Genomic DNA, 57671 nt, shown 5'->3' with positions numbered 1-57671 from the left:
GTACCAGGCGGCGAAACTTCCTGTGGCTGTGGCTGGCGCATTAATGCCCGATGCACACAGCGGTTACGGATTGCCTATAGGTGGTGTATTAGCAACGGACAATGCTGTGATACCTTATGGAGTTGGCGTTGATATTGGTTGCAGAATGTGTTTGAGCATCTTTGATATCAATCCAAAGGAGTTGACCGACCGCGAATCATTTTTTGCGAGAGAATTGGGTGAAGCCACTTTGTTTGGAAGCGGCGCACAGTTTAATCAGGCTGCCAATGATGAAGTGATGGAGAATGAATTATTCTATCAAATACCATTGTTAAAAAAACTTCATGGTCGCACTTGGAAACAATTGGGAACATCCGGATCGGGTAACCATTTTGCGGAATTTGGATTAGTATCCATTCCCGAAAAAGATGACGTGCTGGGCATTGAAGCGGGAAATTATGTCGGCTTTCTTACACATTCCGGTTCTCGTGCCTTGGGTGCTAATATTGCCAATCATTTTACAAAACTGGCCATCGGTAAACGGCGTTTACCGCAGGAGGCCAAAAACCTTGCCTGGCTTGGATTAGATGAAGAAGAAGGTATGGAATACTGGCTGGCGATGAATCTGGCCGGCGATTATGCTTCTGCATGTCATCATGTTATTCATCATAAAATTGCAAAGCAGCTGGGACGCAGACCGGTTACGATGGTGGAGAATCATCACAATTTTGCTTGGAAAGAATTATTGGATGGCAAGGAAGTAATCGTGCATCGCAAGGGCGCTACGCCTGCAGGCAAAAATGTTTTAGGCATTATTCCAGGCAGCATGACTGCCGATGGATTTATTGTGAAAGGTAGAGGTGAAACAGCAGCGATCCATTCTGCATCGCATGGGGCCGGACGAAAAATGAGCCGTACACGCGCGATACAATCTGTAACCGACAAGCAATTTAGAGATGAACTGAATAAATTCGGAGTAAAACTAATGGGCGGCGGATTGGATGAATCGCCTTTTGCTTACAAGGACATCCATACCGTAATGCAAGCTCAAACAGCGTTGGTAGATGTTGTAGGGAAGTTTACCCCAAAAATTGTAAAAATGGATGGTGCAAGCCACCGTAGCTGGAAGAAAAAGAAAGATGAAATAGTGGGTGAATAATCGCTATTAGCATGCACAAAATACAAGAAGCCGAAACTTTATAGTTCCGGCTTCTTTGCTTTATATATGCGCGCGATTCGCTGCTCACATCCATCCGCCACCAAGCGCATGATATAAATTCACAAGACTCAACATTTGCTTTTTCTTTATTTCAACTAATTCAAACTTCGATTCCAATGCATCGCGCTGCGTCATCAATACTTCCATATAATCGGCTCGGGCAGATTTGAACAAATCATTTGAAATATCGATCGATCGTGTCAAAGCATCTACCTGACTGGATCTAAGGTCATAGCTCTTCTGCAAATTAGCAATACCCGACAATTGATTCGCTACTTCTGTATATGCATTCAATATGGTTCGTTCATAATTATATACTGCCTGTATTTGCCTTGCATTTGCATTACCATATTCTGCTTTGATCGCATTTCTATTAACCAGCGGAGCCACCAGATCACCTGCAAGAGAATATAATAACGACTCTGGTGTTTTGATCAGGTAAGCCGGGTTGAAGGCACGATAACCTACAGAAGCGGATAACCGGACAGAAGGATAGAACTGAGCCTTGGCAACTTTCACATCAAGCTTTGCAGCTTCAAGCTCTTGCTCAGCACGTCTTATATCAGGCCGATTCGCTAACAACTGTGCCGGTAATCCAGCTGATATTTGCTTAACTGCAGCGTTATTAAATGTCTCTGTTCTTCTTAAAACAGGTTGCGGATATCTTCCCAGCAAAAAATTAACCTTGTTCTCTGTCTCAGTAATTTGCTGTTGAATTTCATATTGCAAACTTCTTGTCTTAAGCACTTCAGCTTCAAATTTTTGTACTGCAAGCTCTGTAGCTCTTGCAGCTTCTTTTTGCAGCTTCACTATTTCTAACGCATTTGTTTGAATTGTGATATTCTGCTTCACAATGCTCAACTCGTTATCAAGCGCAAGCAATTCAAAATACGAATTGGCTATTTCTGAAATCAAATTCGTGACAACAAAATTTTTGCCTTCAACACTGGCCAAATACCTGTTAACAGCTGCTTTTTTGCATTATGTAATTTATGCCAGATGTCCAGTTCCCAATCTGCATAAACGCCTAAGGAGAAGTCCGGCACCGGCTCCGGCATTTCTCTACCTGGTTCTATTTCCGTTGTTGCTTCCATGGCGCCAATATTAGTATAACGACCTACTTTGTCAACACCAATACCACCTCCCACGTTTACAAAGGAAGATATTCACCTTTACGAATCCTGATATCGTTCCGGCTCATCTCTATTTCCTGCAACACGATATTTAACTCCTGATTATTTTTTAAAGCTGTATCAATTAAAGAGGCCAGGTAAGGGTCAGAGAAAAGATCTCTCCATTTTATTGATGTTGCATTTGTTGAATCTGTGTTGTTATTGTAAGCTGAAGGCGTGCTTTTGTTTTCCGTTCGGCTTACAAGCTCCGGAACTTTGCAGCCTGTATATCCCAGCGACAGACAAGCCATTGCAAGGATTATTGAAAATTTATTTTTCCGCATCATGATCATTGTTTTTGTTTATAGAATCTTCACCATTCTCAGTATTGTTATTTCTTTTTTTGAAAAGCTTAAACTTTCTTCTTTTCTTCTTTTGCATAAACTGTTCTGTCAACGGCACTTCATCTTCTTTCTGTATAAGATGACGGCCATCCGCCCATGAACCAAATATGTAATAAAGGCCAGGAACTACAATTACACCAAGTAGTGTTCCTAACAACATACCTCCAGCAGAAGAAGAACCTATCGTTCTGTTTCCAATAGCGCCGGGGCCCGTTGCTACTAACAGCGGCAGCAGTCCTGCAATAAATGCAAAGGAGGTCATCAATATTGGCCTGAAACGCACTCTGGCACCTTCAATTGCAGCGTCAAGAATAGATGAACCTTCCTGTCTTTTCTGAACAGCAAACTCCACAATCAATACTGCATTTTTACCAAGCAACCCAACCAACATCACCAATCCCACCTGTGCATAGATATCATTAGCGAGACCCATCATTTTGATAAGCAGCAAACCACCTAATATCCCAACCGGCAGCGAAAGAATTACAGCCAATGGAAGAATAAAACTTTCATACTGCGCAGCCAGAACGAGGTAAACAAAGACAAGAACGATGAGGAATATATATAAGGATTCATTGCCGCGCCCAACTTCATCTTTAGACAATCCCAGCCAGTCGATACCATAACCGCGCGGCAGCGTTTTTTCGGCTACTTCCTGTATGGCTTTAATAGCTTCGCCGCTGCTATAACCTGATGCTGGCGCACCGTTGATTGCAGATGATGTGTACATATTGTAACGAGTGATCTCATTAAGTCCTTGTGTTTTTTTGATCTTCATGAATGCTGAATAAGGCACCATTTCATCGCGATCATTCTTTATATATAATTTCAAAACATCATCAGGCAATTGCCTGGAACCTGGCTCTGCCTGAACATAGACTTTAAAGAAATTACCAAACCTGATAAAACCCTGTTCGTAAGTACTTCCTATCAATATAGATAAATTGTCCATTGCTTTACCGATCGAAACACCTTTCTGCATGGCGGCCTGGTTATCTATCTGAAGTTCATACTGCGGATAATTAGCCGCGAAAAAAGTGAACAACCCGGTTAGCTCCTTACGCTTCTTAAGCGCGGCCATAAATTCATCATTCACTTTTCCAAACGTTTTATAGTCTCCGGAGTTGGTCTTGTCTAAAAGGCGAAGAGAAAAACCTCCTGCAGCGCCGTATCCGGGTACTGCCGGTGGTTGAAAAAATTCAACGACAGCACCAGGGATCTTTTTACTTTTTCTTCAAGTTCTTCGATGATCTCTTGAGCGGAATGTTTGCGATCGGACCAACCTTTCAAATTAATCAAACAGGTTCCGGCGTTGGAACCCCGTCCTTCAGTCAACACTTCATAACCCGCGAGAGATGAAACAGACTGAACACCTTCGACTTCTTTTGTCAGTTTTTGTAATTCCCGTGCTATGTCGTTAGTACGTTCCAGCGTAGAGCCCGGAGGTGTTTGTATTATAGCATATACCATTCCCTGATCTTCGGCTGGAATGAAACCCGACGGCAACGACTCTGAAGTCAACCATATCCCCACACAAAAAGCAATCAACAATCCAAACGTTACCGTTCTGCGTCCTGCTATTCGGCGGAGCAGTTTTGCATATCTTCCGGTAAGCTTTTCGAACCAGTTGTTGAATGCATCGATCATCCTGTTCATAGGTGTTTTTTGCGAGGCTGACCGTGTGTATTTTTTAATATCATAGCACAAAGCACTGGTGTAAGTGTAAGTGCAACAACTCCTGATATAACAATGGAAGTTGCCATCGTTATAGAAAATTGACGATAAAAAATACCAACCGGCCCTGTCATAAATGAAACAGGAATGAATACTGCCGTCATCAATAATGTGATAGCGATAATAGCTCCGCTTATTTCCTGCAATACCTTCTTTACTGCTTTATAAGGCGATAAATGTTCTTCTGCCATTTTAGTATGCACGGCTTCCACAACAACGATTGCATTGTCAACCACTATACCAATGGCAAGTACCAGTGCAAAAAGCGTTATCAAATTAATGGTAAGCCCAAACATTTGCATAAAAATGAACGCGCCTATAAGAGATACAGGAACAGCCAACGTGGGAATTAATGTTGAACGCCAATCCCCAAGAAATATAAAAACCACGATGGCTACAAGAATGAAAGCTTCTGCCAACGTGTGTATCACTTTCTCGATAGAAGCATCAAGAAAGCTGGATACATCATAGCTGATCTGATAATCCATACCAGCCGGGAATGAACTTATTTTAAGTTCCTCAAGCTTCTCTTTTACTTCTTTAATTACATCGCTGGCGTTACTTCCATAAGTTTGCTTTAGCGTGATAGCGGCTGAAGGATGGCCATCCATATTAGAATAGATATCATAAAACTCGCTGCCTAATTCGATATCTGCAACATCTTTTAAATGCAATATTTCACCTTCAGCATTAGCGCGAACAATAATGTTTTCATATTGTTCAGGTTTGCTGTAACGGCCTTCGTACGTCAACACATATTCCAGGGATTGAGAACGTTTGCCAGAGCTCTGTCCTATACGACCTGGAGAGCCAATCACACTTTGCTCAGCTAACGCTTTCATAACTTCATCCGTAGAAACATTATAAGCACGCATCCTATCGGGCTTCAGCCATACACGCATGGCATATTGCCTGCTTCCTAAGATCTTTGCACTTCCCACTCCCTTTAATCGGCTAACTTCAGGTATAATGTTTACGCTGGCAAAGTTGTACAGGAACTTTTCATCAGCTTTAGGATCTTTACTGTATAAATTAACATACATCAGCATGTTGGGTGATGTATAACTAATCACCAATCCTTCGCGCTGCACTAATTCGGGCAACCTGCTTGTAACTTGCTCCACCCTATTCTTTACATTGACGACCGCCTGATTTGGATCTACATCAAGATCAAATACAACCTGTATGGTAGCCTCCCCGGCACTTGTTGCATCGGAAGTCATATACTTCATACCCGGCGCACCATTGATAGATTTTTCTAGTGGTATCAGTACTGAGTTAACCAATACATCTGCGCTGGCTCCGGGATATGCAATATTTACTACAACCATGGGCGGCGCAATAGAAGGGAATTGCGAAACCGGCAGTGTTTTTACTGCCAGCACACCCATAAAAATGATGACCAATGATAGAACTATTGCTAACACCGGCCTTTGTATAAATTTATTAAACATGTTATTTTAATTTTTTATTCGGTCGGTAATTTTAACGCAGTCATCACGGCATGTGGGTCTTTGTAATCATAAGATATTTTATCATCTTCCTTAACCTTACGTAATCCTTCCAGTAATATTTTATCACTTTCTGTCAGGCCCGATGTAACTACAAATAAGTCTTCCATTTCAGCACCAACAGTTATTTCTTTTGACTTTATCTGGCTGTTTTTATCAACCACATATACATACTTTTTGTCAAGCACTTCAAATGTGGCCTTCTGCGGTATGATGATGCCATCTTTTATCGGCTCTGTCATTCTTATATTTCCGGTTTCTCCATGCCGTAATAATCTGTCTGGATTAGGGAACGTGGCCCTGAAAGGGATATTCCCCGTCTCATTATCAAATTCAGCTTCTATGGTTTCAACAATACCCGTATTAGGGAATAACTGATTATTGGCCATTATCAACTTTACAACTGCTTTATCAGCCTTTTTATCAGCAGCAAAATTTAAATACTGGGCTTCGGGTACATTGAAGTAGACCCACATTTTGCTATTGTCAGATAAGGTAGTAAGCAATTCTCCTTCATCCAATAGGCTGCCAACTCTCACTCTAAAACGATCGATGATTCCATCGAAAGGTGCACGGATATTGGTAAAACCAAGATGTGTTTGCGCTAATAAAAGTTCTGCTTCTGCTTTTTTCAGTTTTGCACCTGCCAGCGCTAATTCATTTGCCGATACTATATTTTTATCGGCCAAAGACTTGGTGTTATCGTATTCTATATTAACCGCTTTCACTTCCGCCTGGGCTTTCTTCACTTCGGCTTCATATAGCTTAGGCATAATTCGAAAAAGAAGTTGTCCTTTTTTTACATGTTGTCCCTCATCTACAAAGCAACTCTGTAGGTATCCTTTTTCCAAAGCCCTTAGTTCGATATGATTAATAGAATGAATCTGACAGACATAATCTTTCGAAAATGTAGTGTCTGCTTTAAGCGGTGAGGTAACCACAAATTTAGTTTCGGCTTCTTTTTCCTCTTTGTGAGATGTGCAACTGGTATAGCACAACAGGGCCAGCAGACCCGGAAGCATGATCATTTTTTTCACGTGTATATATGTTTTGTAATTAAGGATCGGGTATTCCGATAGCTATAGAGGTACATGTTCAGACTTCGGCTTATTTGAAGTTGAGCAGGCTACTTTAGTAAAAAATAAAATATCCATCCCAATAATGTGGGAGTGTATTTCCAGCATAATATTTCTACAGAGAAATTGCAGAAACAATTACTAGAAGACATGGCAATGCCAGTTAGAAAAAGTATCAGATTCGAAAGACGCGATGGAGTATATATTTCTTTGATCGACTAAAAGAATAATTAACCGGTAAGAATAAATCACAATACAAATCGACGTACTTCGATACCGTTATGTGCAAAGGATTTGAATAAGCAGAACGCCATTTTTGAACTGAGACAAGTTTGTAATCATATTCCTCCACCTCAATGGCTCGAAGTTGTACTTGCCGGTTACCGTCAGGCTTTTCGGGAGTAAGCATAAAAATCCTTTTCCCGCTGCTATTGGTCGAAGCGAGCAAAACTCCATCACCAAGTAGAAGGGCTAAATAAAGCAGTAAGAAAAATCTGAAAAACCGTCTCATTTTCAAGTTCGCAAAACTATATAAGTTGATTAAAACTTGTATGTTAAAAAAAGAAAAATAGTATCAATACTTATAATTTATACTAAAGTAACATCTTATAAAAATTGGAGATCTATAAAATATAGGCATTCACCGAAGAAGATAAGGTGTTCATCGAAAATGATTGGATTGCCTTGTAAATGCGTGGTATTTTTACAACGGTTTAGAGGGCTAGAGTGGGCTTCAGGATCTTTCCAGGTCAGTGTTCGCCCCTCTTTTTTTATGCTTAAAAAAATCAATTATTTCTTTTTACAAGAAATAATATTACGATCAAACCATTGTTGAAATCATAATTATTGTATGGCTGTCATTGTCGCCCACATGAAAAATTTGGTGTAGGTTTGACGTCCATTATGAATTACAGAATCTTTCAAGACAAAAAAATTTCTGAAATAGGATTAGGTACCTGGCAATTGGGCAGTGCAGATTGGGGTGCGATTGAAGAAGAGCAAGCATTTTCCATACTTAGAACCTTTGTTGAAGCCGGCGGTAATTTTATTGATACTGCTGATGTTTACGGCATGGGCATCAGCGAAATGCTGATAGGACGTTTCTTAAAATCAATAAAGAAAGAAATTTATGTAGCAACGAAATTAGGAAGGCGGCATGATGGCAAGAATGGATGGCCCCAGAACTTCACCTATGATTCGATGAAAGCGCAAATTGAAAGCTCTTTAGAGAATTTGAAAATGCCTAGTTTGTTTCTGGAACAACTTCATTGCATTCCTACCGAAGAAATGCGTTCAGGAAATGTGTTTATACATTTAAGAAAATTTAAGGAACAAGGGCTTATCCAAAACTGGGGGCAAGCGTGGAGACAACAGAAGAAGCTTTGATCTGCCTTGAACAAGACGGCCTTGCATCCTTGCAGATCATCTTTAATCTTTTTCGTCAACATATTGCTGATGAAATTTTTGAGAAAGCGAAAGAGAAAAACATAGCAATTATTGTCAGGGTTCCATTAGCCAGTGGATTGTTGACCGGAAAGTTTAGTGAAAAAACCGTTTTCTCCGAAAAAGATCATCGCAATTACAATTCCAATGGCGAAGCTTTTAATGCAGGTGAAACGTTTTCAGGAATTGAATTTCAGCAGGGCATAAAATTATCAAAAGAAATAGCGGAATTGTTTCCTGATCAGAGAATGGCTCAATGGGCGTTGAGGTGGATTCTGGACCATCCTGCAGTAACCACCGTTATACCTGGTGCTTCAAAGATCGAACAGGTTGAAAGCAATGTAGCTGCTTCGGCTTTGCCACCACTACCTGAAGCTATTATGCAAAAACTCCGACACTTGTATGACAGCCAAATAAAATCTTCCATAAGAGGCCATTACTAATTAGTACTAATCTTAAATTGCAGAGGTCCATTTTTCTGCTCATTTTTTCCATTTACTTGCATTTGTCAGTTATATTTTGTAATTTAGGTCTAACTCTAACCGCAATGACAACAGGACTCAACTACGATCAAGTAATTAAATCTCTCACAAAATCAGAATCTGATGATTTCATTCAGCAAGTAATCATATTGCTGACGCTTGTACACGAAGAAATCAAAAAGACAACCTTCAACAAATCAGATTTTATTTTTACTCAATTTGATGAAGGGCATATTCTTGTAACGGGTGTTAAGAATTGAGTATTCAGATTTATAGCTTCTTACTTACTTTCGGCCGTTGTACTATTCCTTTTTTGCGAGGCGCTTGTTTAGGTTTTGGCATGAGGTTACTGATCATTGGAAATTGCTGCTCCCACATTTGATAGTATGCACCTTTTCGTTTAAGCAATTCCTCGTGCGTACCATCCTCCATAATTTCGCCCTTATTCATTACAAATATCTTATCCGCACTCATTACTGTACTTAACCGATGGGCGATGAGAATAATTGTTTTTCCCTGACCTCGAAGCTCATGAATAACCTGTTGAATGTTTTTCTCAGAAAATGAATCTAATGCAGCGGTTGCTTCATCTAATATTAATATTTCAGGTTCCTTGTAAAGAGCCCGTGCAATGGCTAAACGCTGTCTTTGACCGCCGGAAAGATTCACTCCGTTTTCGCCAAGGTATGTATCAAATCCATTAGGCAAAGATTCAACAAAATCAAGAATTCCGATCTGTTTGCAAATGGATAAGACCTTTCTCATGTCTGGCTCATAAACACCAACCGCTATATTTTCTATTACCGAACCAGCAAACAGATCAACCTGTTGCGGAACGACACTTACCAAAGTACGTATGCTTTCGCTTGTGATGTATTTAATATCAAGATCTCCAATGGATATACGGCCAGATTGCAATGGATAAATATTTTGTAATAGAGAAAGTAAAGTTGTTTTACCTGAACCACTTTCGCCAACAACAGCCGTTATATGTCCTTTTTGAAAAACCATATTCAGACCTTGAAAAACATTTACACGTGTACCATATCTAAAAAGACATCCTTAAATTCAATATTTCCAATCATATCTTTTTCCAGCGTGGTTTTGTTATGATCGCTTTCCGTTTCAAGATCCATAATCTCAAACAACCTGTCAGCCGCAATAAGTGCATCTTGCATAGTTTTGTTCATTCCGATCAAACTAACAACAGGCCCGGTAAAATATCCTAGCAGAGCATAAAAAGAAAGTAACTCGCCGGGAGATAAAGTTTTGTTCAGTACAAATGTTGAACCGACCCATAATAATATAACGGTGAATAACCCTGTGATAAGACTGCCGCCAGAGCTTATCCATAAAGAATTGGTTGCTGACACATAAATGTTACGAAGTAATTTTATAAATCTCCCTTCTGTTTTGACATTGGCATAAGATTCAAGCCCGAAGCGCTTGACAGTACCAACAGCGTTAACTGATTCTACCAACTGCGCTTCCAATTCAGCACTTGCCTCCATCACTTTCCGCTGTGTTTTTTATTAATTCTATTCGAAACAAAATAAACAATACCATACAACGGTATTACTGCAAGCATGATGAGGGCCAGTTTCCAATACGCGGTAAACATGAGCACGAAAGAAAAAATTACAATGAAAATATTCACAGCTAAGGCCACTAACACATCATTTATAAATACCCTGATCTTTACAGCGTCGTTCATTCGAGATATAATCTCACCCACACGCATGGTATCAAAAAATTGTTGAGGGAGCTTTAGTAAATGTTTGTAATAACCTAATATTAATCTGGCGTCAATATGCTGGCCAGTGCGTATGGTCAAGATGGTTCTTGTATAGTTAATGAACAATTGTACCAGTAAAATAAAGATCATAAGAATACTCATCAGGTTCAGCAAGTTCTGGTTCCCGTCAGGCAACACATAATCTATTATTTTCTGAAGATAAACGGAAGTGGATAACCCAAGTACAGTGTACACCGCAGCGCCCACCAAAATTTGTATTAAGATAGACCTGTGCGGCCGTAGCAGGTAAGCAAATCGGGCTATAACAGAAACCTTTTCACTCCCTTGTTTAAATTCTGGTACAGGTGCTAACAACATCAAAATGCCCGTCCATATTTTGCGGAAATCTTCCGGACTCATTATCTTCAAAGTCCCTTTTGCAGGGTCCATTACTTCTACGCCTTTTTCACTTACTCCGAAAATCACAACATAATGATGCAGCTTCTGATCAATAATAACATGTGCTATTGCAGGATAAGGAATACCTTCTAAGTTTTCATAAGCAGCTTTAACCGCTTTTGCCGAAAGGCCAATTTTTGAGCAGCTTCCAACATGCCCAACATGTTAGTGCCTTTTTGATCAGTAAAAGCCATTTGCCTGACCTTAGCGATGGGCAACTGAAGCCCAAAATAAGCGGCAACGGAAGTTAGGCAAGCCGCTCCGCAGTCAGTATAATCATGCTGCTTAATAATCGCACTTTTTTACGATTATATTGTGTAGATATGAAGGGTAAAAAGCCTAAGATCTTTTTATCTTCTGCATAAAAATACTTTCACCCCCTTTGCTGTTATTTTCCTGTCCTTTCTGCACACTACATTATTTATACTTATTAAATGTTTTTTTCTTTTATAATATTGGGATTGAGCCAGTCGTCTGTCTGATCATACAATAATTGATATAACGATCTTCTGGTTATACGGAACCTTGTCTGCAAAGCCATTCCTTTCTTTATGTATCCTTTATAGCCATTCCTTAGCTTCAGGTAATGTTGATTTAATGTACACCGCACTTTAAAATAAGGTTGCTCCGCGTCTGTATAAATATCACTTGAGATGGATTCTACTTTCCCTGTTAACATGCCCCAAACATTATAATCAAACGCATCAACCTGTATTCTAACAGGTGCGCCAAGTTTTATCAAACCAATATCTTTAGAAGGAATATATGCTTCCGCTATGAGCATTGAATCGGGTGATATTTCTCCTAATGATTGTGTCGCACTTATAAAACTCCCTTCCTGTATTTCGCTCAACCCCTGCACGGTGCCGCTTACCTGCGCTTTAATGGTGTACATATCTTTTCGCTCTTCCGCAATATTTACATTGGCACCAGATTCGATAAGTTGTCTTTCCAATGTCATCAAATCGGCTTGCCATTGACTTTGCTGCGCTTCCTTCACCAGCGCTACTTCACTCTCTACAGCCTTCATCTCATATTTATACCTGTCATACTCAGCCGCCGAAATGACCTTTCCTTTATACAATGTAGTATAACGGTTAAAATTCTTACGAGCCAGATCATACCGTAATTGAACATCGCTTAATTTTTGCCTGTATAAATTATATTGTTGTGCATAAACAGATGACTCAAGACCGCCTCCTGAACCACTTAAAAGTTTTCGCAGATCAGATACTTCAGCTGTCAATTTATCTTTCTCAGAACTCAATGCCAGGCCTCTTTCATCAATCGCTTTTGACCTTATTTTCATAATTACCTGGCCAGCCTCGACATGGCTGTTTTCCTTAACATATAAAGAATCAATCACTCCATCAAAAGCTGATCTGATATTAGCCCGCTCCTGTAAAGGCCTGATTATACCAACGCTTTTTACACTCACATCAACCCTGATGATAAACATAAGTATCACAAACAGGAAGAATACTCCTAAAACGATCAAGTACAATCTTCGACTCGTTGGATTATACGCGCTGAAATGCTTTTCAACGGTATAGTCAACAATCTCAATTGGAAATATTTTCGATTTAGGAATTTGCTCAGGCATTTTTTAGAATTAAATGGGCTTTACAAATACAGGCAAATAGCATACCTGTTTGTTATTATTAAGAAGGGATAGCCAAACTGGCTATCCCTGTATATTCATAAACTCAAAAGAGAAAGATTAGTCAAAAATGCCACCTAACATACTTCCAAGGCCAAATCCAATTTGTGTGCTTTCTGTGTTTCCATCTTCATCTGTATTGCTAATACCAATAGCGCCCTCTAATACTCCGGTAAGACCAAGGCTACCATCGCCCAATCCTAAAAGTCCGCCATTTACTGATTTCATTTCTTCTATGTTTAATTCTTGTAATTTCATAAAAATAGTTTTAAAATTAAATGCCTACTCTGTTTGAGGTTTTCAGCTTGTCCTCCTTAAAATAAATTGCCGGATAAACTTATATGTTAGTCAAACATACCACCCAATACGCTTCCTAAGTTGAAGCCTATTTGTGTACTTTCCGTGTTTCCATCTTCATCTGTATGGCTAATGCCAATACCGCCTTCTAATAAAGCGCCTAATCCAAATTGCCCGTCTCCTAATCCAAGAAGACCGCCATTTACATGTTGTAATTCTTCGTGTTGTAATTCTTGCAATTTCATAAAAAAGTTTTTAATGATGCCTACTCTGTTTAGAGGGTTTTCGGCAAGTTCCCTAATTGATATACGGCATCCATTTCAGAGCGGTTTTATTTTATGCTTCCTTAAACAATGAATTGTAACACAAAACAGAAAAATATAAAAATAAATTATGTTTTAGATTCTAAAAATCAGTGGTTTGTTAAGCCAATAATTAAAACCTTAAAAAATGTGAAGAAACATAATGATAATGTTATCAGAGTATATTAAGAGAGATATATTTTGAGCTAGGGACAAAGGAAAAGCCCCGTAGAAACTGGGGCTTTGCTTTGTTTAACCTGTACATGCAAAATTAAAATTTGTTATTTTCTTTATCCAATAAGCTGAATTGTATAATTTATACTTCTTTAAGTTATCTATTTTTCAACAATCGTAGGTTCATATCTCTATTAGTATAAACACTATGCCGAAGTTTTTAAATTTCGTTAAAGAACACTAAAAATGTGCGGCACTGTTCATCTACTAAGGCTAAAATCTATATCGCATTTTAATCTTTATTGCCAAGGCTTTGTACTTTATAACCAGCTGCCACTGATCTTATACGCTGTAATAGTGATGCTATTTCACCACGCCTGTCCTGAGAAAGATAATGGTGCAGATCAATTTCATTTGTAAAGTAAATATCAGAATCGACGATCTCGTTGGGCGTTCTGCCGGAAAAAACACGAATGTAAAGCAATAAAATGCCTCTCATTATTTTACTATCGCTATCGCCGGAATAATAGACTTTACCGTCCTTGTATTCAGCGTCAAGCCAAATTTTAGACTTTGTCAGCTTGATTAATTTTTCATTGGTTCGCTGAATTGAAGTAACTGTTGGAAGCAATGAGCCCAGGTTGGCCACGTGGCGAAAATACCTGAATTTGCTTTTAACCTGATCAACAATTGCTTCAAACTCATCGATGATCTTATCCTGTGCTTTGTTCAAATGCATAATAACAGTTTTAAAATATTATAAGAAAATTTTCAGCTATATCAATGGTTATCTGAGATAACCAATGTAGAAGGTATATAAGACAACCAGTCACTTTTCGATTCCACCAGTCTTTTCCAGCTATCAAGCCCAATTAAGATCAGATCGAAATCTTTCAGCCACTCACTATCCATTTTTTTATCCTGACTTATACTAATATGATTTGGGGCCGTTTGCTCTATTGCACGTATCCGCTCTTTTATTACCGCGTTTGACTGTATAATATTAGTGGCATCCAATATGATTAACTGTGCTCCGGCATTATAAATTAACTTCTGAACATAATCTATAATAAAAGCATCGGCCTCGTCACATAGTGGTACTAAAACACGGCTCACAGCGTTTAGCTCCTTATTGATCAATATTCCAACGGGTATTTGTGACTTGGAAATGATCGATCGTGTATGCTCATCAAAAGGAGAAACATCAAAAACATTTTCCTTACCTGTAACAGTACTGATAAGCTTTTCTGGATTGATAATTCGCGTAGTGTAGCCAAGTAATCTGCCCAAAAACTTCCTTCATAAATAGACTCTTTTAAGCTTATCAAAAGCAGGTCATAATTTTCTTTGTTGGCTATTGTTACTACTTCATTATCTACATCTGTAGAGGTTTTAAACAGCGTGGTTATTTTTCTTTCTATAATTATAGACTCTTCAATAACCGGTTTAAAAATTTCTTTTTCATATTCATCGATGTCATAATAATGAAGCTCGCTTACTGGAGCAATCAACATTGCCGTTAATGAAGCATTGCCATTTAGCTTGCTGCTAAAAGAATGCGCTATTTTTAAAAGGCTTTTACCAGTATCGGACTTATCAAAAGAAAAAAGTATTTTATACTTGCTTAGCTCCTTCAACGCAAAGGCCGTTCGTTTAGTGGACATTGAATTAAATGCCCAATTAATAACGCTTAAAGCCGGGCTGGTCATGAAGGTGGTGATTAACGCCATCAAAACCATCATCGAAAAGATCTCCGGTGTTAAAACGCCAATATCGTAACCAATATTAAGAACAACTAGTTCCATAAGTCCGCGAGTATTCATAAGTGCGCCTATTGAAAGACTGTCTTTCCAATTCTGCCCAACAAATTTTGCAGCCAATGCGCTACCCAAAAACTTTCCTGCCACAGCAATTAATATAACAATACCAGTAAGTTTCCATAGTTCAGGATCCGTTAATAGGCCAATCTGTGTTCTAAGCCCGGTAAATACAAAAAATAATGGCAACAGGATGATGAGGGCTACATCTTCGATCTTTTCAATAAACAGGTTTCTGAACCTGAGGTTATCGGGCATGATCGCGCCTGCCATAAATGCTCCAAACAATGCATGTATTCCTATCACTTCACTGGCATACGCCGAGGCTATTAAGGTAAGAAAAAAAATCGCAACAATTGGTTTTGTCAGAATTTCCCTGGAATTATGAACATTACCCACGCGTGCCAGAAAAGGACGCACCAACTTTATCATCACAATAACGTAAATGATTGCCAAACCAATAGTGTACAAAGAACTTACAAATGAACCTGCTTTTGCAATGGCAATAACAGCCCCTAATAAGCACCACGCCGTAATATCATCCGCTGCCGCACAAGTAATAACAAGAGCACCTAATTTTGTTTTTGTCATTCCACGCTCCTGCACAATGCGGGCTAGCACCGGAAAAGCAGTTATGCTCATTGCAATGCCCATAAACAACCCAAACGATAGAAACTGCACACCTTCGGGAGCAAATGTTTCATAGATAAAATAGGCCAATCCTATTCCCATACTAAATGGAACAATAATACTTGCATGGCTGATCACAATTGCATCGTGTGTTTGGTTTTTGAGTACTTTAAGATCCAACTCCATTCCAACTATAAACATAAATAAGATCAAACCGATCTGGCTCAGGAACTGAAGATTACCCAATGACTGCGCGGGAAAAACAACTTCGGAAAAACCGGGGAAATACATTCCCAATAATGAGGGGCCCAATACAATACCGGCGATCATCTCTCCGACTACTGTTGGCTGGCCGATCTTTGTACAGATCCATCCAAATAGTTTTGCAGCAAGTATAATAATAATAATCTGTGCCAGCAATAGTGCCAAAGGATGATGAAGATTATACAGAAATGAAGCCTTAAAATCATCCCACTGATCGTGAATGGAAGGATAAATAATAGTTCTTTTTCTTCCAGCTTTCGGCCCTGCATTATAATAAAATAAATAAGCAGGGAAAAACCTCCAACAGTAAGTATATAAAATATTGTGTTCTTTCTTTTGTTCATTTGAGCTTTCAGTTAAACGATCCTAGCGTTTAAAACACGAATTTGGCATCTCAAACTGTATCTAAAAAGCATTTGAAAAATAAAATGTAAAAAATGTAATAAAGCAGGTAAATTTTGTAACGAGATCAAACAGACACTTTTTGGATAAAGTTTTTCGATAGGTGTCGCTCAATATCAGCTTAAGAGATTCTTTAGAGGGTGAAACAATAGTTGTGGTTATTTCATTTAAGGAAAACACCTGCACAACTTTTAAATTGATCATTTCTTTTTTATTGATCCTGACAAAACGATCTGTTGGTAATAACTCTTGTAATCGTTCGAAAGAAATATTTTTCAATACGATCTGATTATTATCAAACGTTAAAACCGACTTGTCCCTGCTGTCAATATCAGAAGTTTTGATATAGCAAACCTGATCAAAATAAACCAAAGCTTTTCCCTGATCAGTATTAAGTTGAATAAACTGCTGTCCGCTGCTGCCACGCTCAAGTCGCTCCCTCACTTTACTTACTGCTTGTAACAAGCGTTCTTTTTTAACTGGCTTCCTTACATAATCGACGGCATCTATGTCAAATGCTTCTGCAGCATATTCCTTGTAAGCAGTAGTAAAAATCACAGGCTTTCCTTTCAGCAACGCTGCAACTTGCAAGCCATTCATAGCAGGCATTTCTATATCAAGAATGCAAAAGTCAAATTCAATTGAGCTGAATTCTTCAATAAAAAATTGAGGATCATTAAATGCCCGTACAACGTCAAGGCCCGGGATCTGTTCGCATAACATTTTTAGATACGCCAGCCCCGGCAGTTCATCATCTAGCAGCAAGCATTTGAGCTTTGTGTTCAAGAAGATTTATTTTTAAATGAGCAATGTGCACGTCACCTTCAACAGATTTCTCAAGCTTAAAATGATCTTTGTAAATGATCCTAAGTCTTTGTTCCAGTGTCATCAAGCCAATACCACTCCTTTCTTTGATAAGTGGTTTTCGGGATGAAATTTTATTACAAACTGTAAGATAAAAGTGATCTCCATAAAACTCAAAAATTATTGAAATGAAGGCGTCTTGGCTTTGCAAGTCTGCATGTTTAAAAGCGTTCTCGATAAGATCGATCGAAATCAAAGGAGCTAATAAATGTTGCTTATAAAGCGGTTCTTCTTCATTTATTTTCGTTTTTACTTTCAATTGAAAAAGAGGACTAATTTTTATTTTATTGATCTCAATAAGGCTTTTCGCAAATTCTACTTCTTCTTTTGGTGTAACGAATTTTTTTCGGCTCTCATATAAAATGTAATCTAGTACATGACCTAGCTTATCCAATGCAAAATAAGTTTGATATGCGTGCGATTGTATGGAATTTAGAATGTTTTTAAATAAATGTGGATTCAATTTTGATTCCAATGTTTCCAACTGGAGCGCATCAAATCGTCCTTCTATTTGCTGAAGCCGATCGTGAATTTCATTTCGCCGTATTGTTGCGTTTTTTGATTTAATGGCAAAAAATATAACCAGGCCAATTAAGAGCAAAACAATCCCTGATAATAATAACAGGAGATTCGGGGGCATATTTACTAGCATAAATATTTTCAACTATACCAAAGATACTTGTTTTGCTAAATACCTTTTGTTACTAAAATGCGAGACTCTTTTCACGCTAAATAAAATAATTTATACTCTGAGGAAATGACTTGCAGAGTTTTATAGATATTTATGATATTTTAAGGCACGAAAATTGTTGCAAAAATCATTTATACCCAATAATTGTTCTTTTAGCAATTATCAGTAAAAAAATACCTCCTGTAGAAACAGGAGGTTCTAAGCCCTCCCCAGCAAGTTTGCTGGGGTTTTTGTGTTAAACCCTCTAACACAGTCTTTAAATATTTTTCGTGCTCAATACCTCTGAAATCTTTTATTGCATAAACCATTTTAAGTAAATAGCAGTTTTTGAGCGTTTTTAAAACTCAACATAAAGTACTAAAAAATTAGGAGACTTTAAGTATGGAGCGTTAATTTTTGTATGTTAAATATTAATAATAAAACATCGTGCCACATTTTATCGAATTTGTTAATATAAAACAAAAGCCCTGCGTGTAACGCAGGGCAGGTAAGCTCCTTAGCTATAAATTTTTACTACAGAAGAAAAAATACAATTCCCTTTTTTAAATAATTGAATACCAAATGGAAGACGCCACGGAAGGATTCGAACCTTCGTAATAGGTTTTGCAGACCATAGCCTCACCACTCGGCCACGTGGCTTTATAAATCTTTTAACCTAATACTGTGTAATCACAGTTTGCCCCACCTCCCTTCTCTGTTCTCTTGGCCTGTAAATATTTGCAGCTATACGTTCTACTAAAATCTTAGGCACCCATCTCGTTAAGTATGCATTTAGTTTATTCGAGAACCCTGGAATAATTTCTGCTTTACTTTTAAACATTCCTTTGACAGCTACTTTGGCAACCGTCTGCGGACTCATATTGAAGCGTTCTGCAGTTTTCAAAGTATAGGCTGCCATTCCCGCACGGGTTACAAATGCAGTATCTGTAGCGCCTGGTACCAAGCAACTGACAGATACAGATGAAGCCTTCAGTTCGTATCGAAGGCTACGGGTAAAGGACATAACAAATGCCTTTGATGCTGCGTAAACGGACAGATAAGGCACCGATTGGTAACAGGTCGTACTTCCAACATTCAACAAGTAAGATTGAGAAAAACGATTGAGGATAGGAATAAATGCATGCGCCAGCCTTAATTGAGCTTTAATGTTCACATCTACAATATTTAGCTGTTCTTCGATATTGAGCTGTGCAAAAGGTGCATTAAGTCCATAACCTGCATTGTTGATAACAATGTTTAAGTAGTTATGATACCATTGCGTTCTCGAAAATATATTAGCAACAGCATCCTGTGCACTTAAATCCTGAACAATAGTTACAATATCTACGTAGTATTTATCGCGAATGTATTGCGCGGTTTCCAGCAACTGCCTTTCGTCAATGTCTATTAAAATCAAACCCCTTTTCTGTTGGGCCAACTCTATTGCTATGGCGCGTCCAATTCCTTTTGCAGCACCTGTTATTAATGCGTATGACATGTCAACTTGCTATTTTCTTTTTAAATAATGTTTTTAAATACATGAGAAGTGTATTATATAGATGGTGTTAACTCAGGTGTAAAATCCGGAACAGTGTTTCTTTTTTGCCTATTGAATGCTAATCTCGCCAGTTTGTGGTAAAAAGGTGTATCACTCAATTCATGCTTGGGCTCGTAAGCGCCTGTTATCACTGGTATATACATAACCCTTCTCCTGCTTTGTTCACCAATATAAGAGGATTGTTGTACACGATGCCATAAGCGCCCATCATGTACTGTCAAATCTCCAGCCTCTATATCCAGGCCCACTTCTTTATCATCAGGTTTGTGATCGATAAAATATTTTTTCTTAAAAAATAATGTCAACAATCCTTTATTGTGCGTACCTGGCAATACTCTTAAACCTCCATTACTTTGAGGGCAATCGTCCAAATGAAGGCCTACATTAAGCATGGGTTTAATTCTTGATCCCAGAAACAGATCTCTTGGGCTATCTGTATGCCAACCTAATTTTGTAAAGCCACTATCATCTGTATTTAAATAGTGGTTAACAACAAGAAGACATCTTTCTCGGTCTCGCCAATCCTTCCATCAAAAGGAAGTAAAAGCTTTACTAGTTGCTGAATACGATCACTCTTTAAAAAGTCGCGGAGTATAGAACTATATTGCGAAGCAAATGCGATGCGTTGAATCAGAGGTGTACCATTAACATCCGTACCAAATTTTAATGGTATGCCATTTACAAACGAAGCTCCTTTGTTCAGTAAAAAATTTTCAACAGATTTTGTTTCATACAGAAGTTGTCTTACTGTATGGGAAGAAACAAACTGTTTGAAGTGTAATATACCATGTGTGTTAAGATGATCTGTATGCATTGAGGTGATCTCATCATAGAAATGAAACTGCTGTGTAGCGTTGCTCATAACGGAAAAATATTAAAGGTTAAAATAATAAAGAGGGAAACTAAAGATGAAGTGGCTTTGAGAAAGCAGGATGTTAGCAACAACAACACATACATACATAAAAATGTATGGCTTGGACAGAATTTGTATATGTTGAAATTGTTTTCAAAACCAATGATATTTGATAACGCGAAAATAAGGTGAAAACATTAGTCCACAAAATAAGTAGACTATTATTTTTTAAAAAATTCTTTGCCTTCTCTTTATTGTTAAAATAATATTATAGTAGCTTGATTAAGATTCTCACACTCCAAACAATTACGAGTAAACCAACAAGTATGAATGCTGTTTTTCTGGGTAGTCTGCCAGCGAGTTTAGCTGCTATAGGTGCTGCAGCCAGGCCACCAATTATAAGACCCAATATAGTTTGCCAATGACTAACGCCTAATAGTATAAAAAAGGTAAAGGCACTCGACAGCGTTACAAAAAACTCGGTAAGGCTTACGGAACCTATTACATATTTAGGGCTGCGGCCTTTAGTGATCAACGTAGTAGTAACAATGGGCCCCCATCCTCCTCCTCCAAAAGAATCAAAAAAACCACCAGCACCGGCAAGGGTACGGTAATATTTGAATTTCTTTTTTGCAATTTGCTTTTGAAAAGCATTGTATATAATCTTCAAGCCAAGGAATAATGTGTAAAAAGCTAATATAGGACGCACAAGGTCGCTATATTTTTCTCCAAGGTAAACCAATAAGATTGCGCCGGCAATAGCGCCAATTATACCCGGAATCAGCAAGGTTTTAAAAAGTTTTTTATTTACATTTCCAAACTTATAATGGCTATACCCCGATGCACCGCTTGCAAACATTTCGGCCGTATGTATGCTACCACTGATAGCTGCAGGGTTTACGCCAGCAGATAATAAAATGGTAGCGCTTGTAACACCGTAACCCATACCCAAAGCCCCATCAACTAATTGCGCTACAAAACCGGCGGCTAGCATTATAAGAAATGATTGGCCTAATGAATTGTATAAGGTTACTGCTTGTTCTTTAATAGCATCAAAAGGCCAATAAGAAAAGATTAAATGACCGATAAGCATAAAGCCAAAAGCAGCTAGTGCATAAGTAGCAATCCTTTTGTTCGATACGCCACGGCCGCTTCCCTGATCTTCTTCCAAATATTTTTTAGTGTGGCTTCGTGATTCGCCTTGCTCAAGGTGAATGTTGGTTAATCCCAGGTCACGTGCGTGTTGAACCATTTTTTTACGAATGCTGATTGACTCGAAGCAACCAACAACACATCGGCATTTTGTAGGTCATCATTTTGATATAATCTTTCTTGCAGACTAATATTAGGTTGTGACGAGGCCCAATGCTTTACATCCGCTGATATTGATTGGGCAACCACTGTTATGTTAGTTTGCGGCGCGGTTTTTAAAATATCCTTCAGACGTTTTAGTACCCCTTCCTCTCCTACAATCAATACCTTCAATTTGTTAATGTTCAATAATAAGTCAGAAGAACCCTCTTCTCGACTTTCTTTTACAACATCATTCATAATCACTTTATTAAATCTTTTCTCTTTTTAAGATTAAATGCCTTCGCACTTTTCTAAAATTCTTTAAACCATTTACTCACCTCCAACATTACACTAATCAAGTATAAAAAAACATTAGTCTATCATTTTAGTGGACAAATATATTACTTTTACTGTTTCTAATGGTCAAAATATCTTTTAGTTCCAGAAGAATCTATTTTGTTAGCAGGAATTAGTAATCATTTTGACAATCCTTATAGTATAGAAAATGTCTCTGATTAGTCCACTAAATAAAATATCGACATCATGCATTTGAATTTTATTGCCCTTGCAGTTCCCTTGTTTTTATTTTTTATAGCCTGGGAGTATTTATATTCTAAAAAAAGTGGGAAGAATTTTTTTCAGTATGCCGAATCCGTGGCTAATATAAATGTTGGCATTGCGGAGCGACTGCTTGACCTGTTTACGACAGGATTATTCTTTTATTTTTTTCATACATACACGAACATTTTGCTTTGTTCCACATAAAGGCTACAGTATTTACGTGGATGCTCCTTTTCGTGGCAACAGACCTTGTCTGGTATTGGTATCATCGCTTCGCTCACGAGATCAACGTTTTTTGGGCAGTTCATGTTGTACATCATCAAAGCGAAGAATTACACTGTGTCAGCGCGAATCACGGTATTTCAGGCCGTCGTGCGAAGCTTGTTTTGGGCTGTATTACCACTGCTTGGCTTTCCGCCACTTATGATATCCGCCTTATTAATGGTTCATGGCCTTTATCCATTTTTCATTCACACGCAGGCATTAGGCAAATGGGGTTGGTTCGAAAAAATCCTCGTAACACCCACTCATCACGGTATTCACCATGCATCTAATCCACAATACCTTGATAAAAATTATGGCGATGTGTTAATCGTCTGGGACAAGTTATTTGGCACGTTTGCGAAAGAAGACAGCAATGTGAAAATCGCTTATGGACTTACCAAGCCACTCGACAGTCATAGCTTTCTCTGGCAGCATTTTCATTTTATTCTGGAAATAGCAATGAATTTCATTTATGCTAAAAGTTTTAAACAAAAATGGCGCGTCCTATTTGGAAAACCTGATGAACTGGACCCCAGGTATCGAGCTGTGTTGGAGCGTAAATTTTTAAAATTCAGAAAAGAAAAATCGCCACCTACAAAAGCAATACGTTATTATGTTAGCATACAGTCTGCGATATCAATATTTACTCTTTTTGCAGTTCTACTATTTGAACAATACTTTTCAATAAATTCACTGGTCCTATTTAGCTGCTTTATAATAATAAGCCTGGTTAATTGCGGTGCCATTTTAGACCAAAGACGTTGGATATCATATCTCGAAATAGCCAGAGGTTGTCTTTTGTTTTTTTTACTGTACTATTTTTACCCCTCCTCCTATACCGCAACCTGGTTCATTTCAAGTATCATAATAGCAATCATATACTACAGCGACATTAAGCGATTTTACACACGCCTGTTGTATAGCAAATAATGTATGCTTAGGAGATAAGTTTAAAATATATGGTAGCTTCTATCATGTCTGGTGTTGATTCAGCAACAGCATCTTCGAATTTAATATCCTGTATAGTAAGGTTTGGATGAGCGACAAGGCATTTTTCTACGGCGGTTTTTAAAGAAGCAAATATGGGGAGGTCAATCATTTTCTGATCTTTTTCATATCAGCTATACTTTTCCTGAGATATCCTTTGTTGAGATGTATTGAAATGGTATCTAACATTTGTTGAAATATTTAGGAGCTTTAAATGGCAGCAGTAGCAAAAATTGTTAGCAGATGCACATTTCAAAATTAAGACTAATAGGCTTTTTTCAATTCATCATTTCACACCTTTAAAAATTGCCTATACTATAAAAAATATCTGACGTCTTTTCTAGCATTTCTTTTGGTAAATCAAATACAAATATGCAACTTTGTTGCGATTTTGAAAATAAAGGAAACATATAGCTCCATCGGCTTTAAAAGATCAATGGCATTAATATGCTTATTGCTGTTATCCTTCTCATTCTATATTCAGGCTTTTCATCATCATCATAAAACCAACCATTCAGTTACTGAAACTGGTATTAAAAAGTTTGTAAGCAACGAAAGCAGTTGCTCTATATGCGATCATATAGTTAATAGAAATATTGGAGGAACACCAGAAATTTCCGTTATTGAAATCGCTTCGCTACCTTATCAAATTTTCACATACAACAGCTATTACATAACGATAGTTGATGACCTGTGTCTACAGGCTTCCACAAGCAGAGGCCCGCCTTCACTTGCTTAAAAAATATAACAAGCGCTCTCCTCTCTTTTTTATATAACAGCTAATAGTAATTAGTTAAGTATTCGTGTAATACCACGTTCCTTATTTACATATGAAGTTTATTCTTATGCTCTGCTGCATGCTTGCGTGCAGTTGGGCCAGCGCACAATTACATCAGGTTATTGTGACGGTTTCAGATGATTATAATATACCAGTGAGTGGTGCAATTGTGACATTGCAAAATAGCAAAACCGCGGTGAGCGACTCAAACGGACGATACATTTTTAAAAATGTCAATGCAGGCGATTATAAAATTATAGTATCGCTTGCCGGATACAAAACAGTTACGAGGACAGCGTCTGTTAAAGATCATGATGTGTCGCTTATCGTTAGGCTGCATCCGGAAAGTCATACGTTACAAGAGGTTAAAGTGCAAAGCAATTCAATTGCAAAAAGAAAAAAGAAGAATCCCTTAACCTTGAAGTTGTTAAGCGTGGATTTATACAGCAACACCTGGGCGGTAGCCTGATGCAAAGTTTGCAAAGATTACCGGGTGTAAAAACGATCGGTATCGGATCGGGACAATCTAAACCGCTGATAAGAGGTTTGGGGTTTAACCGCGTAATAGTATTGGATAAAGGAATAAAGCATGAAGGTCAGCAGTGGGGTGCTGATCACGGTCTTGAAATAGATCAGTTTTCGGTAGACGAAGTAGAAATTCTTAAAGGCCCCGCTTCATTTGTTTTTGGTTCAGATGCTATTGGCGGTGCCATCAACATTAAACGGCCGCCTCCACCTGCTCCACATAGTTTTGGAGGTGATATAAACCTGATTGGGAAAACCAATAATGCGCTGCTCGGCACTTCTGTCAATCTTTTTAAAAGAACTAACAAATGGTTTGCAACTGGCAGGTTTACATTGCAGGATTATGGAGACTATAAAGTTCCAACTGACAGACTTTATGTATATGATTTTGCAGTAGACCTTCACCAAAATTATTTACGCAATACAGCAGGCCGCGAAACCGGATTACACTTTAGCACAGGATATTTAGGTGATACATTCAGATCAACTTTTTATGTAAGCAACACCTATTCCAAAAGCGGTTTTTTCGCTAATGCACATGGCCTGGAACCACGCAGAGTAGATGCTGCTTTACATGATCGCAGTAGCAGAGATATACAAACACCATTTCAAAAAGTAAATCATTTTAAAGTAATTAATCATACCGAAATCCGGTTGGCTAATCATCAGTTAGAAATAGAAAGCGGATTTCAAAACAACTTCAGGCAGGAGTATAATAATTATGTGAATCATGGCTACATGCCAGCCATTTATCCCGATTCTTTGAATATTCCGAAAAACCTGGAACGTGAATTTGATAAAAATGTCTATTCTCTTAATGCAAAAGATGCATTCCAACTAGGCAACCATGAATTGCAGTTAGGCATGAATGCTGAAATTCAAAATAATAATATAAATGGTTGGAGTTTCCTGGTTCCGGCTTTCGATCAAAAAAGTTTAGGCGCATATGTATATGATAAATTGTGGATCAGTGACAGGTTGCTGTTACACGGTGCTGTACGTTACGACCATATTGATTTGAACTTGTATCGCTATGAAGATTGGTTTCAGTCTCCATCATCAGAAAATGGAGCACCAAGTTACCTGGTACGTGCTGATAACATGAATAGAAGTTTTAACAGCCTGACTGGTTCTGTAGGACTTAATTATAATATATCGCAATGGGAACTTAAGGCGAACATAGGAAAAAGTTTTAGAGCGCCGATTGCCAAAGAGCTTAGCGCCAATGGTGTCAATTACCACTATTTCAGTTATGAAAAAGGCAATCCCAATTTAAGTCCCGAAGAATCCTATCAGGCAGATCTGGGCGTCGTTTTCTCCTCAACAAAATTACGCGCAGAAGCAAGTCCATTCTTCAACTATTTCCCAAACTATATATACTTAAATCCTACATCCGATCATGACTATTTCTATGGAGCAGGCAACCAGGTTTTTGAATATTCGCAGGCGCGCGTAATCAGGTACGGAGGCGAATTGCAAGTAAAATATCAGCCATGGGAAAACCTAAGTGCCGAAATGCTGGGTGAATACATCTACGCAAAACAGTTGTCAGGCGACAAGACTGGGTATACTCTACCTTTTTCTCCACCAGCTTCAGCGCTATTCAATATTACTTACAAACCTATACATACCGGTGTGTTACATCATACCTATTTATCAGTTGACTATAGAATTACAGCAACTCAAAATAATATCGTACCCCCAGAAAAGAAAACAGAAGGCTATTCTCTCGTGAATGTGCAGGCTGGCACCAGCTTTCCATTTCAAAATAATAATATACAGTTGAGCCTACAAGTGCAAAACCTGTTTGATACAAAATATCTCAACCACACAAGTTTTTATCGACTTATAGGCTTACCAGAGCAAGGTAGAAATCTGGTACTATCATTAAAAATCCCTTTCCATTTTTCAAAATCCCATATAACGGAAAACTAAATTTTAAACACAAATAACAATAAAAAAATATGACAATGAAACGAAAACAATGGATTAAAAATTGGCTAGTCGCAAGCGTGGCGCTTGCAGCAATAGCCTCTTGTTCAAAAAAAGACAGCAGTATTGTAGATACAGAATATCCATCAATTGATGTAAGTGCAAGTAATTCCTTTCCCAAACAATGTAGTGAAATACAGCGTGGACAAAAGTTTATCGCAATGATCCATGTCAGCGATAACAAGGAGTTGGGTTCTTTAAACGTTGACATTCACCACAATTTCGACCATCATTCACATAGCACAGAAGTAAACGACTGTAGTCTTAATCCAGTGCAAACACCAGTTAATCCTTTAGTACTTATAAAATCTATATCTGTACCAGCGGGACAAACAAAATATGTTGCGCAGCAAGAAATAGAAATTCCTGCAGACATTGACCCCGGTGATTATCATTTCCTGATTCGTATAACAGATAAAGAAGGTTGGCAAACCATCAAGGGGTTAAGTATAAAAATTAAATAACTGATCACATGAAATATCTACGCTATCAGAAAACTTCATTTTAAAAGAAACATTTTAAAAATCGACTATCATGAAAACAAAAAACGTTTTACGCAAACTAAGTATCGCCTTATTGCTAATTGTTGGTATAACCGCTTGTAATAAAGAAGATGTAGTAGCAAAGCCCACTATTACTGATTTAGAAGTGGGAGCCGATAATAATAAAAAAGCTTATCCCGGTACTGATATACATATTGAAGGTGACATTGTAGCACCCGGAACCATCGCAAGTATTAAAGTAGAAATACACCCCGAAAGTGGTACCGGCTGGACATTTGACAAAATTTATACCGATAAATATGCAGGTACTAAAAACGCCGAATTTCATGAGCATATTGATATACCTACAGATGCCGCCGTAGGCGAGTATCATGTTCATATCGCTGTGACAGATAAAAACGGAAACGTTGCTGAAGTAGAATCCGACTTAGATATCATAGTAGATCCCACCATTCCTTCCATCACTAATTACGAAGTTGTATACGAAAGCGCGAAAAACGAATTACATGTAGAAGGAACTATTACAGCATCTAATAAAATAGCAGAGCTAACCCTGGAAATTCATGGAGGCAATTTTGAAAAAGAATACGCCATAACTGGCAGCTATGTTGGCAACACCACATTCAATCTTCACCAACACTTCTCACTCACTGATGTACCTGCAGGGCATTACCATGTACATCTGTTGGTAAAAGACCAGGCAGGAAAAGAAAGAGAATTTGAAGAACATTTTGATAAATAAATGGGATTATAATTAAACCTTGTTTAGACTTTTAAATAAACCACATAGGATCATAGCTTTTACTTTATTTAAGGATATATAGCATCCGCCGATGGCGGAACATAGCTTCTGGCAAATAAAACTTATATGTGTCTTTGTTTCCTGTTAGCATAAAGCCTATATCTCTATGTGGTAAAAAATAAGCTTAAACAACCACACAATCAAAAAACAAGAAAACCAATCATGACAACAAGAAAAATTTTAAAGAAAGCCAGCATGGCTGTATTTATGTTATCACTTATAACAGCATGTAACAAAAACGATGATATGATTGCTCCGCCTAAAGAAGAAGACCAAAGCATAGAGCATAGATTTGTGAGATTGCTGGTAAGCGATGAAACCAGCACCACGATTACCTTTTTGCAACCCTTTGATGCGAAAACAACTTCTTTTAATGCTAAATATCCGCTGGCTAATTTATATCCTACTGCTTCTGGTCGTTATGCTGCAGTATTGTATGGCACTAACAATCTTGTGGAGGTTTTCGATAACGGATTACTTTCGCATGACGATCATATAGATATTGCTGGCGAACCCAAGTGGGCATCTATCACTGCAACCGGATTGAAACCAACTCATTTTAAAAGCAAAGGCCGCGAGACACTCATCTTCAACGATGGTGACGGCACACTTAGTGTGGGTAATGATGCGGACTTCAACACACCCGGTGCTAAATTCAAAATCGTAAATGCAGGTCTTGTTCCACATCATGGCGCTATGGCTCAATTCACTAATGGGAATTATGCTGTAACATGGTCGTCGGCTGCAGGCAAGTCTCCTACAAGGGTAAAGATCATCAATAAAAATGGTAGTGAGATCCATGCATCTACTAAAGAAGTTGGCAACATTCATGGCAATGCAAGTGATGGTCAATATGCAGTTTTTGGCGCTTACACTGATGCATCAAATACTGCAGGCGGAGCATTGGTGGTTGCTCAGGACGGTACACAAACATTTGTCAATAACCCTGATGGATTTGGAGCTGCACGTCTTGGTACGATTCTGTATGCAGAAACGGCAAAAAAATTTATAGGATACAGTGCCGCGAAGGGTGCTTATCTTATTGATATTGCCGGAAATAAAATGACGGGATTGTACACTGGTGCTGATGCCATCCAATGTAAGGTTGATTATGCTGGTAAAAACCTTTTGATTTTAACTGCCGATGGCAAAATCCGAATATATGATTTGGCGATGGGTACATTAAAGAAAGAAGGAAATGCAATTGGCTCCATTAATACTAACGATACTTATAAACCTGTGTTGGAAGCTACAGAACGGTTTGCCTACATTGCTTTGCCTGCAAGTGGTGAAGTGCATCAGATAAGTCTTCAGGATTTTGGCAAAGTTATAAAGCATAAGGTTTCTGCGAAACCAGTAAGATTAGCATTATTTGGTTTTGAAAATAGTGAAGCGCATTAGTATATCTCGATTTTAAAAAAATTGGTATGCTAAATTATCCAAATCAGAACATCACATGAGGTAATCAATAGCGTTGATGTATCCGGCGGTTTCATAATGCCCGCCGGATTTTTTTGTTCATGACATCAAAAGGGAGCGAATAGTATTTTTTTTTTTACAAGTATGAAAAAAATAAGGACTACCCGCAATTTGGTTCAAACGACAATAAGAAGGATATGCTTGGCGCTTTTTGCGAAATTCCTTTAATACTTTGCGGTAAAAATTAACCGCAAAGATCGTAAAGTGAAGCGCAAAGACAATAAAACCCAATAACGGACAGTCATTAAAACAGTATCGTATTAGTTGCTTTCTACAATTTTTATTTCTTCTTCGGTTAAATCGTAAAGTTGGTAAACGAGCTGGTCGATTTGGGATTCGAGGGCGGTGGTGTCAATTTCTTTATTTTTTGATTTCAGCGAATTGATTTCAGCGACTTTATCTTCTATATTAGGTGAAATGATTTTTGTTGGCAAAGGAAGTTGTTCTATGTATTTAGGTTTAATGTTGTAGTCCACAAAACAATTTGAGAAATACCAATTCATAAATCGTGAGTTTAGTATTCCCAAAAGCACGTTTAAAGAATTTTCATGTTTAGAAATAACAAAGGAAAAATTATTCAAAGGATAATATTCACCATGAAAGTCGAGTGCACAAACTAATCTAACTGGCATGCTCAATTTTCTAATATATTGAATTAGTATTTTTGGCTGTTCATAATTAATATTGCTCAAACCTGCCAAATCATTACAAACATTCAAATAATCGCCTTGCCAATCAATTGTATACTTCTTAATATTCTTTGCTGATGAAGCACACTTTCTCCAATTTTCCGTTCCAGTGATTTCCTTTGAAAGGAATCTGTCATTATCACCGGTTTTTATTCCATAAACAACTTTAAATGAATTTTTAACAGTGTTTAATTGTGAAATTCTTTTTAATAGATTTTCTTTTGCTTCGTTTGTTGAAAGACTAAAAATAAAGTCATTTTTTTCTTCGAATTTAGTTTGCTCAATATTATTTAATTTAAATCCCTCAAAATTAAATAGGTCGTAAACTTTTTTAGTTTCATTGGATTTATACAACTTAATTATGTTTTCTCTAATTACAGTTTTTTGCAAAACGTATATTGCAGGCACAATGTCTGGGGCATCAGCAAAAACTTGTTTCTCTAATTCTAAAAGAGAAATTATACGATTGCCTAAGAACGATTTCTTTCTAATTTGCGCAAACTTATCAAGATAGTATATTGTATTTGTAGTTATAAATGAAAACACACCGTCCTTTTTTAATAAATCAGTTAATGCAAGTTCGATAAAAAACGTATAGATTTCTACTTCTCCGCTTGTTGCCGTAAACATATTTTTCAAATATGCTTTTTCACTATCAATTAGCTTTACTCCATACGGCGGGTTCCCAATCACCACATCAAAGCCCACAAAATCGCCATCATCGTTCAGCACTTCCGGAAATTCAAAGCGCCATTCAAATGCGTTTTCAAAAATCTTGTTGGCCTTGATGGCTTCAATTTCGGTTTCCAGTTTTTGGGTGTCTTCTGTTAGTTTTGCTACTTTTTTATTCCAATCTTCTTTTTCTTTTTTGCTTATTTCAAAAAGGTTTTGGGTAGTGGTTAGTTGCAGCAGCTCGCCTCTTGCTTTTTGCAGCTTCTTTACTTTGGGGTCGTTTAAAGATATTTCACTTCTAAAGTCTGATTTAATACCGGCAATCAGGCGTTCCATTTCTCTTTTCTGTTCCTTGCTTACGGCATTGCGGTAGGTGTCAACGGCTATGCGGTAGCTGTCAATAGAATATTTACTTTTTTAAGCGCCTGTTTCAGGTCGGCATCCAATGCAAAGCGGCTTACCAGGCTGTTGCCACATTTAATGTTAATGTCAATATTGGGTAGTGTTTCCAGCTCGGTGGCGTTTTTATAATAGGCATTTTTCAATAGCTCAATCCATAAGCGCAGCCGGCAAATTTTTACCGAATTGGCGTTAATGTCCACACCAAAAAGGCAGTTTTCAATAATGGTTTGCTTTTCATTAAAAAGTGTTTCCTGTATGCGCTGGCTTTCTTTGTTGTGTGGGTTATATTCAAACAGTTCGCCTTCTTCATCGGTTACGGCCAGCTCGTCATTTACTACTTCTATGTCATAACGGTGCAATGAGCGGCCTTCTTTATCCTCCAGTATTTTCAAATCATTTTTTACGGCAATCATTTCATTAAGCGCCGATACCAAAAAATGCCCGGAGCCTACTGCTGGGTCGCAAATCTTAATACTGTTTACAATGTCGTTGGCTTGTTTCCGTGATATTTTGTGGGGAATAAGCCCGTAAATGTCATCAATTGTTTTTATTTCCCCTTCGGGGATTAAGAGGCTTTCGTTAAACTTCTGCACCACGGCTTTGCGAATGGTTTCGCGGCACATGTACATAGTAATAAAACCCGGTGTAAAAAACGAGCCGTCTTTATAACCATTTATTTTTTCAAATATCAAACCCAGTACCGATGCATTGATGAGTGTTTTATTATCTTCCTGTATATCTTCGGCACCTTCACTACTAAAATCGTAAGCGTTTAAAAAAGCAAACAGATATTCGAGCGTAGCTAATGGCCCGGTGCGTTTTTTTCCCTGTTGATCTTTTAAAACAGTTTGCGAAAACACAGGAATTACAGCATCGTTGCTAAGGTTGCTGATGAACAAAGTAGTTTGCTCCAAGTCGGTAGGTTCAAATAAAGAACTATTTAAATAAGGAACCTTTTCAAAAATGGCTTTTATTGCTTCGTTACGTTCATCATATCGTCGCGCCAGTACCTGAAAAAATAATCGGTCAAGATCGTCGTAGCTTTTTACTTTATCTGTATTCAAAAAAGCGTACGATTTGTTGCCTTTATGATAATTAATTAACTGTGCTTCCAGCAATTTTAAAAACAAGATTCTGTTAATCCAGGTAATGGCAAGCTCCAGTCCTACACTAAAAAGCCTTTCTGCTGTTGTGTTTCCAAATTGTGAAGGTTTCTCAAGCCGGCCTAATTTATCTCTGCTATCTAAATGAATAATGGCATCTTCTAAAATAGTTCCACTATATCGCTCTTCGGGTTTGTTGCGCCCAATCAGCTTCTTGCTTCCTTCTTTGGTTTCTGTTAATCCAATAATATGTAACAGCTCGCTGTAAAAGCGCTTGTCGAGGCTGTTGCTGTCATTGGCAAAAGGTAGCTTTAGCAAATGCTCTGGAGACAAAAGTTTGAATAAAGCAATCAATAGATTGTCGTCGGCCTTGTCTGCATTTTTAAGTGGCTTCTGATAATCCTGCAGATTAAAATAGGTAAATGTTATTTCTGCTGTAATAGTAGCAATAAAAGGCTCGGCAATTTGTTTATAGAAAAAATCTGTTTTAGTATCAGCCAAACGACCTTGTTCAAAATCTTCAAACTGCTGCACCAGCGTTTTATTTTGTGCAAAAAGTCTGTCAAAAATAGTGGCGTCAAAAATGAACCATTCGTTAATGTTAGTAACAATTAGATGCTTTATCTCCAGGTTTTTATGAATTATTCTTTCTCTTAGATAATACAGCACTAACTCCTGAAAAGCTTTGCTGTTCAGCTTTTCGGTTGTTAGCATTTCAGTTTTGTTGGTGGGCTTTTTGGCTTCAATAATTACGCCTACCGGTGTTTTAGCCGCATTGCCATTATGAATAACGAGGTCGTTGCGCCCTTTTGTATTTACAAAATGATTGGGATCGTAATATGTTTTTTAAGAAAATCAATGACAAGGATTTTATGAAACTCTTCGCTTTCGGCATCATTGATCCTGTTGAGTAAAGTAATAAGGTTCGCCTTAAAAACTTCAATTTCGGATCTGTTGGGTTTTACTTTTAAAAAGGCCTTGTTAAGCGCTTTCCTTGGCTTCAATTCTTTTAAAATCATTGGCAAACCTGTATTTTCTTTTTCAGTTAGAAGAATGTTTAGCTTTAGCCCTTCGTAATATCTCTTCCCAAAGGTTACGACCGGCGGATTTTTTTGCTATTAAAAGCAATCAGTAACTAAACCCAATTAGTATCGCACCCTTCTGACCATTTCGTTTTTCCGCAACTTGCGCAATTCACTATATCACCCTTTGGCATTGGCGCGGTATAACCACAACAAACGCAGGCGTACAAACCGTCAGCGGGAAAACGTTCAGTATAAAATTCTTTTATTTTATTTGGCAAAATATGCAGCCCTGGCTTTACAAGCTCTTTAGGATTTTTAAATACGCTTACATCTCCATTCACTTCGAGAATAGCCAGTCTTACCTGGCCCAAATGCTCAATACCAGCCAAGCGCAACTCCATAAAAAATTCATCAAAAGAAATATTCTCATTCTTAACCATATCTTCAGTATAGCGCCCATCTTCTATAATGATCACGGGCTCGCCTTCTACCAGTCTCTCAAATTTATCAGACTTTAATAAAAGATAGGTTACGAGCTTGTAAAAACCGATAATGCTAACAATGGTAAGTACAGCCGGCAGAACACCCACATCTTTGTAAAAGCCCATATCGCCAGCGGCAGAGCCAAGTGTTAAAATGATAACCAGTTCAAAAACCGTCAATTGCCGAACGCCTTTTTTACCGGTAAAACGTAGCGCAATCAATACAACTATGAAAGAAATAAAACAACGCAACACTACTTCAAATAAAAACTCCCATTTCTCTGTGCCAAAAAAGAATTCCTGCGCATCAATAATCGGGGGTATTATATTCAAAGCCATTGTTATTATTTAGTACTACTACTTTCCTGCTTTTACCCAGCCGTCTTTTAATGTAGCAGTACGATTAAAAATCAACCTGTCTTTTGAACTTTCCTTATCCAGTACAAAATACCCTTTACGCAAAAATTGAAAACGCTCATCTAACGAAGCCTGTGCCAAAGAAGGTTCTGCAAGCGCAGCAGGAACAATAGTTAGAGAGTCAGCATTTATATATGATTGAAAATTGCCTTCTTCGTTTGCCGGATCTTCAACTGTAAATAAACGATCGTATTCATTGATCTGTATAGAGATATGGTCATTGGCATTTACCCAATGCAGAGTGCCTTTTACATTAATACCCGATGTATCAGCGCCGCTTTTGCTTTCTGGAAAATAAGTGCAGTTCAGTTGTGTTACATTTCCTGCTTCGTCTTTTATCACTTCATCGCATTGAATAATATAAGCATTCTTCAGTCTAACTTTTTGTCCAGGCGCAAGCCTGAAATATTTTTTGGGTGGGTTCTCCATGAAATCATCTTTCTCAATAAACAATTCATTACTGAAAGAAATTTCATGCTTACCTGAATTACTATCTTCCGGATTATTTTCAGCAATTAGCGTTTCGCCTTCTTTATCATAATTTGTGATGACAACTTTAACCGGATCAAATACCACCATTCTCCTTGCTGCAATTTTATTAAGATGTTCTCGCGCACAAAATTCTAACAAACCAACATCTACCATATTGTCTCGTTTACCAACTCCTATCCGATCACAAAAATCACGGATGCTTTCGGGTGTATAACCACGGCGTCGATAACCGGCAATAGTAGGCATACGAGGATCATCCCAGCCGGTCACGTATTTTTCATTGACCAATTGTAATAGTTTCCTTTTGCTGGTAACTGTATGGCTCAGGTTGCGTCTGGCAAATTCATATTGCTTTGAAGGGAAAATCTCCAGTTTATCAATTAGCCAATTATATACTTCACGGTGTGGCACAAACTCCATTGTGCAAATAGAGTGCGTAATATTCTCAATTGAATCACTTTGTCCATGCGCAAAATCATACATCGGATAAATACACCAGGCATCGCCTGTGCGATGGTGATGCGCTTTTTTGATCCTGTAAAGTAAAGGGTCGCGCATTAGCATATTGGGCGATTCCATATCAATTTTAGCACGCAACACTTTTTCACCATCTCTATATTTCCCAGCCTTCATATCTGCAAACAATTGCAGGTTTTCTTCCACAGATCTTTCTGCATATTGATTACGATGCCCTACTTGCGTGGGCGTTCCTTTTGCGCAGCAATTTCTTCGCTCGAACTATCATCTATATAAGCCAATCCTTTTTGATAAGCTTTACAGCATATTCATAAAGATTTTCAAAATAATCAGATGCATATAATTCATTCGACCATTCAAACCCCAGCCACTTAATATCTTCCTTAATGCTGTCCACATATTCTGTATCTTCTGTAACCGGATTGGTATCATCAAATCTCAAATTAGTGCCGCCACCATATTTTTGCGAAAGTCCAAAATTTAGGCAAATGCTACTTGCATGCCCAATATGTAAATAGCCATTCGGTTCAGGTGGAAACCGCGTCATTATTGACTTGTATTTCCGCTCCGAAAGATCATTTTCTACTATTTCTTCTAAAAAATTGAGGCTTTTTTCTTCCTCCACGTGCTTTTCTGCGCTCATAATTATTTTCTTGAGTAACGGCAAATTTAAATGATTATGCCCGAATATCATTCCAGTTATAACAGCGAAGCTTAGCTTTGCGAAATGGTACTTTTCAAACCCCTACATAACTTACTTCTGGTCATTTCAGCTTTGTTCTTTGGAGCGGCCTTCCTTACATTAAAGAAAACATTGCAAATTCTGGCTTTAGATTCCATCATCGTTGTGCCTTTTAGTCAAATTTTTCTAATTGGAGCTGTATATCTTTCTGTATTGTGGCTTTTATACACCTTCACTAGCCGATTATTATTTGCCAGAAAACTTTACTAAATTCATATCATTACAACAGTAATGCTAATGATATTGATTGTAACTGCTGCGTTGTGGGGCAATCAGCTTATTGCTATGTATACAGGCAATAGTTCAGAACAGGCCAGTCTGGCTTCGGAAGTTGGTCAATTAATTGTGGGCACAGTAATAACATTAACAATCATTCAATTACTTTATCCTTTAAATTTGATAATCGGATTATTTAAAAATAAAAAAAGTTAGGCAATGTCATTACTTAATCAAAACAATAAAAAAGGAAAAAAGATAAAAAGAAAGCTGATGCTAAGCAGGGAGGCAATTCCAAGTTTGCTCAAAAACCACAATCTGCTGCTTTTGTAAGTAAACAACAGAATACAGGTTCGCAGCGAGGAAGCTAATCAAACTTTTCCAGTTTTTTGAAATGGAGCCTGGCAGCCCGAAGGTACTTTCTTCCCCGTTTGTAGGTCCAGTAAGGATAGCCGTGTTGTGCATTATACCTGCTTATTTCAAACAAAACTTTCCAATGGTGTAAAATCGTTTTATAAGCCCGAAGCAGGGTCATTCGGCAGTCGTAAATATGATTAGGCTCAGCACCTGCGCCATTGTATTCTAATATTGCAAAATTTTTTCCCTGCTTTAAATCTTCGATAGAAGCAGTTTTAATGTCGTATCGGCCATAATAAAAATGGGTCTTATTACTAAGCTCGTCAAAAACATTCACCAAACTTTCATCTATTTGATTTTTTAAATTGATGAACTTTGCACCTCTGTTATGATTACCTGCAAATGACAGGTAAAATATTTCTCCTGCGGGGATGATCCTGTCAAAACGATGGCTATGCCTTAGTTCCATTTCTTCCTGTCGATGCTTCGCTCGCGGATGTTTATCGATCAATTGCTTTAAGGAACTTGTACCATCGCCTTTTACCTGCAATAATTCTTTTTCTATAAACCCCGACACAATTCCTGTCTTTTGCCAAGGAAATCTGTAATAAAAAATACTTATTTCAATCGGATATTCAATTTTTGTTTGTACCAGATAACGAACAGGAATTCTTTCATGATATTTAACCAGGTTGGCCTCATCTTCAATAATTCTAAACAAAATACCCTTCATTCCAACATCAGGTTTTGCTACAAAAGGATATTCCAGTCCCGCATCTTTTATTTTTTGCTGCAATTCTGAAACGGGTATCCCTGGCTTTATATAAATAGTTTGCGGAATGACATCTGCAGGCAAAAGATTATACATTTCCCTTTTGCTTTCCCCTTCAAAACCGCCAAATGTAATAGTTGGATTAGATGGAGTAAAAAACCAAAACGCTTTACTCTTAAAGCAATACCAAAACCAAACTGGTGCAATGGGTGCATATAAAAGATAGAAATTCCACAATTCCCAGTTGAAAAGCCGCTCAAAAAATTTTCTTATTCGCATGAAATATTGGCAAATATACCAGCCAGTGACCTAAAATGAATTAATTTTATCTGGTATAAACCGGTATGCATCATTAATAGTTGTATGCCAGAAAAATAAATGAAATATGCACGTACCTACGGTAGCCGAAATGTTTACAAATGGTGAAACCCCCGAAGTATTATTTTGGGTGGGTTGTGCTGGCAGCTTTGATCAGCGCGCTCAAAAAATAACAAGATCCTTCACTAAAATTCTGGACGCAACGAAAATAAAATATGCAATTCTGGGAAAAGAAGAAATGTGCACGGGCGACCCGGCAAGACGGGCGGGTAATGAGTTCATGTTTCAAATGATGGCTTATCAAAACATTCAGATTCTCAATAATTATGGTATTAAGAAAATAGTTACGGCATGTCCACATTGCTTTAATACCATCAAAAATGAATATCCCGAATTAGGAGGAAATTACGAAGTAATACATCATACAACGTTTTTACAACAACTTATTGATGAAGGAAAAATAAAAATTGCAGAAGGAGGCACTTTTAAAGGGAAAAAATAACGTATCATGACAGTTGCTATTTAGGACGCGCTAATGATATTTATGAAGCGCCGAGAAAAGTACTGGAAACATTGGATGCAGAACTTGTTGAAATGAAACGCTGTCGCAGCAAAGGATTGTGTTGTGGCGCCGGTGGTGCGCAAATGTTTAAGGAAGAAGAGAAAGGAGAAAAACGAATCAATATTGAACGATCTCAGGAAGCGTTGGAAACCAATGCTTCCTACATTGCATCAACATGCCCGTTTTGCAATACTATGATAACTGACGGTGTAAAGAATGCAGAGCAGGAAGCAAATGTAAAAGTGCTGGATATTGCGGAGATGGTGGCACAAAGTATAGCCCCTAACCACCGGAAGGGTAACTGTGAGTTAAGTTGAATTGACTACTTACTATTGACTATTGACCATTCACTATTCATCATTCACTAATTTTGCAACATGAATTTGAATTATAAAGAATTATTACCTGCGGATTTTGATCCCGCTTCGCGCGTGTGGATTTACCAGGCCAGCAGATTATTGTCGATGGGTGAAGCATTGGATGCAGAACAAAAAATTAATGATTTTGCCGTACAATGGCAAAGCCACGGCGCCGATGTTAAAGCTACCGGCTTTTTGTTTTTTGGACAATTTGTGATATTAATCGCCGATGAAACGCATGCTGGCGTAAGCGGCTGTAGCACCGACAGTTCTGTTCGCTTCATTAAGGTGTTAGAAAGTGCCTATGGAATTAGCTTTTTTGATCGAACCAGCTTGGCATTTTTTGTAAAAGATAAAATACAATTGATTCCTTATGCTCAATTGCAATATGCGTTGGATAATGGTTTTATTACCGCAGATACACTTTACTTCAACAATCTTGTTGCGAACAAGGCTGAACTGGAAAATAAGTGGATTATACCTCTGAAAGAAAGTTGGTTGAAAGACCGGGTTCAGATTTTGGTTTAACGCAGTAAACCCATCGGTTTATTGCTTTATTCCGGCATAAACCTCGTAATATCTTTTACCTAAAATAATATACGAGGCTCTATCGAAATGCACATTGTGCGCATCAATTGACGTACAGCCAGTCGTCTCTACAAATCCTGTTGCAGGTATTTTGTTCGCAACATTCCGAAGCACTTGTTTTACTTTGTTGATGCGCTTTACTCGGTCTGGCGCATTATGTTCTTTAGACGTGCCGTAAAACTCTGCCAGGTTTCCAACTATTATCGGCAAGTTTTCATCACCAACATCTTTTCTTATATCCGCAGTTAATTTATGTAGTTTTTGTTCATAGCTGTTGGCGGCTTCTTCATCAACAGTATCCGACTCTCCCTGATGCCAAAGTACGCCCTTAACCGTTCCATATTTTTTTGCAAACGCTAATTTTACAAGAAAATCATTGTACACATTTGATCCTTTATTTAGCTGGTTGATGCTTGCTCCGCCCCACCCCAACGGGATTAGCCCAACTGTAATGCCTTTATTGTGCTTCAAATATTGCTTTGCAAAAGGAAGTCCCAATCCAAACCGATCCGATGACAACCTGTTATGTAATGGATGCGCTGCCGGCTGCCATTGAAGGCTCTCTTTGTAAACGGTAGGAAGTTTAAAAACATGCGGCACCGGAATTGTATCTGCCGCTTCCAATGTACCGTAGCCGGCCATATTAGATTGCCCCATAAGAATAAATACGTGGAATTTTTCTTTATTTTTTGGTATTTGTTGTGCAGACTTGTTTGTACTACAACCGGCCAGGAAGATGCCAGCTATCATGCCGATTTTTAAAAAGATTGGAACTGCGATTCTCATTGTTTATTTCAAATTATATTTTAATGCGTTATTGTTGTGCCTTCATTCGTCAACAATATCAACCTAACAGCCTTTTAAAATTTATACACCGAAAAATTACTGATAATCGGAGAAGCCACTTTATCGGTAATTACCAGTTTTATTTTTGATGTGGTCACGGCCTTAAATTCTTGTATTCTTTTATGCCCAATTGTTTGTCCTTCGGCAATGCTTTGCCATTTATTATTTATAAACGCATCAACCCGATAAGCTTTTACACGTTGCCCTTGCTGTATGTTTTCCTGTATTAAAATGGTATTGATTGTTTCAGGCTTTTTTAAATTGATTACTACTTCCGAGCTGCCCGATGCTTTTGCAATAGGCGTATTGAATTTTTTGATTTCTTTTCCAAAAGCTTTTAACACGGCAATATCTTCTTCAGGAACTTGTCCCGATGTATCAACTACAAGGCCTAACAACATATTTGTATTGCTACCGACAGATGTGTAATACTTTTTCATCAACTCGGGCAATGAAAGCACCCGCTGGTTGTTGGCATTCCAAAACCAACCGGATTGCACCCATGTATGATCTTCTCTTAACGGAAAATCCGCCTCACCCGGAACCCAGTATTTTCCTTCGGGATTGCCATGATAATTTTCGGGCGAAAAATAACCTTTCTCATTTACCGTAAGATTGATTGGAATAAAAAACGGATAAGGCGCATTGCCGCTTTCGTTACCCACCCAACGCACAATGTTTTTAGCATAAGCCGGCCCCTGAAATACATTGGTGGCGGGGTTGATATATTTTTCTACCAATTGGTTTAGCTCTGGCCCGCCCGATGATTTTTCGGGTATGCCGCCATCAAACCAAATGGTAAATAGCCTTCCATTACCGTACTTTTTGCCGCCCCATAATTCGGCAACCATTGTTGTGTAGGCATCATTATATTGTTGCTGATCTTCTTTACTTCCGTTCACTACATGGCCTCCATCCACATTGTACCAGGCATTAGCTGCATAACTACAATAAATGCCGGGCAATATATTATACTTACGGCAGGATGCTATAAAGTCGGCAACAATATCGCCTTTACCATTTTTCCATGGCGTATTTACCACATTATATTCATAGGCTTTTGTAGGCCAAAGTGCAAAGCCCTATGTATGTTTGGCTACAAGCACCGCATATTTTCCGCCCATATCTTTAACTGCCTTTATCCATTGATCGGTATTAAGTTTTGAAGGATTAAACAAACTAAGCGGCAAGGCTCGGCTTATTTTTTCTTTTCCCATGTGATCCTTCCAAAAAATTTCGGGTTTGTACACTTCCAAATCCAAATGAATGATAGCGCCCAGCTCGGCCTGCGAATATTGCAGTTGCGCAGCATTAGGCTTTATAAGTGATATGGTCTGTGCCAATGCCGTTACTGTCAGCAGAAGGTTGATTGTTAGAGATGTTACTATTTTTGACTTTTTACCACTGAACATAATGAGAAGTATTATTTCATATTGATATGATTGCTATAATAGAAATGCTTACTTGATGAATAATATTATTTCGAATAAAGGTGAGTTAGCAATAACCTGTTTGCTGCTCCTTATTTAAATTATTCTACTTCCAGCCGATCGACGGATGCCGATTTCTTATACTTAAGATTGATTTTTTCCTGATATACGATTGACCCTTTACAGCAAAATAAGTAATGATGAGTTTTGCGGACAAGCCAGATTTTTTCCGCTTCGCGTGAAGGTTTGTATATTATTTCACAAAAAGAAGTATCGTATTTATGGTAAGTTTTTGGCTGATTAATCGCCTCAAAATCGGATATAGAAAGTACGTTGTTTGAATTGATAGGTAAAATAGTAAACTCATGGCTTTTAACTAACAGATTATTTTTTCCATCAAGGCTTGCAAATTTGACAGTACGCCAAACCTTGTTTCCATATTTCAATACCCTTTCCATTTTATCGTTCTTAATGTGCAGTTCCTGCCCTTTTAGGAACATGGCGTTTACACAAAAAAAATTGCTGTACTTACTTTTCTCAATGGTATATTTTTTAGTTTACTGCTGCGATTTAGGAGCACAGCAAACACAGTAGTGTATAAAATGGTCGTGAAGATAAGTTGATACAAGAATTAAAGAATAGACTATAATATAAAATTAATGGACTATCCTACATCTTTGTCACACTTTGCAACTTAAGAAACGGCTCAACAATTGAAGAAACAGCATGTACCCTATTTCTCAAAATAAATTTTATAAATATACGGCCACAACTTGCCCGTAATGTACGTGGCTCCTGTTATGGAATCATAAGCGATACCATTTAACTCTTGTGAGTTTGGTTTGCGGGACTTTACCGCGTTTACAATGGAACTTAAATTCAATTTACCTACAATATTTCCATTGGTGGTGTTAATTTTTACAATTTCGGGATGAAGCCATATGTTAGCATATAGACAGCCATTAATGAATTCCAACTCATTTAAACTATCCCTAAGTATTCCATTTTCAGTAATTTTCAATATCCTGTGTGGTTGCATTGTTTTAGGATCCAGATAAGTAATATTCTCGGTGCCGTCGCTCATAATGATACTGTTACCATCAGTGGTAAGTCCCCAACCTTCTGTATTGCTATAATTAAATTCCCCTTGTTTTATAAAGTTTTTGGCATCATAAATAAATCCCAGTTTATTCTTATAAGTTAGCTGATACAGCTTATTGTCGTGAAAAGTAATTCCCTCTCCAAAGTATTTACTTTTGTCAATTTCTATCTTCTGATTGAACAGGCCGGTTTTAAAATCATAGTAGCCAATGACTGATTTAGTAAAAGGAATATCAGGAGGAGCGCCGCTGCTTTCAAAAAGCTTATTGTCATAAAATACAAGTCCTTCAGTAAATAAAGTTGTGTCGTGAGGATAAGTTTGAAGCAATTTATAATGAATGACAGGCGTTACAGCTTTCGTATTTTGTTGATTAGACGAGTTATCATCGCTATTACAAGCTACTAAAGAAGCAAAAAGGGAAATCAATAAAAAGCGCATCTGACCGGTTATCATCACATTATATTTCATGTGTTTATGTTATTGTTTTCATCTGGCACATGGAATTCCGCATAAGAAAATATTCATGGCTTCGGTATTAAAATGAATATTTTTTATGCTTCATTTCAATAAAATATGCTGCAACAAAAATAGCTGATGTCATGTTATTATAATTTGAAAACAATCGTCACGTATTTATGGCGATGCAAAAAGATCAAAGGCTGCCGGATGGTAGCGGCACCGGAGCGAAGCGGAGGTATATCCGCCAGCTGGCGGACGGTAAATTGCCGAGGCAGATTCGACAGCTGACAGCCCCAAATTGTTTAACTTTGCAAAAATTTTTAATAAATGCTTGATTCGATAGAAAGTGCTATTGAAGCTATTAAACAAGGAAAATTGGTAATAGCTGTGGATGATGAAGACCGTGAAAATGAAGGTGATTTTATTGCCGCTGCGGGTGCCATTACGCCTCAAATGATCAATTTTATGGCTACGCACGGGCGTGGTTTGATTTGTGCGCCGCTGCCTGAAGATCGCTGCGACGAGCTCGGACTTGAATTAATGGTAACCAATAATACGGCCTTGCACGAAACCGCATTTACTGTTTCCGTTGACCTTTTAGGGCATGGCTGCACCACCGGCATTTCAGCAAGTGACCGATCAAAAACAATTGAAGCATTAAATAATCCTTTTACCAATCCGGCTGATTTGGGTCGTCCCGGGCACGTGTTTCCGCTGCGTTCCAAAAAAGGTGGCGTATTGCGCCGCGTAGGACATACTGAAGCTGCTACTGATTTAGCGCGGCTGGCCGGCTTTCCTTATCCTTACGGAAGCGTGTTGGTAGAAGTGATGAATGAAGATGGATCAATGGCGCGATTGCCGGACCTTTTAAAAGTTGCAGAAAAATTTGATCTTAAAATTATATCGATACAGGAGCTGATCGAATATCGGTTGAAACGTGATTCATTAATTGAAGAAATTGTGCGTGTAAAAATGCCGACCAAATTCGGCGATTTTACATTGGTGGCTTTTAAAGATAAGAACAGCAACAATGAACACCTTGCATTAATTAAAGGTGAATGGGAAAAAGATGAACCTGTTTTAACGCGCGTTCACTCATCGTGCTTTACGGGCGATATTTTGGGCAGCCTTCGCTGCGATTGCGGCGACCAGTTGCAAACGGCCATGCAAATGGTGCAGCAGGAAGGCAAAGGCATTATTTTATATATGAACCAGGAAGGACGAGGCATTGGACTAATGAATAAACTGAAAGCATATAAACTTCAGGAAGAAGGAATGGATACCGTAGAAGCCAATCTGCACCTGGGTTTCCAGATGGATGAACGCGATTATGGTGTAGGTGCGCAGATATTGCGCCACCTTAATGCTACCAAGTTGCGCCTGATGAGTAATAATCCGCGCAAGCGTGTTGGTCTTGTAGGATATGGACTGGAAATTGTTGAAAATGTGCCCATCGTCATTACGCCAAATGAGCACAACGAAAAATATTTAAGCACGAAGAGAGAGAAGTTGGGACATGACTTTTAGTTGATAGATGATAGTTGACGGATGACAGAATGTTATAGGTTGAAGTTTTAAAGCGTACATCGTAATTTGTACATCGAATAAATCCAATAAACCATGGTTGAGTCTAACATTAATGAATACCTCGCTACCATTCCGGAAGAAGCACAGGAGGCTGTAAACAAGATCCGTTCTATCATTAAAAAAGCTGCTCCGACATCTGAGGAGGGTTTAAGCTATGGCATTGGCGGATTTAGACAAAATGATAAATATTTTATCTATTATTCCGGTTATAAAAAACACACCAGCATCTATCCTGCACCACGCGGACATGAAGACTTTGAAGAAGAATTAAAAGCTTACAAAGGAGGTAAAGGCACGGTTCAGTTTCCGCTTGATAAACCATTACCAGTTGATCTGATCAAACGAATTGTGAAATTCCGCTTGAAGGAAAATGAAGAAAAAGCTGCTTTGAAAAAAATCAAGAAAGCATAATAGCAACTATTCATTTTCTATTTACCCATAATCGTTTTGCGATGAAGGTTACCCCAATCAGCCAGGTTTTTGATAACCGATTTTAATTTATGTCCATAAGGTGTTAGTTCATATTCTACAGTAACGGGCTTCGTGTCTATCACATAACGGTTCACTAATAAATTCGCTTCCATATCTTTTAACTCCCTACTCAGCATTTTACCCGATATTCCTGTTACATCTTTTAATATTTCTGAGTACCTTTTCTTACCAAAACCCAAAGAAGCTACAATTGAAATTTTCCATTTTCCACCTAGCACATCCATAGCGTCGTGCACAGCGAGAATGGTCTTTTTACAAGCTTCATGCTCATGTTTTATTTCTGCCATAAGTTACCTTGTTACATGTATGTTACTATTACTTTTATACACTTGGTGACAAAAGTATACCAATAAACCGGAACTTTGTGTATTCAAAAAATTTCATTTATGGAACTGATTAAAAGTTTGAACTGGCGTTATGCCACTAAAAAGTACAGAAACGAAAAAATACCAATAGAAAAAGTGCAACAAATACTTGATGCAATAAGTTTGTCTGCATCATCGGCAGGTATGCAACCTTACCGTGTATTCTCGATCGAAAATGAGGACATACGTAAACAAATCGGTGAAGGATCCTTTAACGCTCAAATCGTGGAATCTTCACATCTGCTTGTGTTTGCAGCTTATACAGCAGTGACTGCGGAACAAATTTCAAATTATATTGACCATATTGCAACCGTAAGAGACACTCCTGCAGAAGGAATGGTTGATTTTAAAAAATCGTTAGAAACTTATTTGCTCAACCGCTCTGATGAGGAAAACTTTTCCTGGGCTGCTCGTCAGGCTTATATTGCATTAGGAACCGGAATCATTGCAGCAGCTGAACTTCGTGTTGATGCAACACCTATGGAGGGTTTTGATCAACAAAAAGTGGACGAAGTGCTTGGGCTAAAGAATAAAGGCCTTAAAAGTATTGTAATGCTGTCACTTGGATACAGGGATGAAGAAAATGATTATTTTGCCAAACTTAAAAAAGTTCGAACTCCGAAAGAAGAGTTTATTTCTGTGGTAGCATAATTAAAACGAAGTTCTAAAAATTAAGATGTACAAGAAAGAATACTACGGAACAACTATTTATCAAGAAAATGGTTTATTGCATACTTTGTATCCGTGGTACTCTTTTTAAGAAATATTTTATGAGTTAATCATAGCATAACCTTATCGGGCAAAATGTATTGGTCATAAGTTATTATCTTCGGCTACATTTTTTCGGAAGCCCTTGGCCAATTGTCTGCTAAGCTTCGGATTTCATTTTAAAGTTTTTGCTATGTGTTTAAAAAAGATTTTTTAGCTAAAGTAATCTTCTGCGCTATTTTATTGACCTCACTGACTGCAGGCGCACAATCTTATACTATTGCCTCCTACAATCTTCGGTTTGATAACAAAAATGATATTGGCAATTTATGGAAAGATCGAAAAGCTTATGTTGCCAGCCTGATCAGTTTTCACGACTTTGATATATTTGGAACACAGGAGGCGCAGCCACATCAACTTGAAGATGTGCTGAAAGCATTGCCTGATTATGCACGTTATGGCAAAGGCCGCGATGATGGTAGCGATAAAGGAGAACATTCGGCAATATTTTATAAGAAAGATAAATTTCAACTTCTATCATCAGGAGATTTCTGGTTATCTGAAACACCTGATAAACCAGGGCTCGGCTGGGATGCAACCTGCTGCAACCGCATCTGTTCATGGGTTTATTTGCAGGACAAAAAATCAAAAAAGAAATTTTACTTCTTCAATGTCCATTTTGATCATGAGGGAAAAATAGCACGGCTTGAAAGCAGCAAACTCATACTTCAAAAAATAAAAGAGATTGCGAAAGGAGTACCCGCTATTTTAACAGGCGACTTTAATGCCGGCCGATGCAGAACCATACAAGATCATTGCTAATTCAGCTATTTTACGCGACAGCCATAAAGATGTAAGCAAACCTTACGAAAACAATAGTTCTTTCAATGGTTTTAAAAATAATTTTACCACAACCAACGTGATCGATCACGTTTTTATTACTAAACAATGGCAGGCTTCTAAATGGGGTATTTTAACTGATACTTATTTCGGTAAGTTTCCTTCTGATCATTTCCCGGTTGTAGCCGAGTTGACGATTGGGAGATAACAGTTAAGGTTTGCTGATACTCGCTTTTAACCTTCTATCATACCGTCAACTATCATATCCCAACTTCCTACTCCTCCGTTCCGGGTATCGTCTCAGGCGTTAGACTATCTGTTTTTTTATCAGGCACAACTGGCTGAACTATTCTTGATGAATCGGCTGGTGCAGGTAATTTTCCTCTTGATTCGCGCTCGGCACGTTTTCTCGCATTTGAAAAAACTTCGCGCAGTGTATTGAATTCTCTTTTAAAGAGATACCTCCACCGGTTCGTTTAAGCTTGGCAGCGCCAGTGCTTGATGTAGTTAAATAATCCAGGTTTTCCTGTAAAATAAATTAAGCCTTATTGTTCCGCTGGCGTTCAATAACCATTCCGCCGTCACGTCTGGTAAGAACTGTACGGTTTGTTGCAATGTAGATTGCAAAGGCACTTCCAGCGAACTACCTAATGAAATAACGAACCTGTCTTTGAACAATGGCACTAACAATGCACCACTTACATTAGCCTGATTGATATTGAAGTTATTAGAAGTAACACCAAATACATTACGGTTGTAAACTGAACCGCTAAAGCTTAACCGCACATCATGGCCCAGCAATGAAGCCAATGCTGTGTTCAGCTTCTTATTAACCTCATTAAATAGCAACCCGGATAAACTGGAAATAGTGTTGTATGTTAATTCATTTACAGCCGCGCCAATACCAATATTGGAAACACCTGTTTGTGGCGGCGCGAAACTATTAAATACGATAAGGTAAGTAACCTGCCGGGTAACCTCAGTCTGGCTTCGTTCTATTTGTTGCAAGGCATTCGTTACATTAAAGTCATTATTGTACCTGCTATTCGGATCCAGCTGAAGCTCGAATTTGAATTCCGGCTGAAATAGTTGCCCGGTAAGTGTTGCATACACATAAACATTCTCTCTGGTGTTGGCATAGCTCTGATCAATATTGATGCCTGCCAATGGAGCAAAGCTTACACGTTCTGCTTTATACTTTGCCTGTATATTCATATTTGCTTTCAACGGGTCGCCTGTCCAGGATATATAATTTTCTGTACCCTTAATAATTTCAAAAGGTTTTGGAAAGAATGATTTAAAAGTATAATTATAGGTACCTTCTTCAATATCTAATCTGCCTTTTATTGCCAAAGGCTCAGTTGTTCCTGATCTTATATTCAATGTTCCATATCCGCGGCCTACAATCTGGTCGCCGGTAAGATCATCCATTACAAACTTCATCAATACTTTTGGATTAGCCGTTACATCCAATTCATACACCATGTTCGATTGTTCGCTTGCATCAACAAGACTGTCTGTAACTTCTTCTCCATATTTTCTTTCAACCAGCCAGTCGGGCATTTTGCCAGCATAGCTACTAGCAGATGCAATCGTAAAAGAGCTTTCTTCCTGGTCAGAAGCGATAGCATCAATTTTCATATAGCTGTTATCTTCCGGTCCAACCAATACAAAGGAACCCGTTGCCTTTACTTTTCCGTAAAACAGTTTATTATCAGCGAAAGTGGTGTTGAGCACCTGTACTGGCCGGTTGTTTCTTGCATCGCGGGTACCCGGCTTACGTGTAGATACTGTAATATCAAAAAACATATCGCTAAAGGCATTATGTAAAATGCTCCCCCTTAAATAGACCGGGTTATCGGTAATCGTATCCTTTAAAACAATTCCATCCAGATTGATCTCGTTTTCACTAAGTTCAATATCCCTGTCTTCTATTTTATAATAACATTGCGTGAATTTCACTTTCAGGCCTGCATTGTGAAGCCGCCCTTTACCAACTACCGCAATTGAATTAAAAGGCCCTTTGACCTGAAAATCCCCGGTGATATCTCCTGTTAAGTCAGAAAACAAAGAGTTGAGAAAACGATCCACATACTTTAGGTCAAAATGATTGGGTTTTAAAGAAATAACATTATTTGCTTGTGTTTCCTGGCTTTGTAAATAAAGGTGAATATCGTAGGCAAGGCTTTTATCGTCAGAGCCCAAAGTCTTACCATTCACCTCAAGCTCTTGTGTCAACATATCAAATATCATAGTTGCGCCCAAATCACCAATGGAATCATTGTCCAGACGGATTCCTTTTCCAACAAAATCTCTGGAACTGATCTTCATTTCTTTTCCGGGATTTTCTATAAGTACGTGTGCATCTATTAAACCTTCAAGCCTGTTGCGTGGAAGCAAATAAGGACCGATATCGCCAAGGTTGATATTCCTTAATGTTATGGCTGCATCATTCCAACTCCCCACATCCGAGGGCATGGTTTCAACTCTTATTTCCTGCGTACTCACCCGTAAAACCAGCAGGCCATGGGCTGGCGCATTTTTCCGGAACTCTAATTCTCCTTTATCTTCAATACTCCAGGTTTTTCCATTAAGCATAAAACTTGAAGGATTGAATTGTATACCTACTCCATTATCGTAAGTATTTACTATAGCATTTAAACGTGCCTGGTCCAAAGTTTTATTTCCTTCGGCACCAGTGAAAATGCTCACTTCCGAAACATCATTATGAGCTTTAATATTGAATGTTGCTAATTGTATTTCCAAGCTGTCGGTAACTCCTATATTGGATACACTGCCGTATAAAGTAAGGCTATCGTAGGTTCCAGTTGCATCAATATCAGTGTTCGAAAAACTAAATTGCCTATACTTAAAATAAGGAACATTGACATCAAGAGACAGGTTATTCAGATTCGTATTGATACTGCCTGATATCCTACTGTTATCAAACCCCTGCAAACTACTATCAATAATTGTTGCAAACTCGTTGAAGCTATTCGTTTTAATATCAAACGTAAATGATTGCTTCGGCACATCATCCTTCGGTTTTTTAATATAGGCCGGATAATAACGATTGAGGAAAGCAGTGACAGAATTCGGCAAATCGCGAATATTAAAAACACCATCAATATCAACACTAAATTCATTTGAAGCAATGCTGAGATGTTTAGTTGTTGCGCTATCCGTAACAGTTGAGTTGATGGAAAGTGAATCAAACGATAATGGAAAACCATTTCTTGTAAGGGATGCTTCGGTAATAGTTGCATATCCCAGAAAGTCATCAATTGTATTGCCTGTAAATTCTGCAATTACTTTTCCGCTAAATGCCAGATTTTCTCTGAACAGTTGTGTATTATATAAATTCAGGGTGTCGATGTTAGCCAAGAAATTAAACTCGGGCACCTTATTGCTAAAGTTTACAAACCCGTTAAGATTCAAAGCAGCATTCGGATCATTAATTATAATCGATCCGTCAAAGATTTTCTTATTTAATTCACCATCCAGTGTTATGTTTTGATAACGGTATTTTTTATAATCAATAAACTTTACCCGGGCATCAAGTGCAATCGCACCACTGTTAGGATTAAAACCAGCTCCCTTTAAAGTTGCATTCAAACTTACATACCCTAAATTTTTATCTTTTAGAAGCGGGCCTAGATTTAAGCCTTGCGTAGATACTGTGCCAGAATAAATTGGATATGCAGCATTCTGTAATTTAAGATTGACATCTGCTTTAACCGTGCCAAGCCCGGTTTGTATCGTTCCATAAGTAACAAAATCATTAATAAATCCTGAAAAGTTTCCATTAAAAACCACATATCCAAGCTTGCTTAAATCAATAGTATTGATTCTTTTCAATGGTGGAATAAAGGCTGTAGCGTCGGCATAAACAGTTTTAAACTCATTTGCTTTTATATCAAGATAAGTACTGTTTATCTCTGGCAATCCTGTAATAGTAGCATCTCCCAAAAAATGAGTATTAGCTCCTGCTCTAATATCCAGATTTTTTCCAATTAATGACGCAACAGGGCCTTTTACATTGCCACTTATTTTAATTCTCTTCTTCCATGTTTTCAGATCGGGAGCAAAATATGCAATGTCATCACTATTGATCTCCGTATTATCAAACCTACCTTCCATCCTCACTTTTTCTTCAAAATCGCTCATGTCGCTAAACCGGTCAAACCGCATGCTGAAGTAGTTGGTAAGATGGCTGTCGTTGGTTCGTATATCTAGATTATCAAAAGTCATTTCAGTTGGAGTAAACTTTGCATCTGCAATCAAATGCTTTACCTCAAAACCGCTTCTTTCTTTGGTTGCAAGCTTTATGGAAGCCGAAACAGTATCCATCTCCCATTTCACACTTCTAAAATCGCCATTTATTTTTGAAAACTCAATATGCTTACCATCAAATGCTGAAGTATCCAGCGGGCGGGAATCATTATCATTTTTAAAAGTACCATTTCGCAGACTAAGTGTGCTTACAAGTATCTTCCACTTATTGTCATTTACATCAATATCACTGGTATCAGTAACAACAGGTATGGGTACTGCGCTGTTTTCTTTAGGAGGCTTCTTTCCGTCATAATTACGCAGCGCAAAATAGGGTTGGTTAATATTTAGCGATTTGATTTCTATCAGCCTTTTCTTAAAATCAACGTTACGCGAAACCGTGTTCAGTGATGCCAGGGACAGCGTCATATCTTGTCCTATCCAACCATCGCGCTGCCTTACGAGGATGTTTTTAAGATCTACTTCACGCAAAGCAAGATTGATTGCGTTTTTTTTCTTTTTAGGACTGGCAGGCGTTGTAAAATAATCAAGTATAAATTGGTGCCTCCAAACGGAGTCGCTTCGCTGTAAATTAACATAAGCATCTCTAAGGCCAATGTATTTAAGTTCGATATCATTTTTAAAGAAGAACCAATCCGTAATATTTACGGTTATTTCTCCTGCACTTAAAATAGTATCTTTTTGACGATCTAGGATCAATACACCCTGCAGGTTCATCTTATCGAACAAAGAAAAATCTACCCGATTGATTTCTATTTTCGTTTTAAGATCTTTTGAAAGACGAGAGGTTACTTTATCGATGAGCCAGTTTTGTACCGGAGTCGTTTGTATAAGCAACCACACGGCCGTCAATAACAAAACGATTGACGCCAAAACGATTAGTAGTATTTTACGAAATTTCTTCAGGAAAGGTTGTTCTAAAATTTTGTAAAAGTAATTTATTAGGTTTCGACTGGCAAATTTCGGACATATCTAACTGTTAATTTTATATTTTTATTGCATCCTTAAAATAATTAATCAGAATATATATTTATGCTGAGAATTGGCTTTTTGTTTCTGGCGATATTTTTCTTCAGCTGTTTAATAGAAACTGAGGCTCAGCAGTTTGGAGGCAATCCATTTTCTACCCGATGGAAACAGATCAATTCGGATACAGCAAGAATCATTTTTCCGGACGGACTGGACTCTTTAGCCAGCAGCGTTGCAGATATTGTGAGAGGAATTTCGCGGCGAGATCGCCTCAAGCTAGGCAACAAATGGAATAAAATAGATATTATACTGCAAAATCAACCAGTTACGACCAATGGCTATGTTTCTCTTGGCCCATTTCGAAGTGAATTATACATAACTCCATCTGCCGACAATTTCGATCCCAGCAGTCTTTCCTGGCCATCGCAATTAACCGTGCACGAGTATCGCCATGTACAGCAATTCAATAATTTTAATAATGGCTTAAGTGGTGTTATGAAAAAATTGTTTGGACAAGAAGGTTATGCCCTGGCCATAAACGCGGCTGTTCCTAATTGGTTTTTTGAAGGGGATGCTGTTTACAACGAAACGTTATTTGCGCCTCATGGCCGAGGCACCCTTCCTTTTTTCTGAAAGCTTATCCGTCTTTATGGCAATCAGGAAAAAATTATAGTTGGATGAAGTTGAGAAATGGTTCGCTAAAAGATTATGTACCTAATCATTATGATTTGGGGTATTTGCTGGTGAACTATGGCGTGGAAAAATATGGATATGATTTCTGGCGCAACGTAACGCTCGATGCCAGCGCATATAAAAGTTTGTTTTATCCCATGCAGAAGGCTGTACAAAAACATACCGGAGTTAGTTACAAAATATTTCGAGACAGCGCTTTTAATTACTACAAGAATATTTATGGCATCCAAAACGAAAAGCGCCTGACAGACCTCACCCCCCTCTCCAAAGGAGAGGGGAGCTAGAAGCGTAACAAACTACACATTTCCTTTTCAAATATCGGCGAACGATCTGCTGTATCAAAAATCAACATATAATAAACGAGCTGCGTTTTACCTTAAAACAAATACACAAGAAGAATTGATCCGGTTTAGAGACATTAGTATTGAGGATCAGTATAGTTATCGAAACGGAAAAATTGTGTATGCCGCTTATGAAACGCACCCGCGATGGGGTTGGGTTAGTTATAGTGTGATCAAAATACTTGACGTCAAAACTGGTGACCAACGAACGCTTCAGCATAAAACCCGATATTTCTCGCCCGATATTTCTGAAGATGGCAAACTGATTGCGGCTAATAAAGTGTCGCTAAACGGCAGGTCCAGCCTTATTATATTAAATGCAACTGATGGCGCGATTGAAAAAGAAATAGTGAATGACAGCATCACTTATTTCTCGAATCCCAAAATAGTAAATAATAAAACTGTCATTAGTGTGCTGCGAAAGAAAGATGCTACCACACATATTGCAGCAATTGATATAAATACCGGAAGGATTGAAAACATCACTCCGCCATCAAACACCGTAATAGGAACGATTGATGTAAAGGATAATAGGATTTATTTTACAGCTTCCCAACATTTAAAAGATGAACTATTTTATTATGATCTAAAGTCTAAACAACTATATACATTGCCTACAACAGGCGTTGGAAGCTATTTTGTCAGCAACAATTTTGAAAAACTAAACTGGAGCAGCTTTACAGCTAACGGCTATCAACTGCATCAAAAAGAAACAGCAGATTTGGAATGGCTGCCGGTCTTAATGGAGATTTTTACCAAGGCAAGCAATGGAATAGTTACAGACACATTACATGCTACAAATGATTTGTCCAAAATCTCATACACACATTACAGTTCCAAGCCATATCGAAAGTTAACAAGACCGATCAACTTTCATAGCTGGCGTCCCAATTATTCTGATCCTGAATTTAGCTTCACAGTTTATGGTAATAATATTTTAAATACCACAGAAACGCAGCTATATTATTTATACAACGAAAGTGACAAAACCCATACTGCTGGCGGCTCTATAACCTACGGCGGCTTGTTTCCTTTTATAACGCTGGGTTCTGCTTATACATTCGACAGGCGCGGCATTGCATCGGGTAAGATAAAAGATGGGATGAATGGAATAATTATGTTGGCTTAAATATTCCATTGAGCTGGGCCAGTAACAGAACCTACAAATCGCTAAATATTGGAAGCAATTATTATTACCGTACTGATTTTAATAAAGGCGAAACCAGAAATGATTTTAAAGAGTTGAAGTTCAGCTACCTCGCTCATGGCATCAGCTGGTCACAACAAATTCAGGCTACGGTTCAAGATATCTATCCACGGTTTGGATATAGCAGCATTGTACAATTGAGGCATGCGCTTAATCTTTATAAAAGTTGGCAAAGCTATGCAGGGGCCAATCTGTACTTGCCCGGCGTAGTTAGGGCGCAAAGTCTTGTGTTAAATGGAGCCGTTCAATATTCAGGAACTGATCAGCGTGTGTTTGGAAACCGTATCGCTTACGCCAGAGGCTACGCAGGACGGGACTCTGCAGGCGTTTACACAGCGCGGGCCAATTATCATTTTACACTTCTATACCCTGATTGGGGGTTTGCCAATATCTTTTATTTGCAACGCGTAAGAGCTAATTTATTTTACGATCATACACAAGCATTTAATAAAAAGGCAAGTGCAAAATCAACACTACAAAGCACAGGCGCTGAAATTTATTTTGACACAAAATGGTGGAACCAGCATCCACTTACCTTCGGCTTTCGGGCTGGAACTTTAATAAGCCCGTTACCTCAAAGCAACCGAAAGTTATTTTTTGAATTTGTTTTGCCTGGCAGTTTGATACCGAGGTAAGATAAACGTCCCAGGTTTTGAAAACCTGGGACGTTTAAAAATATTACAAAGCTGCCATCGCTTCTTTCAGCGCTTTAATCTTTTCTTCGGCATCTGCCTTTTTCTTTCTTTCTACTTCTACCACTTCCGGCTTGGCATTTTGCACAAACCTTTCATTGCCTAATTTCTTTTCTACCGATGCAAGGAAACCTTCTAAATAAATGATGTCCTTCTCCAATTGTTCTTTTTGTGCGGTAGTGTCTAACTCTGTCTGTGTTTCTATGTATAGCTTATCTTTTTCTATCAATACATTTACACATTTTTCAACTGCAGTATCCGTAAACGCAATTTTCTCTGCATTTATTTGTTTTTGTAAAATATCAAACAATGGATGATAATCTGTAGTCCGTTCGGTTTGTATATGAAGGTTAATTGTTTCTTTATTTTTAATACTATTTTTTACCCGTGCGTCGCGTACTACACTAATGGTACTCTTTAATATTTCGCCTTGAGAAATTATTTTATCATTCACAGGCCGCCCGGAATTTTCAAACTGCTTAATTGAAAGGTCATCATCCTGCTCGCGCAACTGATGATAAATTTCTTCTGTAATAAAAGGCATGTAAGGATGCAACATCTGCAGCAATTCTTCAAAGAAATCAATTGTTACCTGTAATTTAGAATCAATCGTAGCGCCACCAAATTCGGGCTTTTGCCATTCCAAATACCAGCTACAGAAATCATCCCATATTAAAGAGTAAATAGTTTTAAGCGCTTCACTAAGTTTAAATTCTTTAAATAGTTTATCTACTTCAATCTTCACCTTAGTGATACGATTACGCATCCATTTCGCTGCGAAATCATCATCTTCAAGCTTCAGGTCGTTAATGATGCCATTGGGATTTTCTTCCCACATCTTTACCAGTTTCAGCGCATTCCATATCTTATTATTGAAGTTACGGCCTTGTTCCAGCGACGTTTCATCAAATAATAAATCGTTACCGGCAGGCGCTGCAATCATTATTCCAAAGCGAACCGCATCGGCTCCGTATTTATCAATCAATTCTAATAAGTCGGGAGAATTACCTAATTGCTTAGACATTTTTCTGCCCAACTTATCGCGTACCATTCCGGTAAAATAAACATCCTTAAATGGTATTTCTTTTTCATACTCTAAACCGGCCATCACCATTCTTGCCACCCAAAAGAATATAATATCTTGTCCGGTCACCAACACTGAAGTCGGATAATAATATTTCACTTCTTCGTTGCCAGGTGCTGTAATTCCTTTAAACACCTGCGAAGGCCAAAGCCAGGAAGAAAACCACGTGTCGAGCACGTCATTGTCCTGAGTCAGATCGTCAATAGTGAATGATGAATGGTGAGTAGATTCACTATCCACTTTTGACAATTCACTAAATGCTTCCTCTTTTGTTTCACCCACAACGCAGGTCCCATCAGGTGTGTACCAGGCTGGTATTTGTTGACCCCACCAAAGCTGCCGACTGATACACCAGTCTTTTACATTTTCCAGCCAATGTTTATAAGTAGCTAAAAAACGATCGCCCGGATGAATTTTAATATCGCCATCAACAACCGCTTTCAACGCCGGTTCGGCTAAATCCTGCATTTTTAAAAACCACTGCGTAGAAATTTTTGGCTCTACAACCGCATTGCTTCTTTGCGAAAAACCGTTCTTATTGTCAATATCTTCGGTTTTCACCAGATTGCCAGAAGCTTCTAAATCAGCAGCAATTTTTTTACGCACATCAAACCTATCTTCACCAACATATAGTTGTGCGGCTTTGCTTAAAGTACCATCATCATTTAATGTATCAATTACTTCAAGGTTATGTTTTAATCCAAGATTATAATCGTTGATATCATGTGCTGGCGTTATTTTTAAAGCGCCGGTACCAAATTCCATATCCACATATTCATCAAAAATGATGGGAATACGGCGATTGATCAATGGCACAAAAGCATAAGCACCTTTCAGATGCTGGTAACGCTCGTCGTTAGGATTTACACAAATGGCTGTATCGCCCAAAATGGTTTCGGGACGTGTAGTTGCGATAGTGATGTATTCACCGGAAGTAGCATCTTCCTCACTATCAACTAAGATGCTAAAATCGATAATTTTTGGTATCTTCGCAATAGCAGGAGTCGTTTCGGACGTTCGAGAGAAGGATTCTGCTTCGGCGGAAGGCATTGCTCGCCTGT

At 38.2% G+C, this 57671-nt stretch carries 54 protein-coding genes, 1 tRNA gene and 7 pseudogenes (2 of these 62 cut by a window edge); 25 read left to right on the top strand and 37 right to left on the bottom strand.

Annotation, left to right across the window (positions count from 1 at the left end; genetic code table 11):
• Positions 1-1138 carry the 3' portion of an RtcB family protein gene (locus tag MKP09_RS24515; RefSeq protein ID WP_240833269.1) on the top strand. The gene continues 314 nt to the left of window position 1, outside the view, so only the last 1138 of its 1452 coding nucleotides appear in the window; its start codon lies beyond the left edge, outside the window; the stop codon is at positions 1136-1138.
• A gap of 84 nt (positions 1139-1222) precedes the next feature.
• Here MKP09_RS24515 and MKP09_RS24510 read toward each other — a convergent pair whose 3' ends face one another.
• From MKP09_RS24510 to MKP09_RS24490, 6 genes and pseudogenes are all read right to left on the bottom strand, one after another.
• The gene (locus tag MKP09_RS24510) at positions 1223-2113 is read right to left on the bottom strand and encodes a TolC family protein (RefSeq protein ID WP_240833267.1); all 891 of its coding nucleotides are present in this window, start codon (positions 2111-2113) and stop codon (positions 1223-1225) included.
• A complete protein-coding gene (locus tag MKP09_RS24505) occupies positions 2110-2346 on the bottom strand; it encodes a hypothetical protein (RefSeq protein ID WP_240833266.1) in 237 nt (78 codons plus the stop codon). Before MKP09_RS24505 ends, MKP09_RS24510 begins: the two co-directional genes overlap by 4 nt.
• A gap of 2 nt (positions 2347-2348) precedes the next feature.
• Positions 2349-2657, bottom strand: coding sequence for an efflux transporter outer membrane subunit (locus MKP09_RS24500; protein ID WP_240833265.1), 309 nt, complete (start codon positions 2655-2657; stop codon positions 2349-2351).
• Positions 2641-4361, bottom strand: a pseudogene (locus MKP09_RS27135) (efflux RND transporter permease subunit). Before MKP09_RS27135 ends, MKP09_RS24500 begins: the two are co-directional and overlap by 17 nt.
• 5 nt (positions 4362-4366) lie before the next feature.
• The gene (locus tag MKP09_RS27130) at positions 4367-5902 is read right to left on the bottom strand and encodes an efflux RND transporter permease subunit (RefSeq protein WP_262915612.1); all 1536 of its coding nucleotides are present in this window, start codon (positions 5900-5902) and stop codon (positions 4367-4369) included.
• A 14-nt stretch (positions 5903-5916) separates the two neighbouring features.
• Entirely contained in the window at positions 5917-6987 is a 1071-nt protein-coding gene (locus MKP09_RS24490; RefSeq protein ID WP_240833384.1) for an efflux RND transporter periplasmic adaptor subunit, read from the bottom strand.
• 951 nt (positions 6988-7938) lie between these two features.
• On the opposite strand from MKP09_RS24490, the gene MKP09_RS27125 reads away from it, so the two are divergent.
• From MKP09_RS27125 to MKP09_RS24480, 3 genes are all read left to right on the top strand, one after another.
• Entirely contained in the window at positions 7939-8421 is a 483-nt protein-coding gene (locus tag MKP09_RS27125; protein WP_262915611.1) for an aldo/keto reductase, read from the top strand.
• A complete protein-coding gene (locus MKP09_RS27120; protein WP_317235431.1) occupies positions 8397-8921 on the top strand; it encodes an aldo/keto reductase in 525 nt (174 codons plus the stop codon). Before MKP09_RS27125 ends, MKP09_RS27120 begins: the two co-directional genes overlap by 25 nt.
• 104 nt (positions 8922-9025) lie before the next feature.
• On the top strand, positions 9026-9220 hold the full coding sequence (locus MKP09_RS24480) for a hypothetical protein (RefSeq protein WP_240833264.1): 195 nt from the start codon (positions 9026-9028) through the stop codon (positions 9218-9220).
• Between the two features lie 10 nt (positions 9221-9230).
• Here the strand turns inward: MKP09_RS24480 and MKP09_RS24475 are convergent, their stop codons facing one another.
• The 16 genes and pseudogenes from MKP09_RS24475 to MKP09_RS24400 form a co-directional block, all read right to left on the bottom strand.
• Positions 9231-9971, bottom strand: a complete 741-nt coding sequence (locus MKP09_RS24475) for an ABC transporter ATP-binding protein (RefSeq protein ID WP_240833263.1) — start codon at positions 9969-9971, stop codon at positions 9231-9233.
• Positions 9972-9991: 20 nt separating this feature from the next.
• A pseudogene (locus MKP09_RS27705) lies at positions 9992-11444 on the bottom strand (peptidase domain-containing ABC transporter).
• A gap of 140 nt (positions 11445-11584) precedes the next feature.
• Positions 11585-12757, bottom strand: coding sequence for an HlyD family secretion protein (locus MKP09_RS24465; RefSeq protein WP_240833262.1), 1173 nt, complete (start codon positions 12755-12757; stop codon positions 11585-11587).
• Positions 12758-12874: 117 nt separating this feature from the next.
• Positions 12875-13072, bottom strand: a complete 198-nt coding sequence (locus MKP09_RS24460) for a hypothetical protein (RefSeq protein WP_240833261.1) — start codon at positions 13070-13072, stop codon at positions 12875-12877.
• Positions 13073-13158: 86 nt separating this feature from the next.
• Positions 13159-13356 (bottom strand): hypothetical protein, encoded by a 198-nt coding sequence (locus tag MKP09_RS24455; RefSeq protein WP_240833260.1) that lies wholly within the window; start codon positions 13354-13356, stop codon positions 13159-13161.
• 523 nt (positions 13357-13879) lie between these two features.
• Positions 13880-14326 (bottom strand): SufE family protein, encoded by a 447-nt coding sequence (locus MKP09_RS24450; RefSeq protein ID WP_240833259.1) that lies wholly within the window; start codon positions 14324-14326, stop codon positions 13880-13882.
• 41 nt (positions 14327-14367) lie between these two features.
• Positions 14368-14703, bottom strand: a complete 336-nt coding sequence (locus tag MKP09_RS24445) for a hypothetical protein (RefSeq protein ID WP_240833257.1) — start codon at positions 14701-14703, stop codon at positions 14368-14370.
• A 20-nt stretch (positions 14704-14723) separates the two neighbouring features.
• Entirely contained in the window at positions 14724-16454 is a 1731-nt protein-coding gene (locus tag MKP09_RS24440; RefSeq protein WP_240833255.1) for a cation:proton antiporter, read from the bottom strand.
• A 249-nt stretch (positions 16455-16703) separates the two neighbouring features.
• A complete protein-coding gene (locus tag MKP09_RS24435) occupies positions 16704-17486 on the bottom strand; it encodes a LytR/AlgR family response regulator transcription factor (RefSeq protein WP_240833253.1) in 783 nt (260 codons plus the stop codon).
• Positions 17452-18228: a sensor histidine kinase gene (locus MKP09_RS24430; RefSeq protein WP_240833251.1), complete on the bottom strand. Its 777-nt coding sequence runs from the start codon at positions 18226-18228 to the stop codon at positions 17452-17454. The genes MKP09_RS24435 and MKP09_RS24430 overlap by 35 nt, the downstream gene beginning before the upstream one ends.
• Before the next feature lie 595 nt (positions 18229-18823).
• Positions 18824-18894: transfer RNA gene (locus MKP09_RS24425), tRNA-Cys, on the bottom strand.
• Between the two features lie 16 nt (positions 18895-18910).
• Positions 18911-19732: an SDR family NAD(P)-dependent oxidoreductase gene (locus tag MKP09_RS24420; RefSeq protein WP_240833249.1), complete on the bottom strand. Its 822-nt coding sequence runs from the start codon at positions 19730-19732 to the stop codon at positions 18911-18913.
• Positions 19733-19785: 53 nt separating this feature from the next.
• A pseudogene (locus tag MKP09_RS24415) lies at positions 19786-20229 on the bottom strand (phytanoyl-CoA dioxygenase family protein); the annotation flags it as partial.
• A gap of 38 nt (positions 20230-20267) precedes the next feature.
• On the bottom strand, positions 20268-20654 hold the full coding sequence (locus MKP09_RS24410) for a hypothetical protein (RefSeq protein WP_240833247.1): 387 nt from the start codon (positions 20652-20654) through the stop codon (positions 20268-20270).
• Between the two features lie 259 nt (positions 20655-20913).
• On the bottom strand, positions 20914-21897 hold the full coding sequence (locus MKP09_RS24405; protein WP_240833246.1) for a sulfite exporter TauE/SafE family protein: 984 nt from the start codon (positions 21895-21897) through the stop codon (positions 20914-20916).
• The gene (locus MKP09_RS24400; RefSeq protein WP_240833245.1) at positions 21867-22196 is read right to left on the bottom strand and encodes an NAD(P)-dependent oxidoreductase; all 330 of its coding nucleotides are present in this window, start codon (positions 22194-22196) and stop codon (positions 21867-21869) included. Before MKP09_RS24400 ends, MKP09_RS24405 begins: the two co-directional genes overlap by 31 nt.
• A 527-nt stretch (positions 22197-22723) precedes the next feature.
• On the opposite strand from MKP09_RS24400, the pseudogene MKP09_RS28800 reads away from it, so the two are divergent.
• Together MKP09_RS28800 and MKP09_RS28795 are read left to right on the top strand one after the other, a co-directional pair.
• Positions 22724-23057, top strand: a pseudogene (locus tag MKP09_RS28800) (sterol desaturase family protein); the annotation flags it as partial.
• 165 nt (positions 23058-23222) lie between these two features.
• Positions 23223-23693, top strand: a complete 471-nt coding sequence (locus MKP09_RS28795) for a hypothetical protein (protein WP_449587083.1) — start codon at positions 23223-23225, stop codon at positions 23691-23693.
• Positions 23694-23700: 7 nt separating this feature from the next.
• On the opposite strand, the gene MKP09_RS24385 is transcribed toward MKP09_RS28795, so the two are convergent.
• Positions 23701-23862, bottom strand: a complete 162-nt coding sequence (locus MKP09_RS24385) for a hypothetical protein (protein WP_240833243.1) — start codon at positions 23860-23862, stop codon at positions 23701-23703.
• Positions 23863-24186: 324 nt separating this feature from the next.
• Between MKP09_RS24385 and MKP09_RS24380 the strand changes: the two genes are divergently transcribed.
• The 6 genes from MKP09_RS24380 (at position 24187) to MKP09_RS24355 (ending at position 29751) form a co-directional block, all read left to right on the top strand.
• Positions 24187-24489: a hypothetical protein gene (locus MKP09_RS24380; RefSeq protein ID WP_240833242.1), complete on the top strand. Its 303-nt coding sequence runs from the start codon at positions 24187-24189 to the stop codon at positions 24487-24489.
• 91 nt (positions 24490-24580) lie between these two features.
• Positions 24581-24997, top strand: a complete 417-nt coding sequence (locus tag MKP09_RS24375) for a carboxypeptidase regulatory-like domain-containing protein (RefSeq protein WP_240833241.1) — start codon at positions 24581-24583, stop codon at positions 24995-24997.
• Positions 24970-26988 (top strand): TonB-dependent receptor, encoded by a 2019-nt coding sequence (locus tag MKP09_RS24370; RefSeq protein ID WP_317235489.1) that lies wholly within the window; start codon positions 24970-24972, stop codon positions 26986-26988. The genes MKP09_RS24375 and MKP09_RS24370 overlap by 28 nt, the downstream gene beginning before the upstream one ends.
• Positions 26989-27023: 35 nt before the next feature.
• Positions 27024-27509, top strand: a complete 486-nt coding sequence (locus MKP09_RS24365) for a DUF4625 domain-containing protein (protein ID WP_240833239.1) — start codon at positions 27024-27026, stop codon at positions 27507-27509.
• Between the two features lie 70 nt (positions 27510-27579).
• Entirely contained in the window at positions 27580-28290 is a 711-nt protein-coding gene (locus MKP09_RS24360) for a DUF4625 domain-containing protein (RefSeq protein WP_240833238.1), read from the top strand.
• A gap of 222 nt (positions 28291-28512) precedes the next feature.
• On the top strand, positions 28513-29751 hold the full coding sequence (locus MKP09_RS24355) for a hypothetical protein (protein WP_240833237.1): 1239 nt from the start codon (positions 28513-28515) through the stop codon (positions 29749-29751).
• A gap of 338 nt (positions 29752-30089) precedes the next feature.
• Here MKP09_RS24355 and MKP09_RS24350 read toward each other — a convergent pair whose 3' ends face one another.
• From MKP09_RS24350 to MKP09_RS27100, 6 genes and pseudogenes are all read right to left on the bottom strand, one after another.
• Complete coding sequence (locus tag MKP09_RS24350; RefSeq protein WP_240833236.1) at positions 30090-31526, bottom strand: Eco57I restriction-modification methylase domain-containing protein; 1437 nt, start codon at positions 31524-31526, stop codon at positions 30090-30092.
• Positions 31527-31573: 47 nt separating this feature from the next.
• A complete protein-coding gene (locus MKP09_RS28790) occupies positions 31574-32215 on the bottom strand; it encodes a DNA methyltransferase (protein WP_449587082.1) in 642 nt (213 codons plus the stop codon).
• Positions 32216-32314: 99 nt separating this feature from the next.
• A pseudogene (locus MKP09_RS28785) lies at positions 32315-33714 on the bottom strand (DUF7149 domain-containing protein); the annotation flags it as partial.
• A gap of 116 nt (positions 33715-33830) precedes the next feature.
• Complete coding sequence (locus tag MKP09_RS24335; protein WP_240833233.1) at positions 33831-34541, bottom strand: DUF421 domain-containing protein; 711 nt, start codon at positions 34539-34541, stop codon at positions 33831-33833.
• A gap of 18 nt (positions 34542-34559) precedes the next feature.
• Positions 34560-35774 (bottom strand): glutamine--tRNA ligase, encoded by a 1215-nt coding sequence (gene glnS / locus MKP09_RS24330; RefSeq protein ID WP_317235430.1) that lies wholly within the window; start codon positions 35772-35774, stop codon positions 34560-34562.
• 82 nt (positions 35775-35856) lie between these two features.
• The gene (locus tag MKP09_RS27100) at positions 35857-36231 is read right to left on the bottom strand and encodes a glutamate--tRNA ligase family protein (protein WP_262915608.1); all 375 of its coding nucleotides are present in this window, start codon (positions 36229-36231) and stop codon (positions 35857-35859) included.
• A gap of 336 nt (positions 36232-36567) precedes the next feature.
• On the opposite strand from MKP09_RS27100, the gene MKP09_RS24325 reads away from it, so the two are divergent.
• The gene (locus tag MKP09_RS24325) at positions 36568-36762 is read left to right on the top strand and encodes a hypothetical protein (protein ID WP_240833232.1); all 195 of its coding nucleotides are present in this window, start codon (positions 36568-36570) and stop codon (positions 36760-36762) included.
• A gap of 151 nt (positions 36763-36913) precedes the next feature.
• On the opposite strand, the gene MKP09_RS24320 is transcribed toward MKP09_RS24325, so the two are convergent.
• A complete protein-coding gene (locus MKP09_RS24320) occupies positions 36914-37954 on the bottom strand; it encodes a hypothetical protein (RefSeq protein WP_240833231.1) in 1041 nt (346 codons plus the stop codon).
• Positions 37955-38060: 106 nt separating this feature from the next.
• Between MKP09_RS24320 and MKP09_RS24315 the strand changes: the two genes are divergently transcribed.
• The 3 genes from MKP09_RS24315 to MKP09_RS24305 are packed head-to-tail and all read left to right on the top strand — an operon-like array spanning position 38061 to position 39442.
• On the top strand, positions 38061-38495 hold the full coding sequence (locus tag MKP09_RS24315) for a (Fe-S)-binding protein (RefSeq protein ID WP_240833230.1): 435 nt from the start codon (positions 38061-38063) through the stop codon (positions 38493-38495).
• Positions 38492-38872 (top strand): heterodisulfide reductase-related iron-sulfur binding cluster, encoded by a 381-nt coding sequence (locus MKP09_RS24310; RefSeq protein WP_317235488.1) that lies wholly within the window; start codon positions 38492-38494, stop codon positions 38870-38872. Before MKP09_RS24315 ends, MKP09_RS24310 begins: the two co-directional genes overlap by 4 nt.
• A gap of 60 nt (positions 38873-38932) precedes the next feature.
• Complete coding sequence (locus tag MKP09_RS24305) at positions 38933-39442, top strand: hypothetical protein (RefSeq protein WP_240833228.1); 510 nt, start codon at positions 38933-38935, stop codon at positions 39440-39442.
• Between the two features lie 18 nt (positions 39443-39460).
• Here MKP09_RS24305 and MKP09_RS24300 read toward each other — a convergent pair whose 3' ends face one another.
• The 4 genes and pseudogenes from MKP09_RS24300 to MKP09_RS24285 all read right to left on the bottom strand — a co-directional run bounded on the left by MKP09_RS24300 (position 39461) and on the right by MKP09_RS24285 (position 43348).
• Positions 39461-40288, bottom strand: a complete 828-nt coding sequence (locus MKP09_RS24300; protein WP_240833227.1) for a sialate O-acetylesterase — start codon at positions 40286-40288, stop codon at positions 39461-39463.
• A 74-nt stretch (positions 40289-40362) separates the two neighbouring features.
• Positions 40363-41760, bottom strand: a pseudogene (locus MKP09_RS24295) (alpha-L-fucosidase).
• Between the two features lie 119 nt (positions 41761-41879).
• A complete protein-coding gene (locus tag MKP09_RS24290; RefSeq protein WP_240833226.1) occupies positions 41880-42236 on the bottom strand; it encodes a hypothetical protein in 357 nt (118 codons plus the stop codon).
• Between the two features lie 275 nt (positions 42237-42511).
• Positions 42512-43348 carry a glutaminyl-peptide cyclotransferase gene (locus MKP09_RS24285; protein ID WP_240833225.1) on the bottom strand — a complete coding sequence of 279 codons (837 nt, stop codon included), beginning with the start codon at positions 43346-43348 and terminating at the stop codon, positions 42512-42514.
• Positions 43349-43666: 318 nt separating this feature from the next.
• Between MKP09_RS24285 and MKP09_RS24280 the strand changes: the two genes are divergently transcribed.
• Together MKP09_RS24280 and MKP09_RS24275 are read left to right on the top strand one after the other, a co-directional pair.
• Positions 43667-44866, top strand: coding sequence for a bifunctional 3,4-dihydroxy-2-butanone-4-phosphate synthase/GTP cyclohydrolase II (locus tag MKP09_RS24280; RefSeq protein ID WP_240833224.1), 1200 nt, complete (start codon positions 43667-43669; stop codon positions 44864-44866).
• 93 nt (positions 44867-44959) lie between these two features.
• A complete protein-coding gene (locus MKP09_RS24275) occupies positions 44960-45337 on the top strand; it encodes an iron chaperone (RefSeq protein ID WP_240833223.1) in 378 nt (125 codons plus the stop codon).
• 17 nt (positions 45338-45354) lie between these two features.
• Here the strand turns inward: MKP09_RS24275 and MKP09_RS24270 are convergent, their stop codons facing one another.
• A complete protein-coding gene (locus MKP09_RS24270) occupies positions 45355-45705 on the bottom strand; it encodes a winged helix-turn-helix transcriptional regulator (RefSeq protein WP_240833222.1) in 351 nt (116 codons plus the stop codon).
• Between the two features lie 99 nt (positions 45706-45804).
• Between MKP09_RS24270 and MKP09_RS24265 the strand changes: the two genes are divergently transcribed.
• The 3 genes from MKP09_RS24265 (at position 45805) to MKP09_RS24255 (ending at position 47539) form a co-directional block, all read left to right on the top strand.
• Positions 45805-46434, top strand: coding sequence for a nitroreductase family protein (locus MKP09_RS24265; protein ID WP_240833221.1), 630 nt, complete (start codon positions 45805-45807; stop codon positions 46432-46434).
• A gap of 252 nt (positions 46435-46686) precedes the next feature.
• Positions 46687-47313, top strand: coding sequence for an endonuclease/exonuclease/phosphatase family protein (locus tag MKP09_RS24260; RefSeq protein ID WP_240833220.1), 627 nt, complete (start codon positions 46687-46689; stop codon positions 47311-47313).
• Positions 47276-47539 carry an exonuclease/endonuclease/phosphatase family protein gene (locus MKP09_RS24255; RefSeq protein WP_240833219.1) on the top strand — a complete coding sequence of 88 codons (264 nt, stop codon included), beginning with the start codon at positions 47276-47278 and terminating at the stop codon, positions 47537-47539. The genes MKP09_RS24260 and MKP09_RS24255 overlap by 38 nt, the downstream gene beginning before the upstream one ends.
• Positions 47540-47838: 299 nt before the next feature.
• Here MKP09_RS24255 and MKP09_RS24250 read toward each other — a convergent pair whose 3' ends face one another.
• Positions 47839-52497 (bottom strand): translocation/assembly module TamB domain-containing protein, encoded by a 4659-nt coding sequence (locus tag MKP09_RS24250; RefSeq protein ID WP_240833218.1) that lies wholly within the window; start codon positions 52495-52497, stop codon positions 47839-47841.
• A gap of 159 nt (positions 52498-52656) precedes the next feature.
• Here MKP09_RS24250 and MKP09_RS24245 point away from each other — a divergent pair, with 159 nt between their 5' ends.
• The 4 genes from MKP09_RS24245 (at position 52657) to MKP09_RS24230 (ending at position 55469) form a co-directional block, all read left to right on the top strand.
• Complete coding sequence (locus MKP09_RS24245; RefSeq protein ID WP_240833217.1) at positions 52657-53226, top strand: hypothetical protein; 570 nt, start codon at positions 52657-52659, stop codon at positions 53224-53226.
• A gap of 44 nt (positions 53227-53270) precedes the next feature.
• Positions 53271-53570, top strand: a complete 300-nt coding sequence (locus tag MKP09_RS24240; protein WP_240833215.1) for a hypothetical protein — start codon at positions 53271-53273, stop codon at positions 53568-53570.
• Between the two features lie 115 nt (positions 53571-53685).
• Positions 53686-54756 carry a TolB-like translocation protein gene (locus MKP09_RS24235; RefSeq protein WP_240833213.1) on the top strand — a complete coding sequence of 357 codons (1071 nt, stop codon included), beginning with the start codon at positions 53686-53688 and terminating at the stop codon, positions 54754-54756.
• An 8-nt stretch (positions 54757-54764) separates the two neighbouring features.
• Positions 54765-55469 carry a hypothetical protein gene (locus MKP09_RS24230; protein WP_240833212.1) on the top strand — a complete coding sequence of 235 codons (705 nt, stop codon included), beginning with the start codon at positions 54765-54767 and terminating at the stop codon, positions 55467-55469.
• A 43-nt stretch (positions 55470-55512) separates the two neighbouring features.
• On the opposite strand, the pseudogene MKP09_RS24225 reads toward MKP09_RS24230, so the two are convergent.
• Positions 55513-57671 (bottom strand): annotated as a pseudogene (locus MKP09_RS24225) (valine--tRNA ligase); it runs 1143 nt beyond the window's last position.

Source organism: Paraniabella ginsengisoli, from assembly GCF_022513635.1.
Classification (GTDB): Bacteria; Bacteroidota; Bacteroidia; order Chitinophagales; family Chitinophagaceae; genus Niabella; species Niabella ginsengisoli.
The sequence above is the reverse complement of the archived record's forward strand: the minus strand, read 5'-3'. Positions and strand labels throughout refer to the sequence as shown.

Bases quoted from the DNA above. Each gene is read 5' to 3' on its own strand.
- MKP09_RS24500 (WP_240833265.1), bottom strand. From the start codon at position 2,657: ATGATGCGGAAAAATAAATTTTCAATAATCCTTGCAATGGCTTGTCTG.
- MKP09_RS27130 (WP_262915612.1), bottom strand. From the start codon at position 5,902: ATGTTTAATAAATTTATACAAAGGCCGGTGTTAGCAATAGTTCTATCA.
- MKP09_RS24490 (WP_240833384.1), bottom strand. From the start codon at position 6,987: ATGATCATGCTTCCGGGTCTGCTGGCCCTGTTGTGCTATACCAGTTGC.
- MKP09_RS27125 (WP_262915611.1), top strand. From the start codon at position 7,939: ATGAATTACAGAATCTTTCAAGACAAAAAAATTTCTGAAATAGGATTA.
- MKP09_RS24480 (WP_240833264.1), top strand. From the start codon at position 9,026: ATGACAACAGGACTCAACTACGATCAAGTAATTAAATCTCTCACAAAA.
- MKP09_RS24475 (WP_240833263.1), bottom strand. From the start codon at position 9,971: ATGGTTTTTCAAAAAGGACATATAACGGCTGTTGTTGGCGAAAGTGGT.
- MKP09_RS24465 (WP_240833262.1), bottom strand. From the start codon at position 12,757: ATGCCTGAGCAAATTCCTAAATCGAAAATATTTCCAATTGAGATTGTT.
- MKP09_RS24460 (WP_240833261.1), bottom strand. From the start codon at position 13,072: ATGAAATTACAAGAATTAAACATAGAAGAAATGAAATCAGTAAATGGC.
- MKP09_RS24455 (WP_240833260.1), bottom strand. From the start codon at position 13,356: ATGAAATTGCAAGAATTACAACACGAAGAATTACAACATGTAAATGGC.
- MKP09_RS24450 (WP_240833259.1), bottom strand. From the start codon at position 14,326: ATGCATTTGAACAAAGCACAGGATAAGATCATCGATGAGTTTGAAGCA.
- MKP09_RS24420 (WP_240833249.1), bottom strand. From the start codon at position 19,732: ATGTCATACGCATTAATAACAGGTGCTGCAAAAGGAATTGGACGCGCC.
- MKP09_RS24410 (WP_240833247.1), bottom strand. From the start codon at position 20,654: ATGAGCAACGCTACACAGCAGTTTCATTTCTATGATGAGATCACCTCA.
- MKP09_RS24405 (WP_240833246.1), bottom strand. From the start codon at position 21,897: ATGGTTCAACACGCACGTGACCTGGGATTAACCAACATTCACCTTGAG.
- MKP09_RS24400 (WP_240833245.1), bottom strand. From the start codon at position 22,196: ATGAATGATGTTGTAAAAGAAAGTCGAGAAGAGGGTTCTTCTGACTTA.
- MKP09_RS28795 (WP_449587083.1), top strand. From the start codon at position 23,223: ATGAATTTCATTTATGCTAAAAGTTTTAAACAAAAATGGCGCGTCCTA.
- MKP09_RS24385 (WP_240833243.1), bottom strand. From the start codon at position 23,862: ATGATTGACCTCCCCATATTTGCTTCTTTAAAAACCGCCGTAGAAAAA.
- MKP09_RS24380 (WP_240833242.1), top strand. From the start codon at position 24,187: ATGGCATTAATATGCTTATTGCTGTTATCCTTCTCATTCTATATTCAG.
- MKP09_RS24375 (WP_240833241.1), top strand. From the start codon at position 24,581: ATGAAGTTTATTCTTATGCTCTGCTGCATGCTTGCGTGCAGTTGGGCC.
- MKP09_RS24365 (WP_240833239.1), top strand. From the start codon at position 27,024: ATGAAACGAAAACAATGGATTAAAAATTGGCTAGTCGCAAGCGTGGCG.
- MKP09_RS24360 (WP_240833238.1), top strand. From the start codon at position 27,580: ATGAAAACAAAAAACGTTTTACGCAAACTAAGTATCGCCTTATTGCTA.
- MKP09_RS24355 (WP_240833237.1), top strand. From the start codon at position 28,513: ATGACAACAAGAAAAATTTTAAAGAAAGCCAGCATGGCTGTATTTATG.
- MKP09_RS24350 (WP_240833236.1), bottom strand. From the start codon at position 31,526: ATGGAACGCCTGATTGCCGGTATTAAATCAGACTTTAGAAGTGAAATA.
- MKP09_RS28790 (WP_449587082.1), bottom strand. From the start codon at position 32,215: ATGTGCCGCGAAACCATTCGCAAAGCCGTGGTGCAGAAGTTTAACGAA.
- MKP09_RS24335 (WP_240833233.1), bottom strand. From the start codon at position 34,541: ATGGCTTTGAATATAATACCCCCGATTATTGATGCGCAGGAATTCTTT.
- MKP09_RS27100 (WP_262915608.1), bottom strand. From the start codon at position 36,231: ATGAGCGCAGAAAAGCACGTGGAGGAAGAAAAAAGCCTCAATTTTTTA.
- MKP09_RS24325 (WP_240833232.1), top strand. From the start codon at position 36,568: ATGATATTGATTGTAACTGCTGCGTTGTGGGGCAATCAGCTTATTGCT.
- MKP09_RS24320 (WP_240833231.1), bottom strand. From the start codon at position 37,954: ATGCGAATAAGAAAATTTTTTGAGCGGCTTTTCAACTGGGAATTGTGG.
- MKP09_RS24315 (WP_240833230.1), top strand. From the start codon at position 38,061: ATGCACGTACCTACGGTAGCCGAAATGTTTACAAATGGTGAAACCCCC.
- MKP09_RS24305 (WP_240833228.1), top strand. From the start codon at position 38,933: ATGAATTTGAATTATAAAGAATTATTACCTGCGGATTTTGATCCCGCT.
- MKP09_RS24300 (WP_240833227.1), bottom strand. From the start codon at position 40,288: ATGAGAATCGCAGTTCCAATCTTTTTAAAAATCGGCATGATAGCTGGC.
- MKP09_RS24290 (WP_240833226.1), bottom strand. From the start codon at position 42,236: ATGGAAAGGGTATTGAAATATGGAAACAAGGTTTGGCGTACTGTCAAA.
- MKP09_RS24285 (WP_240833225.1), bottom strand. From the start codon at position 43,348: ATGAAATATAATGTGATGATAACCGGTCAGATGCGCTTTTTATTGATT.
- MKP09_RS24280 (WP_240833224.1), top strand. From the start codon at position 43,667: ATGCTTGATTCGATAGAAAGTGCTATTGAAGCTATTAAACAAGGAAAA.
- MKP09_RS24275 (WP_240833223.1), top strand. From the start codon at position 44,960: ATGGTTGAGTCTAACATTAATGAATACCTCGCTACCATTCCGGAAGAA.
- MKP09_RS24270 (WP_240833222.1), bottom strand. From the start codon at position 45,705: ATGGCAGAAATAAAACATGAGCATGAAGCTTGTAAAAAGACCATTCTC.
- MKP09_RS24265 (WP_240833221.1), top strand. From the start codon at position 45,805: ATGGAACTGATTAAAAGTTTGAACTGGCGTTATGCCACTAAAAAGTAC.
- MKP09_RS24255 (WP_240833219.1), top strand. From the start codon at position 47,276: ATGCCGGCCGATGCAGAACCATACAAGATCATTGCTAATTCAGCTATT.
- MKP09_RS24245 (WP_240833217.1), top strand. From the start codon at position 52,657: ATGCTGAGAATTGGCTTTTTGTTTCTGGCGATATTTTTCTTCAGCTGT.
- MKP09_RS24240 (WP_240833215.1), top strand. From the start codon at position 53,271: ATGAAGTTGAGAAATGGTTCGCTAAAAGATTATGTACCTAATCATTAT.